We start from the raw sequence: 56,687 nt of genomic DNA, 5'->3' as shown, positions 1-56,687 counted from the left end.
ACGCTGGCTTTAAAGTGGCTGTAGCCATCGACTTGGCACCTGCTGCTATTAAGTCTCATAAGAGAAATTTCCCTCGAACTAAGTCAATAGTTGGGGATTTGGAAAAGCTGCAACCAGCTGGAGTTTTGGCGCATGCATTGGCGGCTATTCCGTCTGGATCCAAGGTCGCTGTTATTGGTGGCCCACCATGTCAAGGCTTTTCTCGAGCTAATAATAATTCTCAGGCAGATGATCCGCGCAACACTTTGCCCAAGCTCTATTTGGAGATCGTCCGCGAGCTACAGGAGCACTATGTCGTTGAGTTTATCGTTTTGGAGAATGTGCTTGGAATCAGGGATAAGAAGCATTCGGAAACATATGCAGCACTCGTGAATGGGATCCGTGCTCTCGGATTCGATGTGACCGAGAAAGAGCTTTGTGCGATTGATTATGGTGTGCCTCAGAATCGTAAACGAGTTATTTTGTCTGGACTTCGTTCTGGTCAAGGATACTCAATTGTTCGTCCTAGAAAATCCAAGGGCTTAGCCAATGTTCGCGAAGCTATCGGTCATCTTTGTGAACCAGCATATTTCGCTCACAAATTAGAGGTGGATGATATTCCGCATCACCCCAATCATTGGACCATGAGGCCACGTTCTGATCGTTTTTCCAATCCTTCTAATGAGGATGATGGAAATGGTCGCAGTTTCAAGAGATTAAAATGGGACTTGGCGAGCCCCACAGTTGCATATGGCCATAGGGAGATACATGTTCATCCGAACGGGCATCGGCGCTTAAGCGTACATGAGGCCATGCTATTACAAGGTTTTCCCGAGACTTTTGTTTTAGAAGGAAATTTGTCGGAACAGGTTGAGCAAATCTCGAACGCTGTACCTCCGCCACTAGCGCGTAGCGTTGCAAATGCAGTGGCTCGCGCATTGAATAAACGATAAAAAATGACAGCTGCCCCATCATCGAATAAGCAAGCTGATATTCAAGATGAACGCGAATTAGTTGCCAGCATCCGCAGTAGCCATGGCACAGATACCGTGATCCGAACGGTATTGAAGACCGATGAACGAGTTATTGCCAGGGTTACTGATGGAATTTATAGGCAGCCGGGATCTGCTATTCGTGAGTTGATTTCAAACGCTTACGATGCAGACGCAACTCGCGTCGTTATCAAAACAGATGCTCCTCGATTTGAGCGAATAGTCGTTGAGGACGACGGTCATGGAATGACGCCCGAGGTTTTGGCCCATCTGCTGCTGCATATCGGCGGTAGCGCCAAACGTCACGAAGATGGCCCGGCTTTAGGCGTAACATCTGCCGATCCTACTCGCAGTCCCAAAGGTCGAAAGCTGATCGGGAAGATTGGAATTGGCCTATTTTCCGTGTCGCAACTCACACATTCGTTTCAGATTATTACGAAGGTGAAGGGGGACGATTTCCGGACGGTGGCAACGGTGGCATTGAGGCAGTATGCTGATGAGGAGGATCACAACGCCAACAACGCCGATAAGCGCTTCGAATCTGGCAAAGTCAATATTTGGCGCGAGAAGGCATCAGATAAACCATCCCACGGCACTACCATTGTGCTGACCTCCATACGGCCTCAGGCTCGCGATACTCTTCGAAGCCGTGAGATTTGGTCCGTAATTGAACAAAACGAATCGCAAGTGGACATGGATGAAAGGCAAGTTCGTGAGCCTCCCCTATACCACATTGGCCGTGTTGATTCGTCAAACGACTCTCTTGCGATCCAGAATGGGCAAATGTATTCCCTCCCATGGACTGAGCAAGATAGTCCAGACTCTGCATTCCAAAAATTAGTTCATTGTGTATGGAATGAAGTCGGTAAGTCCACGCCGAATCCTCAATTGGATCGGATCTTTGACTATTACCTTCGCATGGTGTGGCAAATTGCACTTGCTGTGCCGGTCCCATACGTGGAAGGGCATTTGTTTGATTGGGATTTGGACGGAGATGTGCCCGCATTTTTACTATCCAATGCTCCTAAAGGAAATGCAAAGTCAATCGAACTGCCCAAGGGGACTACTCTCAGAGAGCATCTCGGGTTAATTGATCCTGCTGATAATCCGGGACAATTTGAGGTACTTTTTGATGGGCTCAAACTTTCTCGTCCGGTACGATTCCGAGATCTTCCTGTCACCAACAATGCTTTGAAAAAGCCATTGGTGATGATCGGAAAATGTCGAGAGGAGTTTTCCGGATTTCCGAAGGCTCTCAGTGGAGGCTCACTAGAATTCGAGGCATATCTGTTCTGGACTCCCAAGGTCGCACCCACGGAGCATCAAGGCTCGCTCATACGTATTCACGGGTCAAGCGGAACGCTTTTTGATGGGACCTTTATGCATTATCAGGTCTCTGAGCAAAATCGATTACGGCAAATCACTTGTGAGATTTTTGTAAGTGAAGGTTTGGATAGCGCACTCAATATTGACCGAGAGTCTTTCAATAGTGCTCATCCACATTCTGTTTTCATCACAAAGTGGCTTCATAACGCGCTTCGACAACTGGCGTCTGCTCAGAAACGTTTGGCATCGCAAGTTCGTGCAACCACGCGGGAAGAGGGGGCTGACGCAGTCATAAACGAAATTTCTCGTGTCGCTACCGACGCGTGGCAGCGCGAGCATGACGACGAGGCCGCGTTTCCACCTGCAATTCAGTTAGACGCTAATTCATCTAAGCTGGCGGCAACTGGTGAGAGTTATGTTTTTTCTCGCACCTCGATCATTCCTAAACGCGATAAGGTGCGGACGACTAAATCCAAGGCCGCAGATGCAATTCAGGAAGAAAAATTAAAGGGGATAGCGCAAGTTTTGGCATCTTATGGACTGCTGGATAAGCTCTCCAAAAAGAAACAGGAGCAGCTCCTGCGCGCGATTTTTGAAATTCTTGAGGCTTCAGTCGAATAATAGAAACTATGCAGCCAGCAGAAAACGGGGATTCATTTGTCACATTGGGCGTCAACGAGTATCGCGCTGACGAACCAGTAATTCACAAATTCTTGCCGTGGCATAGACCACGAAAGCAATTCGTTCGTCAGTATCAATGGTGCTCGCAAATCGCCAAACTATTGCGAGAGTCTCCACCTAAAGACAATACGTTGAAGTACCTTGGCTTGCCGGGTGTGGACCTCTTAGATTTACGCCACTTCCATAGTGAGATCTGCTCAAAGTTTACCCTCAGTCTGCGCTTTCTAGGTTTCAACAGTAGCGCCCGACCCAAGACTCAAGCACATTCCGATTTGAACGTGTCGCTTGACGAAGTTCGCAAGCTTTCTAGTGTAGATCCGCTTTCGGACGTTATTGGCGACAACTTTTCCTTAGTTGCGAAGCCAGGATCTATCGCTGCGAAGCGTGCGAAAGAGCTTGGCCCATACGACGTTATTAATCTTGATCTTTGTGATGGATTTGGAGCGTCGCCGCCGGCAGACGGGCCTAACGAATATAGCTACTATGACGCCGTAAATAGCCTTCTAACCATTCAGGCTAGGTCTTCTCAGCCGTGGCTGCTGTTGCTTACGACGCGGGTAGATAAACAGAATATTGATGTCGATGTCCTGAATAAGTTATTTCAGATTTACCTTAAGAACCTCGAAAGCTGTGAGCCCTTCAAAGCAGCCTCATTAGAGCATTTTGCAATTGAGACGGAAGAGGCGTTGCGTGCTGCTGCAGGCACCCCTGACGGGCTGTTATCTGTGTTTTTAACAAGTCTTTGCAAATGGTTCTTAGGTATCACGCTCTCGCAGAAGCCACCAACTTCGATTGAACTTAAAAGCGTAATTGGCTATAGAGTGGAGGAAGGTGCAGAACACGAGGATTTGATCTCAATTGCACTTCGCTTTACGCCAAGTAACCGACCGGTAGCTGATCCGGGCGGCCTTGCTGCTCAAGTAGATGTTCCTTTAGACGAAGGCGCGTTGGCGACTCAAGCATTAGAACGAGTAAGCCGACGGGTAGATGCAGATGCCAAGCTTTTGAACGAACCAGAACTGAATGAAAGAATGACCACAGATACCGCCGCATTGCTTTCCTTAGCCCGTTACGATACGCGTGGGTATCGAGACTGGCTCGCCAGCGAGCAAGGTTAAGCAATTAAAAAGCCCGTCGAAGCGGGCTTTTTTCTATGTCGGGCTATGTCGGGATAGGCTGAACTCCTGGCATTGTTGATCTAATTTTTGACAACCATGCGCGCATACGATTTAACATAATACAAATTATACGAAAATATAGCAAATCGTAACACAAGCCCAAAACGAGGAAAAACGCTGTGCAGGGTTTTTTCTTCAATCGGGATTCATGCCATAAACGAGCAGAATCTCATTCGTCTCCTATTTATACTTATACTTTTATGGCCGTAAAATCCATGCCCATGACGCCATCGACATCCATACCGCTAAAACGGCAAGTTTTCTTTCCGGCCGCTGTACTTATTATCTTTTTGGCCGGTTTTGCAATGCTCGCGCCAAACGCCGCACAGAGCTTCTTTGATGCCATTCAACGATGGATACTAACCAATGCCAGTTGGTTCTATATCCTGGCTGTAGCCGTCATTCTTGCTTCGGTTGTATTTCTGGCCATCAGCCGCTATGGTGAAATCCGGCTTGGTCCTGACCATAGCAAGCCAGACTATCGGAACTTCACCTGGTTCTCCATGTTGTTCTCGGCTGGCATGGGGATTGGCTTGATGTTTTTTGGCGTGGCCGAACCTGTGATGCATCTGATGGCGCCGCCAACCGGCGAACCCGGCACCATCCTGGCCGCCAAGGAGGCCATGAAACTGACCTTCTTCCACTGGGGCCTGCATGCCTGGGCCATCTATGCCGTCGTCGGCCTCATTCTTGCGTATTTCAGTTATCGTCATAATTTACCGTTGACCTTGCGCTCGGCCCTTTATCCACTCATTGGCAAGCGTATCCACGGGCCGATTGGCCATGCTGTCGATATCTTTGCCATCCTGGGTACAGTAGCCGGTGTCGCAACGTCTCTGGGCCTGGGCGTGGCCCAGATCAACAGCGGGCTGCACTATTTATTCGGCATGCCAGTCAGCGTGTCCATGCAAGTCTTGCTGATCGTTATCACCTGCGCCCTTGCAACGCTGTCAGTGGTGAGCGGGTTGGATCGCGGGATCCGTATCCTTTCTGAGACCAATCTGTATTTGGCGGCAATCCTGCTGTTATTTGTCCTGATTCTTGGGCCAACGATATTCCTGCTGCAGACGTTTGTGCAAAATACCGGCGCCTATTTGTCCGATATTGTCAGCAAAACCTTTAACCTTTACGCGTACGAGCCCAACGATTGGATTGGCGGGTGGACCTTGTTCTACTGGGGCTGGTGGCTGGCCTGGTCGCCGTTTGTCGGACTGTTCATCGCGCGCATTTCACGTGGCCGCACCATCCGTGAGTTTATCGGTGGAGTATTGCTGGTACCCGCCGTGTTTACGCTTTTTTGGATGACTGTGTTTGGCGACAGCGCCATTCATCTGATATTGGTTGACCATGTGCAGTCCCTGGCGGAAATGGTCAAGGCCGACAGCTCATTGGCGCTGTTTGCCTTCCTCGAGCAGTTTCCATTCAGTCGCTTGACCTCCATGATTGCCATCATCATGGTTGTCGTGTTCTTCGTCACCTCGGCTGACTCCGGCGCGTTGGTGGTCGACCTGCTGGCCTCAGGCGGAGCCAGCAACACACCTTTGTGGCAACGCGTGTTCTGGTCTGTTCTGATTGGCGCCATCGCCATCGCCTTGCTCCTGGCCAATGGCTTGAGTGCGCTGCAGACGGCTACGATTGCCAGTGCCCTGCCCTTTGCCTTTGTACTGCTCGTGTCATTGATGGGCTTGTTTCGTGCACTCAGACTCGATGCCACCAAGCGCGAGCTGTGCCACCATACGCATACCTTCTCACGCCTTGCAACGGCAACTGCCGACCAGGATTCCTGGGAGTCGCGCTTGCGCAACATCGTGATGATGCCTCGGCGCGCCCATACCCAGCGCTTTATCAGCGATGTTGTCATTCCCGCACTCAATTCGGTGCGTGACGAATTGCACAAACAGGGATATGGCGCGGAAGTCTCGGAGGAAGAAAATCATGCGGTGACCTTGCGCGTCCTCCATGGTCAATATCTGGACTTCCTATATGGCGTCCGCTCCCAAGAGTATGTTCGCCCAGGACTTACTATCGCTGAATTCGATGAAGAGGAAACCCGCAAGTACTTCCGCGCTGAAGTCTATTTGCACGAAGGGGGGCAGGATTACGACATCATGGGATGGAGCAGAGAAGCCGTCATCAATGACATTCTCGATCAATACGAGCGGCATCGACACTATTTGCACGTTGTACAGTAGTTCAACTCGCAATAGAAAACACCTTGCGCGGATCTGAATGGCTCCCTGGGCAGTGCAAATAAACGAACAAATCACTGAATCGCATGTAACTGCCCTCTAAATACGCTGGCCGACGGCAGCATCGTCATCCTCACCCCCCGCAGCGCCATTGACCACCAGATCCAGCCTGGCTTGCGCCAGATCCGCCTGCTGGCGGGCGAGATGCAGTTGCAGGTGGCCGCGCGCGATAGCCAGCCCTTTGCCATCGATACCGTGCACGGCAGCGTCAGCCTGCTCGCCGGCACGCTGATGATGGCCTTGCAGCCGCTGCGCACCGACCTGGTGGCAGTACAGGCTGCACAGATAGGCATCGTCACCCGCAACAACACCCGTGGCGAACTTGCCAGCGGCCAGCACGCCTGGTTCGACAGCGACCGCATCGGGGAGCCGCGCGCCAACGAGGGAGGCGAAGCCTCGTGGGTCGAGGGTTACTACACCGCCTCCGACCGCGCGCTGGCCGACGTGGTGGCGGCACTGCGTCCGTACCGCAGGGGCAATCCTGCGGCTTGATCCGGCCGTAGCCGATCTGCGCATCAGCGGGGCCTTTCCGCTGGACGATACCGACCGCGCGCTGTCGGCGTTGGCCAGTGCCCTGCCGATCTCGGTGACCCGGGTCAGTCCCTACTGGGTGACCATCAGCGCCCGCTCCTGATCCGACCTTCCCCCATGCAAGCGCGACGCCTCGCCTTCCTGCTGGCGCACTGCCTGGCTGCCGGCCCCCTGGCCGGCCAGTTGCCGCGCAAGCGCTCTCCTCTTCGCCCCAGGCTGCACAGTTCGACTTCCAGGTGCAAGGGCTTCAGGGAGCCCGGCGTGGCAAACAACTTCGCACCACGCGTTGTGATTCGAAGGCGGCCTGCCCGTTCCTGATGTTGCTGACCCGGAGCCCCGCCTGGCTGAGGCAGCAAGGAACCCGGACCGGCCAGGCCGTCACTCACGATCATCGATGTGCCATCCATGGCATCCCGCACAGACGGAGCGTGAAACGATGATCAAGACAACGTACCTGAAAATCAGGCAAGCAGACCTGACCCGCCAGCCGCGCCCAGCCGATGCGGCGCGGTTGACGATCCACCCGCTGGCCGACGCGCGACGTTGCTCGGCGTTGTACAAGGAGGTGGGCAAACCTTATTACTGGGACATCTACCGGCTCGGCTGGAACGCCGACGACTGGCAAGACTACCTGCGCCAACCCGATGTGCACATCTCGCTCATCCGGGATACGCATGGCGTGGTCGGCTACCTGGAATTGAAGCGCCAGGGCGATGCCGTAGAAATCGTCAACTTCGGCCTGCGGCCCGGCTGCATCGGCCGCGGACTGGGGAAGCTGGCGTTGGAAACGGTCATCGAGCATGGCTTTTCACTGGGCGCCGATGAATTGTGGCTGCATACCTGCAACCTCGACCACCCGGCCGCACTGAAGAATTACTATGCGCGCGGCTTCGCGTTCGTGCGTGAACAGGTCGACAATTTCCTGCCGCTGGACCCCAGCCCGCGCGGCGTGGCGATGGCAGCCTGAGAGCTGGGGCGCTCACGTTGCCATCTCGTGTTGAATCACCCTGGATCGAAGCAATAGATGGAACCGCCGCCGCACGCGGCTCCACTCATGGATATTGGTGTAGGCGACAAACGTCGCGCACTCGAGGGCCAACAGTGCCTTGGACGGGGGTTCGATTCCCCCCACCTCCACCCGATGGCATCCCAGCACATGTCCATTGACGTCAGCCACCGCCACACGCGTGCCCGGCCCGAGCGGCAGATCGGCGAATGCGGCCGGATCCAGCAGTGCGTAGTGCGCCCCGTATTGCAGACGCGTGAGCGTCTTGCCGGCTTCGACGGCGGGCGCCACGTCGCGTGTGACCGCCATGCCATTGGACAGCACGAAATCCGCCGCTTGCGCCCCTGGTTCCGGTTGCGCCATGCCCCAGGAAGCCAAGACGGGACGCGGCCGCAACCGCAACATCTTTTCAGAGGTCGGGCGGGAGCGCCATCAGACCAGTACGAATCTGCGGGCCGGCCGGCGGGTACGGAAGCCAATCCGGCATCAGGCGATCGTCGTGCAAGGGATTGCGAGAAGGTCTGAGAAGGCCTGCAGCAAGGTTTCCTGGCGCTCCCGCTCAGGGCAAGCGGTTTTTATCGACGTCAATACCTTGAGGCATTGGTTATTTTGAAAACAGGAAATGCAACAGGCTGCAGGCAAAGATGGATAAAAGCGATTAACAGGCGTTCAACCGCCCCGGAAACCATCGGGATTGGAACCTTGGTCGAAGGCGCATGGATTGCCATCCCCGTTGGATGGCAGGATTCATCGACTTCCCATCACTCCCAATCCAATGCTCCCTTTTTCCATTCGAAGGCAAGCCCGATGGTCAGGATGCCCAGGAAGATCATCGCCGCGGCAAAACCAACGGTTCCGATTTCATCCAGCGCCAGGGCCCAGGGCACAAGGAACGCCACCTCGATGTCGAAAAGAATGAAAAGGATCGCGACCAGGTAGAAGCGGACATCGAATTTTAGGCGGGCGTCTTCAAACGCTTCGAATCCGCATTCGTAAGGCGACGTCTTCTGAGGATCAGGCTTGTTCGGCCCCAGCATCTTGCCCAGCACCTGAGGCGCGACGCCCACGAGAAGGCCGACAAGAATGAACATCAATACGGGGAAGTAGTTTTCGAGATCCATAGCGTTTCGTGATAGGTATGCTTCCGCAAGCGCATGACGGCATCATTGCCGCTGGCCCAATGGAAGGATTCTTATGCCGGGGGGAATAGTACGCATGGATATCGGCCATCAGCCGGAAATTGCAATCATCGTCGCGATGCTTATGAAAGATGGGATTGGCTTGCTGAAACTATTCGACAATTTCATCGAACGAGCCCAGGCGATATCTAATAGACCTGCGATGGGCCGCATTGCCAAGCCGGGCAAATCGCGCCCGGCCCCGGTTCTTCACTTGCCGCCGGTGACATCGAGGAATGTGCCGGTGATGAAGGAAGCCTCGGCGCTTGCCAGCCACAGGATCGCCCGCGCGACCTCTTCGGGCTGGCCGCCCCGCCCCATCGGGATCGAGTCCTTGACGCGCTCCACCCGTCCCGGCTCGCCGCCGCTGGCGTGCATCTCGGTGTAGATGTGCCCGGGGCGGATGCAGTTCACGCGTATCCCCTCCCGCGCGACTTCCTTGGCGAAACCGGTCGTGAATGTCTCGACGGCGCCCTTGGAGGCAGCGTAGTCGACATATTCGTTGGGGCTGCCCAGGCGGGCCGATGCCGACGAGATGTTGATCACCGCGCCGCCCCGCCCGTGATGGCGATGGGACATGCGCTTGGCCGCCTGCTGCGCGCAGAGGATGGGGCCGAGCGCGTTGACCGCGAAGATGCGCTGCATCCGCTCGAACCCGAGATCCTCCAGGCGGGACTGCTGCGCCAGTATCGAGGCATTGTTGACCAGCACATCGATCCGGCCGAACTTGCTGTCGATGGCGGCGAATAGCCGGGCGACCTGCTCCGGATCGGCGCTGTCGGCGCGCATGGCCAAGGCCCGGCGTCCGGCGGCCTCGACATCGGCCGCTACCGCGAGAGCGGCCGCTTCGTTGGCGACGAAGCTGATCGCCACATCGTAACCTTGTGCGGCGGCCAGCCGCGCAGTGGCCGCGCCTATGCCGCGGCCTCCGCCCGTGATCAGGATCAGCGGCGCTTGCGAGACGGTATCCATTTGGCGAATCTCCATGTGATGATGAAATAACGATGAACAGAATGAACAGACCTGCGGCCTGGCGATCGCGACGACCGTCAATCCATATCAACCGATATCAACCGATGACGAGCGTGCCGATGGCAATCACCGCGCAGGCCAGCATCTTGCGCACCGTCAGCGCCTCGCCCAGGAAGAAATAGCCGATCAGCGCGGCAAACAGCACGCTGGTTTCGCGCAATGCCGATACCGCGCCCATGGGCGCGCCGGACATGGCGTAGATGACGATTCCATAGGCCAGGAGCGAAACCAGGCCACCGGTGAAGGCCATGCCGAACCCGGGCCGGATGGTCAACAAACTGTCGACGCCGCGCAAGGCGATGTAGACCAGCGGCATCAGGACGCCCCACAGCGCGCACATCCATGCCGTGTAGGCCATGGGGGCGCCGGACAGTCGCACGCCGATGCCGTCCGTCACGCTGTAGGCGGCGATGAAGCATCCGGTTCCCAGCGCATACGGCAGGCTCGGGACCGCAAGCCTGCGCCCCTTGAAGGCCAGGGAAACAATGCCGCCCGACACCAGGGCAATGCCTAGCAGCGCCGCCATCCCTACCCGCTCCCCGGCGAAAACCGATGCGGCGACAGTGATCAGGACGGGAGAGGAACCGCGCGAAATCGGATAGGTTTGACCGAGGTCGCCAACCTGGTAGCTCCTGACGAGGAACAGGTTATAGCCGACATGCAGCACCGCCGACAGCACGGCATATATCCAGCTGGCCTGGGCCGGCGCCGGCAAGAACAAGGCGATGGCGGCGCTGGAAATCGCTACCGCCAGGCACATGACCGTCATCGACCACAGCCTGTCGGCTCCGCCGCGCAGGAGCGCATTCCAGCTTGCATGCAGCAGCGCCGCGAAAAGCACCAGTAATACGATGTGAAAAGGCATGCGCCATCCTAAGCAAAGCGGCGCCCTGGTTAAAGCGAAGTCTCTTCATTGAAGAATGAACAAATCCTCATGCATCATCGGTAACTTTGTTGGGCCTTGCCGGACTCCATCAGCAGCCAGTTGCGAAAGCTGGCGATGTGGGGCTGCGATTCGATCCCTTTCGGGCAGACGAAATAGTAGGCCACAGGGGAAGCGAACGGCACGTCGAACAACCTGACCAGGCTGCCGTTGCCGATCTCGGTTTCGACATGCCCGCTGCGGGCCAATGCGATGCCCTGGCCCAGCAACGCCGCCTCGATCGTCATGTTGGTGTCGGCGAATCTGACGCTCTCCTTGAGCGCGGAAATGCCGATGCCCACTTGCTGGAACCAGAGCGCCCATTTCGGCACCAGATCGGCGCCGCCACGCGTGAGCAGCGGGTAGCGCAACAATTCGGCCGGTTTGCGCGGCGCGCCAAGGCGCTTGAGGAGATCGGGGCTGGCAACCGGGAACACCTGTTCCCGGAACATGAATTCCGAGTACAGGCTGGGATAATGCCCATTGCCCAGGCGGATCGCGACGTCCGAGTCCGTGCTGGAAAAATTGATGGCCTTGTCGGTGGTTTCCAGCGTGACCAGGATTTCCGGATGCTGCCGGGACAGGTCCGGCAATCTCGGTAGCAGCCATTTCAGCGCGAAGGAATAGGTCGTGCTGACCTTAAGCCGGACCCTGCCCTGTTGCTCCCGCAGGTCGGCCAGCGCGCCCTCCAGGTTCATGAAGAACTCGCGCACGATCGGCGCCAGCGCCGCCCCGGCGGGCGTCAGGCTCAACGACTTGCCCCGCTGGAACAACTGCAATCCCCAGATCTCTTCGAGATTCTTCAGTTGGTGGCTGACGGCGCTTTGGGTGACATGTAACTCTTCCGAAGCGGAGGTGAATGTCGCGTGCCGTGTCGCAACCTCAAAGGCGCGCAATGTAGCGGTGGGAGGCAAATCTCTCATGACGGGGTCTCTCGGTGAGCATTGTAAAAATGCCTTTTATGAGTGAAGGCTCATGATAGAGCATTCAATCCGCATCTCCAATGACAAACCAAAATCGCTTTGCGCGGCGCTATCCAAGCGCAAAAAGCGGCTATGGATCTTCGTAAACATTCTTTGAGTGTCCAGCCCATGGCCAATAGGATGTCAGGCTTTCCCTGCTGCGACAGGAACTTATTCTGAGTTCGGCAGCAGACGCAGAGGAGCCCTTGATGCCGACGTCCAATCAAACTAAAAACCAGAAGCCAGTGCCGTGGCTTGCCCGCATTGCCAAGCTGCTGGCGCCTGCCATGTTCTTGCTGGCGGGCCAGGCCCATGCGGAGGGGCAGATTCGCATCGCCTACCAGTTCGATGTCGGCGATATCCTGCTGCATGTGGTGCGCGACCAGAAGCTGATCGAGAAATATGCCAGTCAGGAAGGCATCCAGGCCAACGTCGAATGGAAGCAGCTCTCCGGCGGCGCGGCGATCAACGATGCGATCCTGTCCAATACGCTGGACGTGGCCTCCACCGGATTGCCGCCCTTGCTGACGATATGGGACCGCACCTACGGCAAGCAAAACATCAAGGCCATCGCCGCGCTGGGTTCGTTGCCGACCTATCTGCTGACGCGCAATCCGGCGGTCAGGACGCTGGGCGATTTCGGGCCGAAAGACCGCATCGCCCTCCCCGCCACCACCATTTCCCTGCATGCGCGGCTACTGCAGATCGCCGCCAGCGCGCAATATGGGAAGGAGCATTTCAATCATTTCGATGAGCTAACCGTCAGCCTGCCGCATAGCGAAGCCGCGGCGGCGCTGCTGTCGGGGAAGAGCGAGGTCAATGCGCACTTTGCCAGCCCGCCGTTCCAGTTCCAGGAGCTGAAGGACCCGGCCATCCGCAAAATCGCTTCGTCCTACGACATTCTTGGGGGGCCGGCCACCCTCAATATCCTGTGGGCCCCGGAGCGCTTCCAGCGCGAGAATCCGAAGACGTTCATCGCCCTCAGAAAGGCCCTGGCCGAAGCCCTGGCGTTCGTCCGCAACAACAAGGCCGAAGCGGCCGCGGCCTATGTCCGCCTGGAGAACTCCAGACTGCCGGTCAGCTTCATCCAGGAGATTATTTCATTGCCGGATGTCCAGTACACCCTGCAGCCCCAGAACACGTATAAATTGGCGTCGTTCCTGGCCGATGTGGGCGCGATCAGGCACCGCCCCGCGTCATGGAAGGATTACTTCTTTGAAGAAGCCTATCCGCAAGGGGGAAGCTGATTCAAGCCATATAGCGTCCGGCCATGGGGCTGGCCGGACGCGGGCGCGGGCGCGGGGCCGACATCGCCATGCGATATCGGCCGCGCCTGCCTTGTGCCTTACTTTTTCAGTTTGGCCGCCGGCTTGACGGGCTTGGCCGGCTTTTGGGGCTTCCCTTTTCCGCCATTTTTCGCGCTCTTGAACAGCTCGAAGTATTCGGACGCCATCTTCCTGATGGCGCGGCCGATGTTGGCGTAATCATATTCATTGAGGTTGGCCAGGGAAACCCGGCCTGACGGATGGGTGGCGCCGAAGCCTTTTCCTGGCAACAGGATGACGCCGGTTTCCTCGGCCAGGCGGAACAAGGCTTCATTGGGCTTGAGTTGCTTGAGAAGCCACTTGGAAAACTCCACGCCATGCATCTGCGCGGCCAGGGATTCCATATCGAGGAGGTGGTAGTAGCGCACCGAATTGGCGTCGTAAGGCATGGGCAGACCGAGTTCGCGATACAGGGCTTCCTTGCGGCGCAAGACGATGCGCTTCATTTCGGCCTTGTAGCTGCCCGCCTCGTCCATCAGCGAGAACAATGAGAACAGCGCCATCTGCGCCTGCACCGGCGTGGATAGGCCGGCCGTGTGGTTGAGCGCGACGGTGCGGCTGTCGGCCACCAGGCGATCGATGAACTTGAGGTCGCGCGGTGCCGTCGTGATGGAGCTGTAGCGCTCGTCCAGTTGGCGGGAAGTCTTTTCCGGCAATTTGGCAATGAGCTCGTCGATGACATTCTGCTTGTGCGTCGCGACCACCCCCATGCGCCAACCTGTTGCGCCAAAGTACTTGGAGAACGAATACACGAGGATGGTGTTGTACGGGCAGATCGCAAACAGCGAAGTGAAATTGTCGGCGAAGGTGGCGTAGACATCGTCGGTGAGGATGATCAGGTCCGGGCGCTTCTTGACGATCTCGGCGATGTAGGCCAGGGTCTTGTCATCGATCTTGACCGAAGGCGGATTGCTGGGATTGACCAGGAAGAAAGCCTTGACCTTCGGGTCCAGCAGCTTGTCCAGTTCCTTCTTCGTGTATTGCCAGTTGTTCGATTGCGGCGCATCGATCGCCACTTCCACCAGGCTGAATTCGGCCAGATGCGGGATCTCGATATACGGCGTGAAGATGGGCATGCCCAGGGCGATGGTGTCGCCCTCCTTGATGACGTGATTGGCCTTGAGGCTGGCGAACAGATAGGTCATCGCCGCGGTTCCGCCCTCGACCGCATACATATCGAAATGGCCCACAAACGGATACGTGCCGATCATCTCCTTATGCAGATAATTGCCGACGATGCGTTCGGTCATGCGCAGCATGCGGTCCGGCACCGGGTAGTTGCAACCGAGGATGGCTTCGCACATCTCGTAGATGAAGTCGCCGGCCGACATGCCAAGCTGGTCGCGCACGTAGGACACGGCCGCCTCGATGAAGCGGATGCCGGGGACGCCGGCATGCTGCTTGGCGAACAGCTCGAAACGCGCCTCGATGCCGTCACGCTGGGGGAAGCCGCCCACGCCGTCCATGTAGATATACGAACGCTCGGCTTCGGTCATGGCGAACAGGCCGAACTGGAAGAAGCCGTGCCGCGGCGTCGTTGCCAGGAAGTTCGGATTGCCGCGGCCGGCATTGAGCATCAGCTTGTTGCTTTGCCGGGCGGTCTGGATCAACGCATCTTTGAGTTCGAACGGGCTTAACAGGGACAGCTTGTCCGGGTCACTGAAATCCATGGTGTAGCTCCTTTTCTAAGGGATGACGGCAAAAATATCCTGAAGGGGGAAATCCTCTATACCAACGCCACGATGAGCGGCCCCAACAAGGTCAGGAAGACGTTGGCCAGCGCGTAGGTGATGGCGAAGGGTACGGTCGGGATCGAGTTTTCGGCCTTGTCGAGCACCTCGCCGAACGCCGGATTGGCGCTGCGCGAGCCGCTCAGGGCGCCGGCGAAGATGGCGGCATTGTCATAACGCAGGACGTAGCGGCCGATCAGCATGGTGAGGATCAAGGGCAGCACGGTGACCACCACGCCCACGCCGAACAGGGTCAGCCCTTGCTGCTTGACGGTCTGCACCGCCTGCAAGCCCGATGACAGGCCGACCACCACCACGAAGCCGGCCAGCCCCAGGTCCTTGAGGATCTGCACGGCGCCGTTGGGCATCGCGCCGAAGGTCTGGCGTTTGGCGCGCAACCAGCCAAACAGCAAGCCCGATAGCAAGGCTCCGCCTCCGCTGCCCAGGGTCAATGGAATCGAGCCGATGCGCGCCGTCAGCAGGCCGACCAGCAAACCGACCACCAGGCCGGCGCCGAGGTAGACGAAGTCGGTCTTGGCGCTGGGCACGACCGCATAACCGATCAGGGAAGAGACGCGCTTGATATCTTGTTCCGAGCCGAATACCGACACCACATCGCCGGCCTGGACCACGGTTTTTTCCTGCATGGGCAGTACTTTCCCCATGCGCTGGATCTGGACGACATAGATGCCGTGCCGGACCTGTTGCGAGGTGTTGGCGCGGATGTCGCCGACCGTCCTGTTGTGATATTCCTTGTTGACCAGGACGATGTCGCGCCGCTCCATCATCAGCTCCATTCCCTCGACCGCGTACAGTTCCTTGCTGAAGATCGGCACGATATCGACCATGGCCTGCCGGCGTCCGACCGCCAGGACGATGTCGCCCGTCTCCAGCTTGAGCTCGGGCGATATTTCGATGATCTTGCCATGGCGCTTGAGACGCTCGATGGTAATGCCATGCGCGGCATGCTCTTTTTCAAGCTGCTCGACGGTGAGGTCGGCATGGTCGCCGATCTGGTAGATCCGGCCGACCAGGTCCGGCGCGGCGGCTTCCTGCCCGGGAGCCAGGACTTGCAGGCCGCCTTGCATGGCCGTTTCGGCGCGCACGGCATCTTCCTTGATGCTCCGCCCCATGAACCTGGGCAGCAAGTTGACGCATACCAGAATCGCGCCGAACGATCCGAATACGTAGGTCACGGCATAGCCGACCGCCACATTGCCCTGCAGCCGCTGGACCTCTTCCGCGGCCAGTCCGAGCTTGTTGATGGCGTCGCCCGCGGTGCCGATGATGGCCGATTGCGTCAGCCCTCCGGCGGCCACGCCGGCTGCCAACCCCTTATCCAGCCCGAACAGCCGCGCCATGACGACCACTGTCGCCAGCCCGGTGATGGCCAGCACGGCGGCAAGGATGATCTCGCGGACCGATTGCCGGCCCAGCGAATTGAAGAATTGCGGGCCGCTCTCGTAACCGACGGCATAGATGAACAGGGCGAACAGCACCGACTTCACGCCGGGATCGATGGTGACGCCAACCTGGCTGACCAAGACGGCAACCAGCAGCGAACCGGCGACGCCGCCGAGCTGGAATTTCCCGAACTGGATCTTCCCTATGTAGTAGCCGACCGCAAGGGACAGGAACAACGCAATTTCAGAAGACCGTGAAAATAACTGATGTAACCATTCCATGATTATCACCTTTCAATACAGTAAATAAAGTGAATACAGTGGATGCGTTCTATCAATACTTGCCCAGACCCAATCTCGCGGTGAGTGATGTGAGTGATGCAATGCATTCTAATGCCTCGCCATCTGCCCCACGACACCGGCCAATGCAACGACCAGTGGACCAAGCAGGGGCAACACGACATTTGAAATCGCGTAGGTAATGGTGTACCCGAGCAACGGCGTGGAGTTGCCGGCGGCATTCTGGATGCCGCTTAATGCCGGCGTGCTGCATTGTTGGCCGGCGATCGCCCCGAGCAGGATCGGCGCGCTCAACTTGAAGAAGAAATGCCCCACCAGCAACGAAACCAGTGCCGGAACCAGCGCCACGGCGACGCCGATCAATGGCAAGGTGATGCCATACCGGGAAAGCAGATCCAAGGCCTGGGGGCCCGCTTCCAGGCCGACGCAGGCGATGAAAACCGTGAGCCCGATATCCTTGAGAAGAATCAGGGCATCCTTGTTGATGGTAGGAAGATCGGGGCGTTTTGCGCCATACCACCCCAGCAGCAGCCCGGTCAGCAAGGCGCCGCCGCCGGTGCCGGCCGAAAATGGCGTATCGCCGATGCGTACGCTCAGTCCGCCGAGGAAAATCCCCAGCAGTATCCCCAGTCCCAACACGCCGATATTGCTCCGACGGTTTTCCGGGAGGGGTTTTCCGATCAGGGGGATCACCTCGGAAAATGCCGCCTTGTATGTCGCCGCCACGGCGCACAGCCGGATGACATCGTTGAGCTGCAGCTCAACCTCGGGAAGCAAGGGCAAACTCTGTTCGCCACGCCTGATCATGGCGATATGCAGGTTGGGCGGCAAGCCCGATAGCAGTTCGAGCAGCGTGCGTCCTTGCAGGGATTTGTTGCGCACGACGATGTTTTGCGTGTGCAACCCCGTATTCAATTCCGGCGTGTTGGCCAACTCTTCGCCGAGCAAGGGGGCTATCCTGATCAACGCGTCGCGGCGCCCCACCACCAGCACTTCGTCATCGGGTTCAAGCCGCAGCGCCGGATGGATGGCGACGTCATTTCCGTGCCGGTGCATGCGCACGATGCTGATCCGGTCGCCCAGCTGGATGCCGATCTCGGCAATGGTCTTTCCTGGCGCCGCACTGGCCGGCCCGCCGATCCGATAAATACGCCCGACCAGGTCGGGCGCCGCGATGACAGCGTTTTCCCGGTCATCGCCCTCTCCTCCCATTTCCGCCCAGAGCCTTTTTGCTTCGGCGCGGATATCGATGCGCAACAGCAATGGGAACACCTGGCTTGTCGCGATAACAATCGTGATCAGTCCAAAGATATAGGTAATGGAATAGGCGGTGACAATGTTGGCCTGCAATTGCGTGACTTGCGCAATCGGGAGCGGCAGTTTTGAGATGGCATCGGTCGCCGTGCCGACGATCGCCGATTCGGTGGCGGCCCCGGCCATCAACCCGGCGGCGGTGCCCGGATCAAGCTGCAATACGTATGTCGCGGCCAGCACCATGCAGAGTACGACCACCACTTCGATCAGGCAAAACGCCCCCAGCCGCAGGCCTTTGGCATTCAGGTTGGCGAAGAATTGCGGGCCGCCGGCGAAGCCCAGGGAGAAGATGAAGAGCGCGAAGAAAACGGTCTTGATATGCGGGGCAAGCGTGACGCCCAGCTAGCCGAGGACGAGCGCGGCAATCAGCGTTCCGCATACGCCGCCTAATTGAATCGGTCCGAATTTTATTTTTCCAAGGCCATATCCAATGGCCAGCGCGGCAAACAATACCGCCTCTGGAATTGCCGTCAATAAAGCGACAATCGAATTCGTCATAAACAACCCATGGCAGATTTATTTTCTAGTTTTAAAAAATATTGCCGCATGGCCAGTTACATACAAGGTAAGCAGAATGCTTGATAAATACAAAAGCGTCAATGCACAAGTTGATCAATCCATTTTTTGCAAAAACGGAGAGGGCCAGGGCCCTCATTGAAAATGGCATTGCCGCTTCAATGGGGATGGTTTTCGATGCAATGCGCGGCACTCGCGATAGCGATTGATTGCCCGGTTTTATGATTTTTCGGGATTTTCCCTCTGGAGCAATCGCGAATTGCTTGGCACAATGGTCTATCGGGCATTTCGACGGGAATCGAAATGCATACACACCGGGACGGAAAACTCCCGATATACGACTGGCTTGGCAGGAAACAGGATGACGCGATGACAACACGTCTCCCTTCCTGCATGAGGGAAAAATGAACATCTTCCAAACCTTGGCGCACTACGGGGCCTACGCATTGACCTTCTACGCCTTGTACGTAGTGGTAGGCGCGCTGGCATTCGGCTACTTCATCTGGCGCAAGGTTTTCCGCAGCAGCGGGAGCAAACCGCAGGGCATTGCGGCTCGCCTTGGCGACTCCGATTCGCACCTGCCCCGATAGTCCCTGCAACCGCCCCGTCAGAACAGTTCCCGTTGCGGTGAAGTGACGCTGGCGAAGCTGTCGCCGACGAAAGCCAGGATGGCGTCGGCCACCGGCGCCAGCTGGCGCTCCAGATAGTGCGCGTAGTCGATGGCGGCGCTGCGTTTTTCCAGGGGCTCCGGCCCGGCCGTGGTCATCACGTAGTTGATCCAGCCGCCCTGCTGGTACTGCAGCGGCCGCCCGTCCCCCTTGTTCACCTCGTCGGCCATGCGCGCGGCGCGCACGTGCGGCGGCACATTCTTTTCATAATGGTCGAGTTGCCGGCGCAGGCGCTTGCGGTAGACCAGTTGCGCATCCAGCTTGCCCGCCAGCAGGTCGGCCACATACGCGGCGATGTATTCGCGGTAAGGCTCCTTCCTGAAGATGCGCAGGTAAAGCTCCTGCTGGAACTGCTGCGCCAGCGGCGTCCAGTCGGTGCGCACGGTTTCCAGTCCCTTGAAGGTCAGCTTGTCTTCGCCCTGGGCGGTGCGCACGTAGCCGGCGTAGCGCTTCTTGCTACCGACGTCGGAACCGCGCACGCTGGGCATCAGGAAGCGCTGGTAATGCACTTCGAATTGCAGTTCCAGCGCGCTGTCCAACTGGTATTGCTCGCGCAGGCGGCGGCGCCACCAGTCGTTGATCGTGCGCACCAGGTCCAGTCCGATGGCGCGCGCCTGTTCATCGCTGTGCGCGCGTTTCAACCAGACGAAGGTGGAGTCGGTATCGCCATAGATCACTTCATAGCCCTGTTCTTCGATCAGTTCGCGCGTGCGGTGCATGATCTCGTGCCCGCGCCGGGTGATCGACGAGGCCAGGCGCGAATCGAAGAAACGGCACACGGTCGAGCCCAGCACGCCGTAGAAGGAGTTCATGATGATCTTCAGCGCCTGCGACAGCGGCTGGTTGCCGTGCCGCTTGGCGGCCTCGCGCTCTTGCCAGATCTGCTCGATGATGGCCGGCAGGCTATGGCTGCGGCGGGAAAAGCGGGCGCCGTTGAAGCCCGGCACGGTATCGGCTTCGGGCTCGTTGTGCATGCCGTCCACCAGTCCGACCGGATCGATCAGGAAGCTGCGGATGATGCTCGGGTACAGGCTCTTGTAATCCAGCACGATCACCGAGTCGTACAGCCCCGAGCGCGAGTCCATCACAAAGCCGCCCGGGCTGGCGATGGCTTCGGCGTCGCCCAGGTTGGGCGCCACATAGCCTTTGCGGTGCATGTGCGGCATGTAGAGGTGGGTGAACGCCGCCACCGAGCCGCCGCTGCGGTCGGCCGGCAAGCCGGTGACGCTGGCGCGCTCCAGCAGGAACTCGAGGATCTCGGTCTTGGCGAAGATGCGGGTGACAAGCTCGCAGTCTTTCAGGTTGTAGGTGGCCAGGGCCGCCTTGTCCTCGGCGAACATGCGGTCGATCTCATCCATGCGCTGGTAAGGCGTGGCGATCGCCTTGCCCTCCCCCAGCAGCGTTTGCGCCACGTTTTCCAGGCTGAACGAGGGGAAATTCCAGAACGCCGAGCGCAGGCTTTCGATGCCGTCGATGACCAGCCGGCCCGGCGCCGTCACCAGCATGTGGTTGGCGCGAAAACCGTGCTCGCGCCATTCCAGCGGCGCGCCGCGGCGCCCCAGGCGCAATGGCGTCTTGAACTTGTCCGCCTGCTTCTGCAGCACGTTGAGGTCGAACTGGATCAGGTTCCAGCCGATGATGGCGTCCGGGTCGTGGCGCGCCATCCATTCGTTGAGGCGTTCGATCAGCTCCTTGCGGCTGGCGCAAAAATGCAGCGCGAAATCCACCGTGTCCACGGCGCCGCTGGCCGGCCCCAGGGTGTAGACGGTACGCTGCCCGCAGCCTTCCAGGGCGATCGAATACAGGTCGCCGTGCCAGCTGGTTTCGATGTCCAGCGAGGCCAGCCTGAGTTGCGGCCGGTAGCCCGCCAGCGGGCGGATGCGCACCTCCGTGAGCGCGCCGTCGGCCGCCGGCGTTCCCGAAAAAGCCAGCGGCGCATTGATGAAGCGTTCCATCAGGTAGCGCTCCGGCGGGCGCACGTCGGCCTCATAGACCGGGATGCCGTTTTCTATCAGTTGCTTTTCCTTCTTCAGCAGCTTGCGATAATGGCGCGCATACAGCCCCATCACCGGCCGCTGGCTGAAGTCTTTCAGGTTGTCCAGCGCACGCAGTTCGAAACTGCCGTCGCCGGCCAGCAAAGGTTCCACCCGTTCGCGCTCGGATCGGGGAATGAAGGCCACCGCCTGCTGCGGCGGCAAGCGCAGGCATTGCGGGCCGTCATCGGTGGCCAGCCACAGTTCGACCTCGATCCCGGCAGGCGTATCGCGCCAATGGCGGCTGAGGATGAATCCCCGGCGCTCGCCTTCCTGCACTTGATCCCGGCCATCCCGGCCGCCCTTGTCCTGCATTCCTGTCCGTCTCCCTGGTATCCCGCCGGCTTCGCTTCACCGTCGTGAAAACGCGATTTTACTTGGATAGGAAACGCGCCGCGCGCAATGCATCGGCATGCCATCGAAGCCGCATCCGGAATTCGGATGTAAAGAAGTCCGAACACGCTTTTTCACCTGCAAAGATTTTAAAAAAAAGACCTCTCTTCTTGTCGTTTTGCGCCTGCAACGGCGATGCCATGCTTGCGCATATCGCATCGCCGCAACATGGGAGGAACATCATGGAAACGCCGCTCACGCTTGCCCCGCGGCGCTTTCCGCTTTCCGCCTTCCAGTTCCCGATGCCGATCATCCGCCACGTCATTTCGCCAACGCCATGAAGAAAACCATCCTTTACGCTGCGGCCTTCGCTGCGCATTGCGCCTTCGCCAGCGCCCCGGCCGTTGCCGCCGGTTTCGATTGCAGCAAAGCCGGTTCCGCCAACGAAAAAACCATTTGCGGAGATAGCGAACTTTCCGCGCTGGACGACCAGTTGGGCAAGGCGTTCCGCCTGGCCCGCATGCATGCCGCCGACAGGCGCGCCTTCACCATCGCTTCGGACCAGCAATGGCGCTGGCGCGAACAGAACTGCCGCGATCGCGCCTGCCTGCTCGACTGGTACCGGCGCCGCCAGGCCGAGCTGCAGGCACAGGCCGGCAGCGCCCTTGCCGGCGACGTACGCCTGCCGGACAAGGCCGCAGCGGCAGCCCAAACCGTACGCGCGGAACCGCTGCGGCTCAAGCTCAACGATGTCCAGATTGCCGGCATCGCCCCGCCCGGAGCCATGCCGTGGCCGCATTATGTGCGCGTCGACAGCGGGGAGTATTTCTATGAAGATCCGCAAGCCGGCGCAGCGGCGGCGCTGGTGGGCGTGCGCTACTACGGCATAGAGAACGGCCAGTACATCATCGAGGCCAGCCGCGGCAAGGCCGTGCTGCGCTACACCTGCAGCGCGGATTGCGCCTACATCGGCCAACTGGCGCTGCCGGGCGATATCGAGAAAGATATGGTGATCGTCAGGAACGACCGCAATTCGCTGCCGTCCGTGATCGTCAACGATGCCGTCAACGGCCTGCTGGCGCCGACCGGGGCACGCTGACGGCGTCTCCAATTTGCGCGCCATGCCTGCCATGGCGCCTTATGCGCCGGCTCAGGCCGCTGAGAAGCCCACCCTCTCCATCGTCCCGATATGCATGCTGAGCAGCTGCAGCGCGCGGTCGACCTTTTTCTCTTTCAGCGCATCGATGATCAGCATGTGATCGTGGTCCGAACGCGGCTGCCAGCCGCGCTTGAAGCCGGTCGAAAACAGGTAGCGCGAATTGGTCAGTTGCAGTTGCCGCAGCACCGCCAGCAACCTGGGCATGCCGCATTCGCTGCTGAGGATTTCGTGGAACAGGTTATTGGCCGCGTCCCACTGCGCCAGCGAAGCGGCTTCCGAACATGCGGCATGCGCCTGCTCCAGGCGTTCGATGTGCTCCGGCGTGAATTTCGGCGCGCTGTGCCTGAGCGCCAGGATCTCCAGCGCGGCGCGCATCTCGACGTTTTCCTTGATGACGGCCGGGTTCAGCGAAGTCACGCGCACGCCGCGACGCGGCAAGGTCACCACCAGGCCCTGCGCTTCCAGGCGCTGGAACGCTTCGCGCACGGGGACATGGCTGGACTGGAATTCCTCCGCCACATGGTCTTGCCGGAGCGCCGCGCCGCCCGCTATCTCGCCGCGCACGATGCGCATGCGCAGCGCCTCGGCGATGCGTTCCGCGGTCGTGCCGGCGTCTTTCTGCTGATGATCCATTTATAGATAATCTATAAAAAAAGAAATTGTTAAATGAAAATGACGGAAGATAGAATCCGCCAAACGCACCATTCTACGTGATGATGTCGTCAATTTCATTTTATCTATACTTTTTGGAGGATATGATGCAATCAGAATGCACGATCCAGTGGGCGCCGCCCCAGCGCGGTTCTTCGGCTGCCGATTCCGCCTCCTCCCTTTGGAATGCGGACGCAGTCCAGGCGCTGTTCGACCTGCCTTTCCTCGACTTGCTGTATCGGGCGCAAACCGTCCATCGCGACAACTTCCCGGCCAATGAGGTGCAGTTGTCCAGCCTGCTGTCGATCAAGACCGGCGGCTGCCCCGAAGACTGCGGCTATTGCTCGCAATCGTCCCGGCACCAGTCGGCCGATATCACCGCGACCAAGCTGATGTCGACGCAGGATGTGCTGGCCGCCGCGCGCGACGCCAAGCAACAAGGCGCCAGCCGTTTCTGCATGGGCGCGGCCTGGCGCAATCCCAAGCAGCGCGACATGGACACACTCACAACCATGGTGCGCGAGGTGCGCGCATTGGGGCTGGAAACCTGCATGACGCTGGGCATGCTGGAAGAAACCCAGGCGCAGGCGCTCAAGCAGGCCGGGCTGGATTACTACAACCACAACCTCGACACCGCGCCGGATTTCTACGGCAACATCGTTTCCACCCGCAGCTACCAGGATCGGCTCGACACCATCCGCAAGGTGCAGGATGCCGGCTTGCGCGTCTGCAGCGGCGGCATTGTCGGCATGGGCGAGACGCGCCGCCAGCGCGCCATGCTGATCGCGCAGCTGGCCGCCCTGACGCCGCAGCCGGAGTCGGTGCCGATCAACCATCTGGTGCCGATCAAGGGCACGCCGCTGGAAGATGCGCCGCCGCTGGACGAGCTCGAATTCATCCGTACCGTGGCGGTAGCGCGCATCAGCTTGCCGAAGTCGATGGTCCGGCTCTCGGCCGGCCGCGAAAGCATGGGCGAAGCTACCCAGGCGCTGTGCTTCGCCGCCGGCGCCAACTCGATCTTCCTCGGGGCCAAACTACTGACTACGCCCAATGCCGCCCTCTCTTCCGACCAGGACTTGCTGGCGCGGCTTGGCATCAAGCCCATGCCTGCGGATTGCGCATCGTGATGCGGCAGGATGGCGCGCATCACGCACATGAGGCGCCCGTGGAATGGAACGAGGAATTTTGCGGCGGCGCCTGGATCATCAGGAGTTATGCCGACGTCGCCGCCGCCTTGCGCGACCCGCGGTTCTCGGTACGGCGCGCGGCCCGCTGGATCAACAGCACGCTCGCCTCGCCCGAGGGCGGCCTGCCGCATGCGCTGCCAGATCCGGGGCTGGACCAGTTCAAGCGCGTGTTCTCGCGCTCCCTGCTGTTTGTCGATGGCCGCGCCCATCGCCGGCTGCGCGGCATCGTCAACATCGGTTTCAAACCGAACGATTTGCAGTCGCTGGCGCCGGCCATTGCCGGCATTGCCGAGCAACTGATCGCCGCGCTCTGCGCAAAGGCGACAGCCGGGGAAAGCGGCGACGGACGGCGCCAGGTCGCCTTCGATTTCATCGAAAGTTTCGCCCGCCCGCTGCCGGCGCTGGTGATCGCCCGCATGCTGGGGATCACCTCCGGGCAGCCGCCCGGCTTCGTCGCCTGGGCGGCCGACCTGGCCGCGTTCATCGGCAGCCCGACGCCCACCGCCGAACAAGCCCGGCGCGCGCAGCAGGCGCTGGCCTGCATGACCGGATTCTTCCAGGATGAAATGTCGGCGCGCGCGGACACTCCAAGCGCCACTCCAAGCGCCACCCCAGGCGACGACCTGCTGGGACGCATCATGCTGGCGCACCGGCAGCATCGCCTGTCCCGCATCGAAGCCCTGGCGCAATGCTGCACCCTGCTCTTTGCGGGCTACGAAACCACCCGCAACCTGCTCGGCAACGGCTTGCTGGCGCTGCTGCGGCATCCGGAGCAATGGGCCAGGCTGAAGGCGTCGCCGCCACTGCTGCGCAACGCCATCCGGGAAATGCTGCGCCATGACAGCCCGGTGCAATACACCGGCCGCCGACTGCTGGCCGACATTGAACTGCGCGGCAAGACGCTGCGCAAAGGCCAGCTGGCGATCTTGCACATCGGCGCCGCCAACCGCGATCCGGAACGCTTCAGCGAGCCGCACCGCTTCGACATCGCCCGCGATGAAGGCAACCATCTCGCGTTCGGCCACGGCCCGCACGTCTGCATCGGCGCCGCGCTCAGTTGCATGGAGGCGGAGATCGCCTTTGGCGCACTGCTGCGGGCCATGCCCGACATGGCGCTGGGCCCCGCCGGCCTGGCCTGGCAAGACAATTGCGCCTATCGCGCGCTGGAACGGCTGCCCCTGACTTGCCATCTGCCGTCCATACCGCCCCTGCCATCCATGCATCAGGCGCGGCAAGCCACATACCACGGGAGCCCCCATTGAGCGCAAACCACTTCTCCCAATCCCTGTCCGAACTGGCCGCCCAAGGCCTGCGCCGCACCCGGCGCGTGGTCGACGGCCCGCAGGGGCCGATCCTGGAAGTCGACGGCGTGCCGTACCTGTCGTTTTGCAGCAATGACTATCTCGGCCTGGCCAGCCATCCCGGGATCATCGATGCCACGATCTCTGCGGCGCAGCGCTATGGCGTCGGCGCGGCCGCGTCGGCACTGATCTCGGGCCATGCGCGGGCGCACGAAACGCTGGAGCGGGAATTGGCCGATTTCGTCGGCATGCCGCGCGCCCTGTATTTTTCCAACGGCTACATGGCCAACATCGGCGCCATCACCGCGCTGGTGGGCGCCGGCGACGCGGTCTTCCTCGACCGGCTCAGCCATGCCTCGCTGATCGACGGCGCCCGGCTGTCGCGCGCCGACTTCAGCGTCTATCCGCATCACGATGTCGCGCGGCTGGAACATCTGCTGGCCAAATGCCGGAGCCCGCGCAAGCTGGTCGTCACCGATGCGGTCTTCAGCATGGATGGCGACCTCGCGCCGCTGGCGGAACTGACGGCGATATGCGAGCGCCACGGCGCCTGGCTGCTGGTGGACGATGCCCACGGTTTCGGCGTGCTGGGGCCGCAGGGGCGCGGCAGCCTGCAACACCTCGGCCTGCAATCCGATTGCCTGGTCTACATGGGTACGCTGGGCAAGGCCGCCGGCGTCGCCGGCGCCTTCGTGGCCGGGCCGGCCGAGCTGGTCGAGTGGCTCATGCAACGCGCCCGGACCTATATGTTCACCACCGCCAATCCGGCCATGATGGCATCGGCGGTCAGCGCCAGCCTGACCCTCATCGGCCGCGACGAATGGCGGCGCGAATGCCTGCGGGAAGGCGCCGCCTATCTCAGGCAGCGGCTGGCGCCATTGCCCTGGAAACTGCTGCCGTCATCGACGGCGATCCAGCCGCTGATCGTCGGCGACAACAAGGGCGCCCGCGACCTGATGGATTTCCTGCGCAGCCGCGGCATCTGGGCGCCGGCGATCTGTCCGCCGACCGTGCCCAAGGGAACGGCGCGCCTGCGGATCAGCCTGTCCGCCGTGCACACCGAACAACAGCTGGAACAACTGGCCGAGGCCTTGCTGCACGCCGCCTCGGCGCTTGTGGGGGAAGCTGCATGAATGATTCACGCTCCGGCGAGCTGGTCGCGCGCAGCCTGCGCAGCGTCTGGCATCCGTGCACCCAGATGCGGCACCATGAAAGCAGCCCGCCGATCGCCATTGCGCATGCCCACGGCGCCTGGCTGCACGATGCGGACGGCCGCCGCTATTTCGATGCGATCAGTTCATGGTGGGTCAACCTGTTCGGCCACACCAATGCGCGCATCAACAGCGCCCTGAAGGATCAGCTCGACCGGCTTGAGCATGCGATGCTGGCCGGTTTCACCCATGAGCCGGTGGTCGCCCTGTCGGAAAAACTGTCGGCCCTGACCGGCCACGCGCTCGGCCATTGCTTTTACGCTTCGGACGGCGCTTCGGCCGTCGAAATCGCCCTGAAGATGAGCGCGCATGCCTGGCGCAACGCGGGAGATGGCAACAAGCGCGAATTCATCTGCCTGCAAGGGGGCTATCACGGCGAAACCCTGGGCGCGCTCGGCGTCACCGACACGGCCCTGTTCCGCGCACCTTATGAAAGCCTGCTGCGGGCATCGCATGTCGCCGCCTCGCCCGACGCGCGCCTGGCGCGGTCCGGAGAAAGCGCCGCGGATGTCGCGCTGCGCGCGCTGGCGGACCTGGAACGACTGTTGCAGCAACGCCGGGGCCATATCGCCGCCGTCATCGTCGAACCGCTGGTGCAATGCGCCGGCGGAATGGCCATGCATGACGCCGGCTACCTGGCCGGCGTGCGCCGGCTGTGCGATGCCTACCGGGTGCATATGATCGCCGATGAAATCGCGGTCGGCTGCGGCCGCACCGGCAGCTTCTTCGCCTGCGAGCAGGCCGGCATCTGGCCCGATTTCCTGTGCCTGTCCAAGGGCATCAGCGGCGGCTACCTGCCGCTCTCGCTGGTGATGACGCTCGACGCCATCTATGAAGCGTTCTACGACGACGATGTGCGCAAAGGCTTCCTGCACTCCCATTCCTATACCGGCAATCCGCTGGCATGCCGGGCCGCGCTGGAGGTGCTCGCCATCTTCGAGGACGACGATGTGCTGGCGCGCAACCGCGTATTCGCCGCCGCGATGACCGAGGCGCTGCAGCCGCTGGCGCAGGACTCGCGCATCGCCCACTTCCGCCAGACCGGGATGATCTGGGCCTGCGATGCCGCCATTGACGGGCCACCCGGCTTCTCTCGCCGCTTCGCCGCCGCGGCCGCCCGCAACGAACTGCTGCTGCGGCCGATCGGCAACACCATCTACCTGATGCCGCCTTATCTCCTGGCGCTGGAAGACGCCGCCTGGCTGGCCGAACGGATACGGCGCACCTTCGATGCGGTGATGGAGGCCGCATGAATACGCATAATACAAATACGGCGGGATTTTTCATCACCGGCACCGATACCGGCGTGGGAAAGACTTTGGTATCGGCAGCGCTGATCCGCCTGTTCGCGCAGCGCGGAATCAGGGTGGCCGGCATGAAACCGGTGGCGTCGGGCGCATACCGCGATGGCGACGCTTGGCGCAACGAAGACGTCGAGATGCTGCGCGCCCAGGCCAACGTTGACCTTCCCGCGGCCATCATCAATCCTTACCAGCTGAAAGAGGCGACCGCCCCGCATATCGCGGCGCAGGCCGAGGGGATACCCATCGAGCTGGCGCATATCGAACGCTGCTACCGGGAAATCCGGCGCGCGGCGGATATGGTGATAGTCGAAGGCGCCGGCGGTTTCGTGGTGCCGCTCAATGACAACGCCAATAGCGATGATCTTGCCGCCCGGCTGGGCCTGCCGGTGATTTTGGTGGTGGGAATACGGCTGGGGTGCATCAACCATGCCCTGCTGACCCAGCGAGCCATCGCCGGCCGGGGCCTGCGCCTGGCCGGCTGGGTGGCCAATGTCATCGATCCGCAGGAACCTCGATCCGGGGCGATGGTGGCCAGCCTGCGGCAGCGCATCGACACCCCGATGCTGGGCCGCCTGCCGTGGCGCGACGGCATGGATGCGGCCATGGCGGCGGGCCTGCTCGATCCGGCGATCTTAGCCCAGGCCGCCCTCGCGGACGATGCGGCCGTGATCTAACTGATAGGCCCGGTCGCTGACCAGGCGGGCGAAGTGGAGGTTCTGCTCGCACAGCAAGACCGCCATGCCGGCCTGCTTGAGCTTGACGATCATGGCCGCCATCTGCTCCACGATCACCGGCGCCACGCCTTCCGACGGCTCGTCCAGCAACAGCAGGTGCGGGTTGCCCATCAGCGTGCGGGCGATGGTCAGCATCTGCTGCTCGCCGCCGCTCATCTGGCCGCCGGGCCGCTGCGGCATGGCGCCCAGGTTGGGGAACAGTGCAAACAGCGCATCCGGCGTCCATGCCGGGGCGCCGGGGCGCGGCGGCTGGCGTCCGGTTTCCAGGTTTTGCACGACGCTCAATTCGGTGAACACGCGGCGGTCTTCCGGCACGAAACCCAGGCCCAGGCGCGCCCGCTTGTAGGACGGCAGGCGCGCGATGTCGCAGCCGTCGAAAGCCACCCTGCCTTGCGTGCCGTCCAGCAGCCCCATCAACGCCTTCAGGGTGGTCGACTTGCCGGCGCCGTTGCGCCCCGTCAGCGCCACCACCTCGCCGCGCCCGACCTCCAGTTGCAGGTCGAACAGGATATGGGCCTGGCCATAGAAGGCGTTGAGCCCTTCCACTTTCAACAGCGGCGTGCTCATGCCATGTCCTCCTCCGGCCGGTCTTCGAAGGTGCTGCCGGAGCCGAAATAGACTTCGCGCACCTGCGCGTCGCGGCGGATGTCGGCGGCGACGCCGTCGGCGATGAGCCGGCCGCGCGCCAGTACGATGATGCGGTCGGCGAAGGCGAACACCACGTCCATGCTGTGCTCGGTAAACAGCACCGAGATGCCGCGTTCGCTGACCAGTTGCCGCGTCAGCGCCATCAGTTCGCGGCGCTCGTGCGCGGCCATGCCGGCGGTCGGCTCGTCCATCAGCAGCAGGCGCGGCTGGTTGGACAATGCCATGGCCAGCTCGACGCGCTTGATATCGCCATAGGCCAGGATGCCGCAGGCACGCTGCGCTTGCGGCGCCATGCCGACCTGCTGCAGCAAGTGCATCGCCTCGTCGCGGTAGTAGCGCGCGGCCGGGCGCCACAGCTGGCCGAGCTTGCGGTGGTGCGACAGTAAGGCGGCCTGGACGTTTTCCAGCACCGTCATCGAATGGAAGGCGGCCGACACCTGGAAAGTGCGCCCCACGCCGCGGCGCCAGATACGGCGCGGGCCGAGGCCGGCGATATCCTTTCCGTCCAGCAGCACGGCGCCGCCGTCGGGCTTGTGCTGGCCGTTGATGATGTTGAAGCAGGTAGACTTGCCGGCGCCATTGGGGCCGATCAGCGCCAGCAACTGCCCGGCCGGCAGTTGGAACGACACATCGTCGAGCGCCTGTACGCCGCCGAAGGCCTTGGAGAGATGGCTGACCTGCAGCAGGCTCATGGCGCAGCCTCCTCCGAACGGCGTTCGAAGCGGCGCAGCAGGCCGGCCACGCCGCCGGGCAAGAGCAGCACCAGCGCCAGGATGACCAGGCCCAGCAAGGCGCGCCAGTAATCGGTCTCGCGCGCCACCACATCCTGCAGCCAGGTGAACAGCGACGCCCCGAGCAGCGGGCCGAGCAGGCTTTGCAGGCCGCCCAGCATCACCATCACCAGCCCATCGACCGAGCGGTTGATGCCGACCACTTCGGGGGAAATGCTCCCCTTGGAAAAGGCGAACAGCACGCCGGCCAGCCCGCAGAACACGCCGGCCACGGCGAAGCCCAGCCACTGCACGCGCTTGACGTCGATCCCCAGCGCTTCGGCGCGCACGGTCGAATCGCGCGCGGCGCGCAGCGCCAGCCCGAACGGCGCATACACCACCCGGCGCAGCAGCCAGACGCCGGCCGCGGCACATGCCAGCGCCAGATAGTAGTAAGCGACGGGAGAGGCCAATGCTTCGATCGGCCGGATGCCGACCAGGCCGTTGCTGCCGCCGGTGACGTCGTCCCACTGGAAGATCACGGCCCAGACGATCTGGGCGAAGGCCAGCGTCAGCATGGCCAGGTAGACGCCCGACAGGCGCACGCAGAACCAGCCGAACAGCAACGCGCCCAGCAGCGCCACCACCGGCCCGGCGACGAAGGCGGCGGCCATCGGCCATTGCAGTTTCAGCGCCAGCAGCGCGGCGCCGTAAGCGCCCAAGCCGAAATACGCGGCATGCCCGAACGAGGCCATGCCGCCCGGCCCCATGATGAAGTGCAGGCTGGCGGCGAACAGCACGGCCACCAGGATTTCCACCATCAGCACCGGCAGATAGGGAAAGCTGTCGGCCAGCAGCGGCAAGGCCAGCAACAGCGCGAACAGCGCCATGCCCGCCAGGCGGGCGGCGCGGCTGGCCGGACGCAGCGGCAATTCATGCCCGGCGCCGCCACGCGCTGGCGCCAGCGGTTTGCCGAACAGGCCCCATGGCCGCACCACCAGTATCAGCGCCATCACCAAAAATTCCACCACCAGCGTCAGGCGCGACAGGGAAAACTCGATGCCCAGCAGCGAGACGTTGCCCAGCGCGATGCACAGGGCCTTGACCTCGGCGATCAGCAAGGCCGCCGCGAAAGCGCCGCCGATCGATCCCATGCCGCCGACCACCACCACCACGAAGGTGGTGCCGATGGTATCCAGGTCCAGCGCCAGGTTGGCGGGAATGCGCGGTCCTTGCAAGGCGCCGCCCAGGCCGGCCAGGAAGCAGCCCAGCGTGAACACGCCTGTAAATAGCCAGGCCTGGTTCACGCCCAGCGCGCCCAGCATGTCGCGGTCCTGGGTGGCGGCGCGGATCAGCGTACCCCAGCGGGTGCGGTTCAACAGCAGCCACAGCAGGCCGAACACCAGGGGCCCGATGAGGATCAGCAGCAAGTCGTATTGCGGCAGGCGGCGGCCCAGCAGGTGTACCGCGCCTTCCAGGCCCGGCGCGCGCGGCGCGAACAGGTCTTCCGGGCCCCAGGCCCAGAGCGCAGCGTCCTTGATCACCAGCACCAGGGCGAAGGTGGCCAGCAACTGGAACAGTTCGGGAGCGCGGTAGATGCGGCGCAGGATGAGGATTTCCACCGCCGCGCCGATGATGGCCACGGCAAACGCCGACAGCAGCACGGCGCTCCAGAAACCGCCGGCGCTGGCGCCGATGGCCTCGACCAGGGTGTAGGCGATGTACAGGCCCAGCATGTAGAAGGAGCCATGCGCGAAGTTGACGATGCGCGTGACGCCGAAGATCAGCGACAGGCCGGCCGCCACCAGGAACATGGCGGAGGCGTCGGCCAGGCCGTTGATCAGCTGGACGGTGAGGCTGGCCAGCGTCATGGGAGCCGCGCCCGCCAAAGAGGAATGCTCATGGCAGGCGCAATCAATCGGCCGGGCGCAGCTTCTTCACCTCGGCGTCCGGCAATTGCAGCGCGGCGCCGTCGATGTAGGTGAAGCTGGTCATGATTCCCTTGCCATCCTTGAGGCCGGTGCGGCCGACGAAAGCCCCCAGCGTGGACTGGTGGTCCTGCGCGCGGTAGACGATGGGCGCCACCGGGGTATCGACCTGCAGGCCGGAGAAAGCCGCGGCCAGCTTGTCGGCATCCGTGCTGCCGGCCTTCTTGATGCCGGCGGCGATCGACATCAGCGCGGCATAGCCGACCAGCGAGCCGTTGCGCGGATAGTCGTTGTATTTCTTGCGGTAGGCGTCGACGAACTTCTTGTGCTCGGGCGTGTTGATCGCATACCAGGGGTAACCGGTGACGATCCAGTTCACCGGCGCTTCGCCCTTGAGCGGGTCGAGGTATTCCGGCTCGCCGGTCAACAGCGAGACCACTTCCACGCCATCGAACAGGCCACGGGTATTGCCTTCGCGCACGAACTTGCCGAGGTCGGCGGCGAACAGCGCGTTGAAGATGGCGTCAGGCTTGGCGTCGGCCAGCGCCTGGGCGACCGCGCCGGCATCGATCTTGCCCAGCGGCGGCGCCTGTTCGGCGACGAACTCCACATCCGGCTGCGCCTGCTGCATCAGCGCCTTGAAACTGGCTGCGGCCGACTGGCCGTATTCGTAGTTGGGGTAGACGATGGCCCAGCGCTTTTTCTTCAGCTTGACCGCCTCTTTCACAACAGAAGCCACCAGCATGTAGGTGGAGGGACGCAGGCGATAGGTGTATTTGTTGCCGTTGTGCCAGACGATCTTGTCGGTCAGCGGCTCGGCGGCGAGGAAGAACACCTTGCGCTGCTTGGCGTAGTCGGTCAGCGCCAGGCCGGTGTTGGAGAGGAAGCCGCCGAACAGCAGCGCCACGCGCTCGCGCGTCATCAGTTCCTCGGCAATGCGCACCGAGTCGCCGGGATTGCCGTTGTCGTCGCGCGCGATCACTTCCAGCTTCTTGCCCAGCACGCCGCCGGCGGCATTGACCTCATCGACGGCCATTTCCCAGCCGCGGCGGTAGGGCTCGAGGAAAGCCGGCTGCGCCTTGTAGCTGTTGATCTCGCCGATCTTGATGGTGCTTTGCGCCTGCGCCAGCGGGCCTGCGGACAGGGCCAGGATGGCGGCGCCGACGGCCAGCAGGCTGCTGCATTTCAGGTATTGGAGACGTTGGAAGCGTTGGAGAAAGCCGATGCGATGTGTCACGTTGTTCCCTTCAGAGGTCATTGCCGTCTTGGCGCGGCGCGCAGGCGTAATCATAACCGTTGTCGCAGTAGCGGGCCTGGCGCGGTACTGCGGCTTATTTGATGCGCTGCTTTTCCAGCTTGCGCGCCAGGGTGCGGCGGTGCATGCCGAGCCGGCGGGCGGTTTCGGAGATGTTGAAGTCGGTTTCCACCAGCACTTCGTGGATGCGCTCCCACTCCAGAGTCTTGATCGAAGTCGCGCGCGCCGGCAATTCCAGTTCGGCCATGCCGGCCACATGGCCGAAGGCGGCTTCGATGTCATCGGTATTGGAAGGTTTGGCCAGGTATTGGCAGGCGCCCAGTTTGATCGCCTCGACCGCGGTGGTGATGCTGGCGAAGCCGGTCAGCACCACGATCAGCATGGCGGGATCGTGGGCGTGCAGCATCTGCACGCAGGCCAGGCCCGAGGCGTTGCCGGAGAGTTTGAGGTCGACCACGGCATAACCCGGATTGTGGTCCTGCAGATGAGCCGCGGCCTCTTCCTGGTTGGAGGCTTGCAGCACCGTGTAGCCGCGGCGCTCGAACGAGCGGCTCAAGGTGCGGGCGAAGGCGGCGTCATCCTCGATGATCAGGAGCAGGCGGTCAACCGTCATGTTGCAATTTCCATATTTCTTTCTACTTTCCCAACCCGCTATTGTATGGCGAGATCGGGTTTGGGCGCCTATGCCAGGCATGAAATAGGAATTGACCGGCGCCAGGCGGCAGCCGATGGGCTTGTGCGCCCGCTCAGCCAGCTTGCGTCGTGTTCTGCCGGGACGGGGATTGGACTTCCGGAGCCGGTGAATCGGGCGCCTCTTCCAGGCTGATCGCCGACAGCGGCAGCGTGAGCGTCACCGTGGCGCCCCCGGTTGCGCGGTTGCTGGCGGCAATCCGCCCGCCCAGCTTGCGGGCGACGTTGACCACGAAGAACAGGCCCAGCCCCCGGCCCGGCTTGCCTTTGGTCGACTGGTAAGGCTTGCCGAGCTGGCTGAGCATCCACTCCGGAAAACCGGCCCCGCGGTCGCTCACTTCCATCTGCAGCAGGTCCCCTTCCCGCTTCACCAGCAGCGAGATCCAGTCGGGCGATACCTCGAAGGCGTTATCCAGCACGTTGCCCAGCATCTGCTTGATGGCCGAGTCGAACACCACGGGCACGTCCTGTTCGATCAGGTTGCGGTACTCGAACTCGGCGACCGGCCGCGATTTGCGCCAGTCTTCGGCGACGCTGTCGAGGAAGGTGTTGAGGGTGGTCTTGACCGAGGATTCGCCGCGCGCTTCGCCGGCCGACAGCAGCACGCCGCTGACGATGGCCTTGCAGCGCTGCAGTTGCGCTTCCATCTCGCTGATGTCGTCCAGCAGTTCCTGGCGCTGGCTGATTTCCGGCATGCGGCGCCAGTCGCCCAGGATCACCGACAAGGTCGACAGCGGCGTGCCCAGTTCATGCGCCGCGCCGGAGGCCAACAGGCCCATGCGCACGATGTGGTCTTCTTCGGCGGCGCGCTGGCGCAGGTCGGCCAGCATGGCGTCGCCGGCGCGCAGGTTGCTGTTGATGCGGGTGATGAAGAACACCAGCAGCCCGGCATTGAGCAGGAAGCAGATCAGCGTGCCTTCCACATACAGGCTGAACAGGCCGTTGCTGTGGTCGGGCGGCAGCGCCAGCGGTTCGGAGAACAGCGCCAGTCCGGCCAGGCAACCCAGGGTGATGCCGACGATGGCCCAACTCGACCAGGGCTTGAGCAGCACCGCCGAGAGGATGATCTGCATCAGGTAGAGGAAGGCGAACGGATTGGTGATGCCGCCGGAGAGATAGAGCTGGAAAGTCAGCGCCGCTACATCCACCAGCAAGGCCAGGAACAGTTCGGCGTTGGTGACCGTGCGGCGTTCATGCCAGCGCAGGTGGCTGGCGATGTTGAAGGCGATCAGGCAGGACAGCACCTCCAGCATGTGCGGCAGCGGCAGGCGGATGTCGAACACCAGCGCCACGAAGGCGACGGTGGAGATCTGCCCCAGCACCGCCAGCCAGCGCAGCTGGATCAGCAGCAGCATGTTCTGGTGGCCGGCCGGGTTTTCCTGGCCCTGCCTCAGGCGCTGCCAGCGCTCCTTGAGCGTCCTGGGCTTGCCGGCCCCGGCGGCTCCGCCAGACTCAGTGCCGGCCGTCATCTTTCTTTTCCTGTTGGGGGCGTGCAAGGCCGGCGCGGCGGCGTTCATCGCGCACCACCCAGAAACCGGCGCCTGCGACCATCAGCGCCAGCGCATACCAGGTCAGCGCATAGACCAGGTGGCTGTTGTGGAAGGCGATCACGGTCAGCCCGCCGACCGGTTTTTCGGCATCGGGGGCGTTGCCGGCATTGGCTTGCGACGATGCGCGGTCGGCATCGACGAAGTAAGGCGCCACGCGCTCCGGCGCCAGGCCGCGCGCGGCAGCGATTGCCTGCACATCGCGCGAATACCAGCGGTTCTGCTGCGGCTCGTTGCTGCGCAGGAAACCGCCGCCCTGCTCGCTCATGCGCATCAGGCCCACCACTTCGACCGGCGGTTCGCCGGGGCCATCCTGCGCAGTGCTGGCGATCAGCTTGATCGGCGCGGCGCCGACAAAGCCGCGATTGACCAGCACCAGGTCGCCGTCGGCGGTCTGCAGCGGGGTCAGCAGCCAGGAGCCGCTGCCCAGGTCGGTGCTGGCCTGGACGGCGGTGGTCTTGCTATAGAGGAAGCGACCGCTCAGGCTGACGCGGCGGTATTCGTCAGCCTCCGACGAGACTTGCGGCCACAAGGCACGCCCGGGCGCCGGCACCGGCGCCGCATGCACGCGCGCATCGACCTTGGAGATGAGCGCCAGTTTCCATTGCAGGCGGTAGACCTGCCAGGTTCCGAGCGCGACGAAGACCATAAAGAAAAATCCCGCACAAAGCGCCAGGAAAATCAGGCTGGCTCTTGAGCGGGATGTCGGGGCGGCTTGCGCGCGCCCCGTTTCGATGCCTTGCGTCACGCGGTTGCGTGGCGTTTGGCTCATTTCGCCTGCTGCATCTCGTGCTGCATGCCGGGCATGCTTTGCTGCATCGACTGCGGCACGGTTTCATTGGGCATGTTCTGCGGCGACATGCCCGGCATCATGTTGTGGTTCAAGTGGTACATGACCCACAGCGAGCCGGCCAGCGTAATGCCCACGATGACGACGGTAAAGATCATCGCCAGCATGTTCCAGCCGCCTTCGGACTTGCCGTTCATGTGCAGGAAGTACTTGATGTGCACCACGATCTGCACGGCGGCGAAGGCCAGCAGGACCATGGCCATGCTGCTCGAGCTTTCGATCTTCTTGCCCATCACCAGCCAGAACGGGATGGCGGTCAGGATCACGGCCAGCACGAAGCCGGTGACGTAGTCCTTCATCGAACCATGCGCGCCGTGGTCGTCATGGTGGCCATGACCGTCGTGGTGGTCGTGCTGGCCCATCGGGCGGGCCGGGTGTTCTTGGTGGCCGCGGCTCATGGCAGGACTCCCATCAGGTAGACAAAGGTGAAGACGCCGATCCAGACCACGTCCAGGAAGTGCCAGAACATCGACAGGCACATCAGGCGGCGACCGTTTTCCGGGGTCAGGCCATGCTTGTTGACCTGGAACATCAGCACGACCAGCCAGATGATGCCGAAGGACACGTGCAGGCCGTGGGTGCCGACCAGCGCGAAGAACGAGGTCAGGAAACCGCTGCGGGTCGGGCCGGCGCCTTCGTGGATCAGGTGCAGGAACTCATACAGTTCGAAGTAGATGAAGCCGGCGCCCAGCAGGCCGGTGATGGCCAGCCAGACCAGCGTATTCTGCTGCTTCTTGGCCTGCATCGCCAGCATGGCGAAGCCATAGGTGATCGACGACAGCAGCAGCAGCGCGGTGTTCAGCGCCACCAGCGGCAGGTCGAACAGTTCGGCGCCGGTCGGGCCGCCCGCGTAGTTGCGGCCGAGCACGGCGTAGCACGCAAACAGGCAGGCGAAGATGAGGCAGTCGCTCATCAGGTAGATCCAGAAGCCCAGCAGGGTGCCGTTCTCCGGATGGTGATGGCGGGTCCAGAAACGCGAGCTTGGCGTCGCGTCGGCCGTGGGATTAATCGCTTCAGACATGGCTATTCAACAGGCGAGTGCGCTCTGCTTCGACCCGGACGACTTCGTCGGCCGGGATGTAGTAGTCGCGGTTGTAATTAAAGGTGTGGACGATAGTCGCTACCACCACGGCGATCAGGGCAGCCACTGCCGGCAGCCACATTTGCCAGATCATGGCGAAGCCGAACGCTGCCGACAGGGCCGCGATGATGAAGCCGGCGCCGGTGTTCTTCGGCATGTGGATCTCGACGAAGTCGCCCAGCGGACGCTTGTAGCCGTGCTTCTTCATATCGGTCCAGGCGTCGTTGTCATGCACCACCGGGGTGAACGCGAAGTTGTAGGCCGGCGGCGGCGACGCGGTCGACCATTCCAGGGTACGGCCGTCCCACGGGTCGCCGGTGACATCGGCCAGCTTCTTGCGGTCGCGGATGGACACGTAGATCTGGATGATGAACGAGGCGATGCCCAGGGCGATCAGGCCGGCGCCCAGCGCGGCGACCACGAACCAGATCTGCAGCGACGGATCGTCGAAGTGGCTCACGCGGCGGGTCACGCCCATCAGGCCCAGCACGTACAGCGGCATGAAGGCCAGGTAGAAGCCGACCAGCCAGAACCAGAACGAGCAGCGGCCCCAGAAATCGTTGAGCTTGAAGCCGAAGGCCTTCGGGAACCAGAAGTTGATGCCGGCGAACATGCCGAACACCACGCCGCCGATGATCACGTTGTGGAAGTGGGCGATCAGGAACAGGCTGTTGTGCAGCACGAAGTCGGCCGGGGGAACGGCCAGCAGCACGCCGGTCATGCCGCCGATGACGAAGGTGATCATGAAGCCGATGGTCCACAGCATGGGCACTTCAAAGCGGATGCGGCCGCGATACATGGTGAACAGCCAGTTGAAGATCTTGGCGCCGGTCGGGATCGAGATGATCATCGTGGTGATGCCGAAGAACGAGTTGACGCTGGCGCCCGAACCCATGGTGAAGAAGTGGTGCAGCCACACCAGGTACGACAGGATGGTGATCACGACGGTCGCGTACACCATGGAGGTGTAGCCGAACAGGCGCTTGCCGCTGAAGGTCGAGACGATTTCGGAGAAGATGCCGAACGCCGGCAGCACCAGGATGTAGACCTCGGGGTGGCCCCAGATCCAGATCAGGTTCACGTACATCATGGCGTTGCCGCCCATGTCGTTGGTGAAGAAGTTGGTGCCGAAGACGCGATCCAGCGAGAGCATGGCCAGCACGGCGGTCAGGACCGGGAAGGCGGCCACGATCAGCACGTTGGTGCACAGCGAGGTCCAGGTGAAGACGGGCATCTTCATCATGTTCATGCCTGGGGCGCGCATCTTGACGATGGTGACCACCAGGTTGACGCCCGACAGCAGCGTCCCTACCCCGGCCACCTGCAAGGCCCAGATGTAGTAGTCGACCCCGACGTCCGGACTGTACAGGATGCCCGACAGCGGCGGATACGCCAGCCAGCCGGTGCGCGCGAATTCGCCCACGAACAGCGAGGCCATCACCAGCAGCGCGCCGAAGGTGGTCATCCAGAAGCTGAAGTTGTTGAGGAACGGGAACGCCACGTCGCGCGCGCCGATCTGCAGGGGTACGACGTAGTTCATCAGGCCGGTCACCAGCGGCATGGCCACGAAGAAGATCATGATCACGCCGTGGGCGGTGAAGATCTGGTCATAGTGGTGCGGCGGCAGGAAACCGGGATTGTCGCCGAAGGCGATGGCCTGCTGGGCGCGCATCATGATGGCGTCGGAGAAACCGCGCAGCAGCATGACGATGGCCAGCACGATGTACATGATGCCGATGCGCTTGTGGTCGATGCTGGTGAACCAGTCGCGCCACAGCACGCCCCACAGGCGATACTTGGTCAGCAGCGCCAGCAGCACGATGCCGCCCAGGGCGACTGCGGCGAAGGTGCCGATGAGGATCGGCTCATGGTATGGAATCGCTTCCAGGCTGAGACGACCGAAGATCAGCTTTATCAGGTCAAAATTGTCAGACATCTTTACTTCCCGGGGAAAAAGGAAAATACGGTGCAGCCGGCAACTGCCGCGCCAATACAGCTACTGCGCTCGGAACGGTCATTCATTCTTCTGGCCGGGCTTCACGTTCAGGTCGGCGGCCATCATCTTGTCCATGCAGACCGTATTGGGCTCGACGCAGCGGTTGACGATCGCGTGGAACAGGCTGGGGTCGACATTGCCGAACCGGCGGGCAGGCTCACGCTCGCTGGGCTTTTCCAGTTGCAGGTAGTCGGCGCGCCCCATGGCGCCGGACTCGGCCTTGGCCTTCTTGACCCAGTCGTCAAAGCCTTGCTGGTCCAGGCCGTGGAACTTGAAGCGCATGTGCGAGAAGCCTGCGCCGCTGTAGTTGGCGGAGAAGCCCTCATACTCGCCGGCCTTGTTGATGACCGCGTGCAGCTTGGTTTCCATGCCCGGCATCGCGTAGATCTGGCCGGCCAGGGCGGGAATGAAGAAGGAGTTCATCACGTTCGACGCGGTGATCTTGAACTGGATCGGCGTATCGACCGGCGCGGCCAGCTCGTTCACGGTGGCGATGCCCTGCTCCGGATAGATGAACAGCCACTTCCAGTCCAGCGCCACCACTTCGACCGTCAGGGTCTTGGTTTCCGGCGGGATCGGACGCTCCGCGTCCAGGCGCGACAGCGGACGGTACGGATCCAGCGTGTGCGTGGTGATCCAGGTCAGCAGGCCCAGGGCGATGATGATCAGCAGCGGCGCGCCCCAGATGACCAGCTCCAGGCGGGTCGAGTGGTCCCACTCGGGTTCGTAGGGTGCGGAGGTGTTGCTCTTGCGGTAGCGCCATGCGAACAGCACGGTCAGCGCGATCACCGGGACGATGATCAGGAGCATCAGAACGGTGGAAATGACGATCAGGCGTCCCTGTTGGGAGGCGATATCGCCGGACGGATTCATCACTACGGTGTTGCATCCAGCCAACAAAATAGCGGGCAGGAGGAACAATCCGCGACGGAGTATTTGAGAAACCATGGAGGAAAAGTCCAGTCGTATGTAGCAGAGCATGCTAATGTAACGGCAATAAAGTGTGTTGGCGATTGGACGTTTTGTCCCACCCCGTCATGCAGCACCCGCCGGGATGGGAGTTCGTACTGCGACTAAACCTCTAACAGTGGGAGACAAAGCCATGGCAAGCAGCATCCACAACGGTCAAGGTTCCAGCGAGTTCCGGCCGCAATCCAACGTCGCCCCCGCAACCCATAGTCATGGGCACATCGAACCAGGTGAAATCGCCGTCGGCGTGGTGATCGGACGGGCGTCCGAATATTTCGACTTCTTCGTATATGCGCTGGCATCCGTGCTGGTGTTTCCGGCCATTTTCTTTCCTTTCGAGAACAGGCTGGAAGGCACGCTTTACGCGTTCGTGATCTTCGCGTTCGCGTTCCTTGCCCGGCCTGTGGGCACAGTGATATTCATGGCGATCCAGCGGGCATACGGAAGAGAAGTGAAACTGACGCTGGCGCTGTTCCTGCTTGGTTTTTCAACGGCGGGTATTGCCTTGCTGCCAACTTATGATCATATAGGCGCATGGGCCATCATCCTGCTGTCCCTGCTGCGGGTCGGACAGGGCGTCGCGCTGGGCGGCGCCTGGGACGGCTTGCCATCCTTGCTGGCGATAAACGCTCCTCAGAACAGGCGCGGATGGTATGCGGCCCTCGGCCAGCTTGGCGCGCCGCTCGGATTCATCATCGCCGCCAGCCTGTTTGCCTACATGCTTGCGGATCTTACCACGGAAGATTTCCTGGATTGGGGCTGGCGCTATCCTTTTTATGTGGCGTTCGCGATTAACGTTGTCGCGCTGTTCGCCCGCCTGCGCCTGGTTTCCACGCCGGAATACGCCAAGCTGCTCGACGAGCGCGAGCTGGAACCGGCCGGCGTGGTCGAACTGTCCCGTACCCAGGGCCGCAACATCATCATCGGCGCCCTCGCCGCGCTGGCCAGCTACGCGCTGTTCCACCTGGTGACGGTGTTCCCGCTGTCCTGGGCCAGGCTGTACTCGCTGCGGGCCATGGATGACTTCCTGATCACCCAGATCATCGGCGCGGTCATCATGGCCTTGGGCATTGTCGCCTCGGGCCTGATCGCCGACCGTTTCGGCCGCCGCACCGTGCTGGGTTCGATGGCGCTGCTCATCGCCATCCTCTCCGCCTTCGTGCCGACCCTGATGAATGGCGGCGAATACGGCCAGAACACCTTCATCCTGATCGGCTTCGCATTGCTGGGCCTGTCTTATGGCCAGGCTGCCGGCGCCGTGACCGCCAATTTCCAGAAGAAGTATCGCTACACCGGCGCCGCGCTGACGCAAGACCTGGCCTGGCTGGTGGGCGCCGGTTTCGCGCCGCTGGTGGCGCTGGGCCTGTCGGCGCACTTCGGCCTGGCTTACGTGAGTTTCTACCTGCTGTCGGGCGCGGTTGGCTCGTTGGCGGCACTGAGCCTGAACCGGGCACTGGAAGCCCGGGAAGACTGAGGTACTGATAGCCGGCCGTTTCGGCATCGGCAAGAACAAAACCCGGAGGTTCGCTTCCGGGTTTTGTTTTTTCCGGCTGGTGCTATATTGGATTTCCTTACCATCCGCGTCAGAGCCTGCCATGCACTATCTGCTCATCTACGATTTCGTCCCCGACTATCTCGCGCGCCGCCCCGTCCATCGCAACGAGCATCTCGCATTGTGCAAAGAGGCGGTGGCCCGCGGCGAACTGGCGGCCGGCGGCGCCGTCGGCGATCCGCCCGAAAGCGGCCTGCTGCTGTTCAACGCTGCGGCAGCCCATGCCGAAGCCTTCGCCGCCGCCGATCCCTATGTCCGGCACGGGCTGGTGACGCGCTGGCAAGTCAAGCCCTGGGCCACGGTGGTCGGCATTCCCGAACTGGTGCCCGACCCGCTCTGAACGCCTGTCGCAGGCCATCAAGGCCGACGATGCCGGCGCCGTTTCATCGCGCCCGGTTAAAAACATTCAACTGCAGGCCGCAGGGGAAAACGGGATAATACGCGCCAGACATTGTCTACCGAATACAAAACGGCCAGGCCCACCCTGCCCAAGCCGTGATCGGAACCAGGCGCCACAAGGAGACCCGCAATGCCCCAGAGCCAGCCATTCGCCCGCACCGCCCGCCATCCAGGCAAGCCCGACCCGGTACGCATCGTCAGCCTGGAAGGCGGCGCCATGCACAAGACCTTCACCCTGGAGCCGGGCCGCACGCTGCGCGACGCCATGAGCATTCCGCTGGACGAGGCCGGCATCGCCGGCGGCACCGTGCGCTTTGAAAACCTGAAGGTGACGCCGCACCATTTCCTGATGCCGGCGGTGGCGGTGGACGACCAGCATGCCGCGTTCTACAGCGCGCCTTACGCCATCGAGGAAGGCACGGTCATCGAATTCGCCTGCGCCACCTATGGCCGCAAGGACGGCGCCCCCTTCGTGCATTGCCATGCCGTCTGGCGCGGCAGCGACGGCCAGCGCCAGGGCGGCCATATGCTGATGGACCAGACCATCGTGGCCGAAGCCTGCCAGGCGCAGGCCTGGGGCGTGCATGACGCCACCATGGCCACCAGGTACGATCCGGAAACCAATTTCACGCTGTTCCACCCCACCCGCCTGGAAGAGCGGACACACGCCGCCCAAGGCAAGCGCATCGTCCTGGCCCGCATCCGCCCGGATGAAGACCTGACCATGGCCATCGAAGAAGTCTGCCGCTCGCACGGCATCGGGCATGCCATCATCCGCGGCAGCGTCGGCAGCATCATCGGCGCCGATTTCGAGGATGGCCGCGTGCTGGAAGACCGCGCCACCGAGATCCTGGTGCGCTCGGGCGAAGTCAGGAGCGGCCCGCAAGGCCTGCGCGCGCAACTGGACATCGCGCTGATCAATCCGCAAGGCAAGGTATGCGAAGGCGTGCTGGCGCGCGGCCGCAATCCGGTGCTGATCTGTTTCGAACTGGTGATCGAAGAGCAATGACAATAAAAAACGTCGCCGTCATGATGACCGGCGACGTTCCGCAAGCCGCGGCCGGCGCGGCTTGCCCCCCTTCACTACTCCCCGCGCATGCCTGCGTGCGTTAAGCGCCGACCAGCTTCTTGAAGGTCGGCAATACCGCGTCGCCCTTGAACGGCTTGACGATCCAGCCCTTGATGCCGGCCGCCTTGCCGCGCTCCTTCATGATCGGCGAGTTCTCGGTGGTCAGCATGATGATGTTGACGCTGGCATTGCCCAGTTCGCCGCGGATCTTCTCGGCCATGGTCAGGCCATCCATGTTGGGCATGTTGACGTCGGAGACCACCAGCTTGATGGACGGATCGCCCTTCAACTTGCTCAGGCCGTCGCGGCCATCCACCGCCAGCGCCACGTCCAGCCCGTTCTTCCTGAGGAAGTCGCCGACTTCGGCGCGCACCGTGCTTGAATCGTCTACGACCAGAATTTGTGCCATGTTGTTGTCTCTCTAGATAGTCAAATTGAATTGCAATGGATAGTGCGGATGGTGCGGATGTTGGCTCAGAACAGTTCCAGCTCGCCGGTGCCGGCATCGGCCTCTTCTTCCGACACGGAAAAATCCATCTCCGCATAGGCCGATACGCACAGCGTGACGTGGAAACGCGGCGCCTGCGGCATGTCCACCGCCAGATGGCGGAGATGCCCGAGATTGAGCGTCTGCAGGTAAGCCGCGCAGTTCTTGTCGATCACGTTCGGCGTCGACATGCCCAGGTGCGGGAAGAAACGCCCCAGGTCGCGGTTCAGGATGCCGCAGCACAGGTTGCCGCATTCGGCGATGGCATCCATGAAGGCCTGCTCCGACATCTCTTCCGGGGCGACCCGGTTCAGGCGCGCGAAATGCGCCTTGGTGGCGGCGTCCGGCGTGAAATAAAACATCACCATCAGGCGGAACAGATAAGACGACACCGTCAGCACCACCATCTTCTTTTCGCTGATGGCGGAGATATCGTCGATGGCCGACATCCCGGCCTCGGTATCGGCAGGCACCAGGCTGGTCCTGAGCGCTTGCCGCAACAGCGTATCGAAACCGTCCTTGGCGGATTGGCTGATCATATCTCGCACTCCATCGTCAGGCCGCCTCGGCCAGCGCTTCCCGGGTCCGCTTGTTGATCAGGTCCAGCCCGATCACGGCGCCCATGATCATCTTGCCGCCGGCTTGCAAGTCCTGGAAGGTGGTGGTGGTGATCAGGTCGTTCTGGTACAGGTTGGCGCGATAACTCTTGGACAGTTTCTCGGCGCGCTGCGCCAGGTCGCGCACTTCCGACGCCACCACCGCGAAACCGCGGCCGTGCGCGCCGGCCCGGGCCGCTTCGATGGAGGCATTGAGGGCGACGATGATGACCTGGTTGACGATCAGCGCGAACTCGTCGTTCTTGCGGTGCATCTCGCGGTTATGGGAAATGAGCACGTTCATGTCGTCGTGCCAGCGCTCGAAGGTGCGCATCAGGCCCAGCAGCTTGGAAATCGTGTCCTGCGAGGCCTCGCAGTTTTCCATCACGCGCGCCATGCTTTGCGAATTCTGCTGGCTCAGATTCGCCACCAGCGCCTCGCTTTCGCCGCGCATCTCGGCCATGCGGCGCTCGCTTTCCAGGCGCTCCGCCTCGGCGTTCTGCCGGTGCTCGGCCACCTCACGCTGCTGCGCTTCCAGCGTTTCCTGCACGCTGCGCTTCAGGGATTCCACCTGCGCCAGGTCGATCATGCGCGCCGCGCGGGCCTTCTGGCGGCGCCACAGCAGCGCCATCGGGATGCCGGCCAGCAAGGCGCCCAGCGCCAGGAAAAGTATCGGGTTCCACACCATGACATTCATTTCTCACCACCATCGCTTCACATCTGCGCCAAAGCGCGCAATCCTGCAACACCGGGCCGGACACGGCCCCTCATGCCACCCGGGGATCGCCGCCCTGCGGCAGATTCACCGCCGGCGCGGCCTGTTCCTGGCCAGCCACGGGATATGGCACGTCGATGCCATCCACTTCCACCGCCACGCTCTCGGGCAGCATCACGATGATCTGGAACGCGCGGAAAGCGGCGCCTTCATCCTGGCCGGTGAAACGGATCTCGATTCTGCCCTGCTCGCGGGTGACGAAGTCCAGCACCGCATCCATGCCCACGCCGCGGCCGGAAACATCGGTCACTTCGCTGCGGGTCGAAAATCCCGGCTGCATGATCAGGTTGGCCAGTTCAACATCGGTCATGGCCTGGTCGACGCCGATCAGGTTTTTCTCTACGCCGATCTGCCGCACCCGCTCCAGCGCCAGCCCGCGGCCGTCATCGGACAGCGCCATCTGGAACATGTTGTCCATCACGCCCATTTCCAGCCTGATCGTGCCGGCTTCCGGCTTGCCCCCGGCCACTCGCTCTTGCGCGCTTTCCAGGCCGTGGTCCATGGCATTGCGGATCAGGTGCATGAACACGTTCTGCAGCAGCGGCGAGGCGAAGCTATGCACCACATAACCGTTGTCCTCGATCTCCACCACCGGCGCCGCCTTGCCCAGGTCGGCCGCCAGCGCAGGCAACGAAGCGGTCACCGGCGCCAGCACGTCCTGCACGCTCTCGGTGCCCAACAGGCGCAGCGTGCGGCGTACTTCGTTGCGCACCGCCACCAGCTCGTGCAGGTTCGCCGTATTGACGGTTTCCAGGCGCTGCAGGCTTTCCTGGATGTACTTGCGGTCGATGGTCATGATGTGGCGCTCGTAGCCGGCGCCCGCTTCGCCCGGCTCGGCGGCCGCGCCGCGCCCCAGCGTGACGTCGTTGATGCGCCCATAACGGTCGATGATCTCGCGCACTTGCGCCAGCTGCAGCAGCAGGTGCCCCTGGTTCCAGACGGCGCCGGTCTGCGGATGGCGCAGGTCGTCGTAATGCTGCTCGGCATCGTGCACCACGTTGGCCAGGTGCAACAGGCCGTAAGTGCGGCCATTGCCCTTGATGGTATGCATGTTGCGGAACAGCTTGGCGATCGCAAAGGCGGTGGCTTCCGGGTTCTGGTGGACGATCTGTTCGTTCTCGTCCAGGAAGCGGCGCGCGCTGCCGATGAATTCGCCGAACTTGGACGGCGCCACGGCCAGGATCTCGCCGATCATTTCCAGTTCGCGCTTCTGTTCGTTGGCTTCGGCCGCCAGCTGGCGCAGCTCGGTGACGTCGCGCACGCACAGCATCAGGCGGATCACCGTATCGTTGCCGTCGGTAATGGGCGACCACGACAAATCGAGGATCTTCTTGCCGCCGCCGGCCATGGTCTTCTCGACTTCGCCCACCATCAGGTGTTCGTTGAATTCGAAGTTCATCACGTCTTCGCCGATGCAGGCGCCGCCGATGGCTTCGATCTGCGACAGCGTATCGGCGCCCAGGTTGGTGCCGGAGAACACCAGCTCCATCACGTCGCGGCCGGCAATGTCGGCGGTCTCGAACACGGTTTCCAGGAAGGCCGAATATTCGGGGTGGATCTTGTTGCCGTCGACGATGGTCAGGATGCCTTGCGGGATGTTCTGCAGCATGGCCTGCATGTCGGCGGTCTTCTGGCGCACCTGCGCGGAAGCCTCTTCGATCTTTTCCACCATGCCGTTGAAGGCGACGATGGAGTGGCCGACCTCGTCCATGCGCTGCACCGGCAGGCGGCGGGTGAAGTCCTGGCTGGCGGCGATCTCGCCCATCATGCTCGACATGCGGCTGATCGGGCCGGTGATCTGGCGATACAGCAGGAAACCGATGCCGGCCAGCAGCAGCACGGCCACCGCAGTGACGATGGAAATCGTGGCCGTGGTCGACGACAGCTTGCCGTTGAGCGAGGTGATGGCCGCGTCCTTGAAACGGTTCTTCTCGATGCGCAGGGTGTTGACGATGCCTTCCAGTTCGGTCTGGTACTGCATCACCCCGCCGAAGAACTGCGCCTGGGCGATCTCGTTCTTGCCTGCGAGCTTGAACTTGGCGGTGTTGTCGATGGCGCCGAAGTAGTTATCCAGGCTCTCGCGCGCCTGCTCGACCAGGCCGCGCTGGGCGACGCCGTCGGCATGCTGGGCCTGCATCTCCAGGGCCTTTTCCAGCGCCGCCTTTTTTTCGGCCAGCTTTTCGTTTTCCTGGGCTACCAGCTGGTTGTCGGCTTCGGTGACCATCACCATGGCCGCCAGTTGCACATCCTTCAGCTGCCCCATCAGGTCGGACGAGGCCAGCACGCTCGGCATCACCCCTTCCGTAACCGACCTGACCTCCGCCGCGCTGTCGCGAGACTGGATCATCGCGTAGCCGCCGATGCCGGCGATGGCGATGAATGTAAGTATGACGAGCAGCGTGATGCGCAGACGGATGGTCATTGAGTTCCCCTTGTGAAGGCGATCCGTGGCGCGGGTTCACGATCATCCCTGGAAAGTGAACAAAAAATCAGGCCGTAGCGGACGCGGGGCGGATTGTTGCATCGAAGTATTACGACTCAATGACAATAGAATTTCCAAGTCATGCCAAGAAATACGGCTCGTATTTTGGGGGGACAAGCCTGTTTGTTTTTGGTGTGTGGGGGGAACGCGCAGCAGGCGGCCGGCCGATCGACGGCGGCTCCCGGGGCGGGCCGCCTGGCGGACATGTCCCAGCCTGGGGGGCAAGAAATAAAGCGGCGGCCTCAGCGCGATGGCCGCTTGCCGCTCCACAGCTTGAGCGCCAGCGCCACCCACACCAGCAGGAACAGGGTATTGCATGGCAACCAGATCATCTGGGTCCAGACATAGTCGCTAACCCAGCGCGATACCGTCTCGCGGCAGCCGCAATACTGGTCGGCATACAGCAGCTCTCCCGATTCGCGCGCCGATGCGTATTGCGCCCACAAGAAAGCCAGCATGAGCGGGATCAGGACCACGCCGAAGGCGCACCACCGCCTGGTTTTGCGCTGCCGCCGGCGCCAGTCGGTGCCGCGCGGCGGTTTTTTCCCCTCCGGTTCGCGCGGAGGCATGCCTGACGCGCCCCCGCATCCGCTCATCGCATCGCTGTGCATTTTTTCCCCTTGCACGTGCATGTGTTTTACGCCCCTGGATCTCCGTACGGCCGCCTGCTAGACGCCCTCCGCCGCATGACGATCGCCTGCCGGCCGCCCTGGCGGGAAGCCGGTATTTCTTCGCATCTGGATGAACATATCGGACAGGCAGGACGCTTGCCCAGGCAAGCGTGTCCGGATGGGCTGAACCGGGGAGAAAACCCCGGCTCGCATTTCAGCGGTATCGGCCGATGGCATGGATATTCCATGCAGAGCCGCCGCCAATGTCTATTCGAGCGTCAAATCAGGCCATCCCCATGAATGGCCATCATTTGCTCTCGCAATAGGAGATTTGCCCAGAACCAATACGATACGTTTCGTCTCGGATTCTAGGTGCAAATTATCTAGCACTCAACAAAATTTACGATTGTTAGCTCGAATATTTACTCAGTCCTGTGATGACGCTGTGACGGAATGCTCAAGGGCGATCGTGCCGAGCACCAGCTTCAATTGCGCATTGACCTGGCGCTCATCGATGTCGGCACTGCCGGTAAGAAGCCGCTGCAACAAGGGGGCGTACAGCAGATCGAAAACCAGGTCCAGGTTGAGATCGTCCCTGAACTCGCCGCGTTGGGCGCCGCGGCGCAGTGCTTCCACCAGCGCCGAACGGCGCGGTTCCAGATAGTTGTCATTGAAGATGCGCATGGCATCGCCATCGAACTGCGCCAGCGCGATCATCTCCCGCACCACACGCCCGCTCTTGCCGCGAAACAACTGCGCCAGGCGGGTGACGTGATCTTCGATATCCTGGCGCGCGGAGCCGCTATCGCCAATCGACGGCATCGGCTCGACCGCGCGCAGCAGCGCTTCCATCGCCAGCGCGCTCTTGTTGGGCCACCAGCGATAAATGGTCGCCTTGCCCACGCCTGCGCGCGTGGCCACACCTTCCAGCGACAGCTTGTCAAAGCCGATCTCCTCCAGCATCACATAGGTGGCGTCGAGGATGGCGTCGTGGCTGACCGCGTTTCTGCGGCGGCCGGTGGCCGGATCGGAAATGAAGGTGAGAGAAATGATGTGCTCCAATGACAATTGCAGGTAATCCGTGTTGTATAACGGCATGCCTTGCTACAACTTGAGCATTTTTGCCGGCAAAAACAGGAAATTGTTGCAACAAACCCGGAGCAGCTTTGCCTGGCGCCGCCCAGGAACAGGCAGCGCCTCACATCATGAAATATTTAATCAAATAAAATCAAATACTTAAAAACGATAATTAAAGTGATTTATTAAATTTATTCTCACCCTGATCGCGGCTATTTCAACGGCCGAATGCCTCCTGCCGCCTCAATGTTGGGCAGTAACACCATCCAGCAGCCGCCCTGTACGACTCAGGCGCGGCAGGTAGCCGCGCTCGGCATCCAGTGAAAACGCAATGCGACGGGTGCGCCCCATCAGCTCATCGCGGCCGAAGAAGCCGTAATAGCGCGAGTCGGCGCTGTTGTCCCGATTGTCGCCCAGCATCAGGTAATGCTCGGCCGGCACCACCACCGGACCATAGCTGCTGCGCAGGCTGGGATGCGATTGCGACAAGCGCACCAGATGGGACATATCGCCCAGGCGCTCATCGCGGTAGGCGGCCTCGTCGATGCCGTCACCGGCTTGCGCCTTGACCGCGGCATGGCTGTAGCTGGCGGCCTGGCCATTGATATACAGGACGTTGTCGCGCAGTTCCACCACGTCGCCGGGCAGGCCGATCACCCGCTTCAACAGCAGTTCGCCAGCTTCCTTCGAATCGACGGTCACGATATCGCCGCGCTGGGGTTCGCCCAGGCGGGCGATGCGCAGATGCGTCAGCGGCACGCGCAGGTCGTAGGCCGTCTTGTCGACCAGGATGCGGTCGCCGACCAGCACCGTCGGCAGCATCGAACCGCTGGGCACCACGTTGTAGTCGGCGATGGCGCTACGGAATACCACCATCAGCGCCATGAACACCAGCACGCCCTTGTATTCGCCCAGCAGGCTCTTGATCGGTTTCATGGGATTTTCCTTGTCGATTGGCAATGGATTGGATATGGGAATCACAATGCGGCAGAGGACGATCCGGTTGACCGCCCTCTGCCGCATGACAGCCGTTATCGTATCGTTTTCAGCGCCACTGTGCCGGCGCCGAGCGCAATGGCGAAGCCGGCAGCTCCCAGCTCATGGGCACGCCGGCGATGGACAACGGCGTACGCAAGCGGCGCGCCGGCCCCCAGACGGTATTTTCCACGGCCGTCCCCAGATCGCCGGGCTGTTCGGCCGCGAACGCCGGTTCGGCGCCTGCCGGACGGTGCGCCGCCAGCAATTGCGCCGCCAGCAATTGCGCCGTGCGCGCCAGCGACAGGCGATACTCGCCGCCCTGCCCGGCCTGCTGCCGGCGCACCAGGCCGCGCAGCGCCGAGGCGGCCATCAGGTAGCCGGTAGCGTGGTCCAGCGCCTGCACCGGCAACGGGGTCGGCTGGTCGCGGCCCAGCAGGCGCATGCCGGCATCGGCGATCCCCGAACTCATCTGCACCAGGCTGTCGAAACCGCGCCGGCCGGCCCAGGGGCCGCTCCAGCCGTAAGCATCCAGCGCCACATCCACCAGCGCCGCATTGAGCTGGCGCCGCCGCGCCGCGCCCAGCCCCAGATGCTCCAGCGCCTGCGGACGGTAGCCATGCACCAGCACATCGGCCCGGGACAGCAGATGTTCCAATACGCGCCGGTGATCGGGCCGGCCCAGGTCGAGATGGGCGCAACGCTTGCCCAGCGTCATTTCCGGCACCACGCCCGGCTCGTCCCAGGAGGATGGATCGATGCGCAACACCTCGGCGCCGAAAGCCGCCAGGAAGCGCGTGGCAGTCGGCCCGGCCAGCACCCGCGTCAGATCCAGCACCCGCACGCCCGCCAGCGGCCGCGCCGGATCGGCGGGCGTCGTGCGTCGCCAGCCGGCGTCGAACGCCTGGCGCCCGACCAGCGATTCGGCGGCAACCGCCATCCCCTGCGGGTGGACGGCCCATTGCGACTGGCTGCGCATCTCCGCCGCGCATCCCTTGTTGCCCACGATGGCAGCCTCCAGCTCGCCCGCCTTCCAGCGCGCCACGGCTTGAGCCACCTGTTCGCGCGACGCTGGTTGCGCATCCAGCCCCAAGACCTGCAAGGCTGCCGCCCGGTGATGCGGCGCATTGGTATGCAACCGGATCCAGCCGTCGGCGCTGCGGTAGTCGCCCGCCACCGAATCCCACAAGGCCGGCGGCGTCCAGCCCTGGGCCCGCAGCGAGCCGGAAAACCACATCGAGGCCAGCCGCCGGTCGCATTCCACCGACGGCAACGGGCCGCCTGCGGCCTCGGCCAGTTCGGCGACCGCCAGTCCGGCAGCGGCCAGCGAGGCTTGCGCCAGGTCGCTGGCGGCAAACACCGAGGGCAACGCGCCGTCGCCAACCAGGCGCACGCTGGAGAGCATGGCTTGCGGGCCGTCCAGCGCGGCCCAGATTTCGGCCAGCATGGAGGCGGCCACCGGTGTGGTTGTCGTGGCGGCAGATTCTTGGGGCATGGCGAACTCCTTCTTGTGATCGTCCGGAATTGAGGATGAGGGCAGCTTAATCCCTCCGGCCGCCCTGTCAATCGCCGCCGCACAGCCAACCGTGGCGCGGCGGGTCACAAGCCGGCATCCCGGCGACGAGCGCCAGCAGCCGAAAGGTTAAAATCCCGGGATATGGAGAGCGCATGAAAATCCTGATTGTCGAAGATGAACAAAAGATGTCCGATTACCTCTGCAAGGGCCTCACCGAGCAAGGGTGCGCGGTCGACCTGGCATCCAACGGCATCGACGGCCAGCGCCTGGCGATCCAGCACGACTACGACGTGATCGTGCTGGACGTGATGCTGCCGGGGCTGGACGGTTTCTCGGTGCTGCGCTCGCTGCGCACGGTCAAGCAGACCCCGGTCATCATGCTGACCGCGCGCGACAGCGTGGAAGACCGCATCAAGGGCTTGCATGACGGCGCCGACGACTACCTGATCAAGCCCTTCTCCTTCCTCGAACTGCTGGCCCGCCTGCAGGCGCTGACGCGCCGCGGCCGCTCGCAGGAACCGGCGCAGCTGCGCATCGGCGACCTGCAGATCGACCTGATCAGCCGCAAGGCCTTCCGCGGCGCCGCTCGCATCGACCTCACTGCCAAGGAGTTCGCGCTGCTGGCGGTGATGGCGCGCCGCCAGGGCGAGATCCTGTCCAAGACGGCGATTGCCGAACTGGTGTGGGACATGAATTTCGACAGCAACACCAATGTGGTCGAAGTCGCCATCAAGCGCCTGCGCGCCAAGATCGACGCCCCGTTCGACCAGAAGCTGCTGCACACCGTGCGCGGCCTGGGCTATGTGCTGGAGCCGCGCGCCGCGGCCGACGTCGTGGCGGACTGAACGCGCCATGCAGCATTCCAGCCCAGCCCCCGAGCGGCCGCAACGCTTCCTGCCGCGGCGGCAGTCGATCACCGCGCGACTGGTATGGATGTCGGCGGCGTCGGCGCTGTTCATCTTCGCGCTCACCGGGATCGTGCTCTACACCGTGCTCAAGGAAGAGCTGCTGCGCCACGAGCGCGACGGCCTGGTCACCACCTTGAACGACATCAGCTTCCAGATCTCGCGCGCCGGCAACACCGAGCGCTGGTCGCGCGTGCAGCTGAAACTGGCCGCGCTGTCGCAGGCCGACCAGCGGGTGTCGTTCTGGATCTCCGGCGACGATGAACGTTTCCGCTATGGCGACCTCTCGCGCCTGCAACACGAGACGATCGAGCATGACAACAATGCCGTGGGCATGCTGCGCCTGGCGGGCAAGGAATACCCGCTGCACACCATGACGCGCACCCTGCCCGCGTTCGAGGAACGGCCCGAAGTGCGGGTGACCGTCGGCATCGATACCGAACCCTATTTCGCGATGCGGCGCACCTTCCTGATGGCGACCTTCATGTTCTCCCTGCTGGGCATCGTGCTGGCGGTGATTTCCAGCTACTGGATCGCCCGCGCCGGGCTGGCGCCATTGCGGCGCATGTCGGCGCACGCCCAGGGCTTCTCGCCGCGCAAGTTGTCGGCGCGCATGCCGGTCGGATCGCTGCCGGAGGAATTGTCGGTCCTGGCGCACGCCTTCAACGGCGCGCTGGAACGCATCGAGGATGCCTATACCCAGCTGGAAGCCTTCAACGCCGACGTCGCCCATGAGTTGCGCACGCCGCTGGCCAACCTGATCGGGGAAACGCAGGTGGCGCTGGCGCGCGAGCGCAGCGCCGGCGAGTTCAAGGACGTGCTGCAATCCAACCTGGAGGAGCTGGACCGCATCCGCTCCATCATCAACGACATGCTGTTCCTGGCGCGTTCCGACCAGGGCGAGGCCGCCACGTCGCTGGTGCATGCGCGGGTGGCCGACGAGGTGCAGAAGACGGTCGACTTCTTCGAGTTCGTGCTGGACGACGCCGGCATGGACATCGCCGTCAGCGGCGACATTCAATCCACGGCAATGATGGAGACGGCGCTGTTCAGGCGGGCGCTGACCAACCTGATCCAGAATGCCATCCAGCATTCGCCGGCCGGCGCCCTGATCCGCATCGACATCGCCGCGCAAGAGGACGGCGTGCGCATCGCCGTCACCAATCCCGGCCAGCCCATCGACGCGCGCCATTTGCCGCGCCTGTTCGACCGTTTCTACCGGGTCGACACCGCGCGCCAGGACATCAACGGCAGCCACGGCCATGGCCTGGGGCTGGCCATCGTCAAGGCGGTGGCGCGCATGCATGGCGGCCGCGCCTTCGCTTCCAGCGCGGATGGCTGCAACAGTATTGGATTCACTATTTCCCAGGCTTGACGCCCTAACCGCCGTCATCCCGGCGAAGGCCGGGATCCAGCGTCGTTCAGCGTTCCGGGATATGCAGCAAGCGTCTGCAGCAAGCGTCGCTGGGTCCTGACTTTCGTCAGGACGACAGTGTTACTCAATACCCGCGCCGCATATCCACATTGGCAGGTATCTCGCCGGTCTGGCGGTAATGCCGCACATTGCCGGCCACGATCGCCGAAGCCGTCTCGCGATTGGTCGGCGCCGAGCAATGCGGCAGCACCGTGACATCGGGATGGTCCCAGTGCCAGCTGTCGACCGGCAGCGGCTCGGTGGCGAACACGTCCAGCACCGCATGGCGCAACGCGCGCGCATCCAGCGCAGCGCGCAACGCCTGGTCGTCGACGATGGGCCCGCGCGCAAAATTGATCAGTTGGGCCTGCGGCGGCAACAGCGCCAGGCGCTGCGCATTCAGGAGGCCGCGGGTGTCGCCGGTAAGCGGCAGCAGGCACACCAGGATATCGCTCATGGCCAGCATCTCGGCCAGGCCCGGCTCGCCGCTGAAGGTGCGCACGCCGGCCAGCTCGCGCCGCTTGCGGCTCCAGCCGCATACCTTGAAACGCGCCTGCAGCAGCGCCTCCGCGGCCGCCTCTCCCAGCGCGCCCAGCCCCAGGATGCCAACCGTGCGCTGCTCGGGCAGCACATATTGCTCCGCCTGCCAGAGGCGCGAGCGCTGGCGCTGCGCATACAGCGGCATGTCGCGATGCAGGTAGAGCGTCCACGCCAGCACCGCTTCGGCCATGGTGGCGGCCAGCCGGGGATCGACCAGGCGGGTCAGCTGCAGGCTGCTGTCGCCGAGATCCTCGACCAGCCGTTCGACGCCGGCCCATACGCTATGCACCCACTCCAGCTGCGGCAGGCGCTTGAGTTCGGCCGGATCCGGATTGGCCACCACCGCCAGCTTGCATTGCGCCCGTTGCGCCGCGTTCAGTTCGCCCATCTCCACCACGCACTCGCCCGGCATGGCCGCGCGCAGCGCCTTGAGCCAGGCCTGCACCGCGGCGACATCGCCCTGGCTGACGAAAGGGATCGGCGCCATCGCCGGGCCAGCCGCCCCGCTCATTTGGCGTAGACCTGTTCCAGGCTGCCGAAGCCCTTGACCTCGATCGGATTGCCGAACGGGTCCAGGAAGAACATCGTGGCCTGCTCGCCCGGTTCGCCGGCGAACCGTATCTGGGGCTCCAGCACGAACTCCACCTTGCCGCTGTCGCCCAGGCGGGCAGCCAGCTGCTTCCAGTCGTCCATGGCCAGGATGATGCCCAGGTGCGGCATCGGCACCATGTGGTTGCCGACCCGGCCGGTATTGGAAACCGCAAAAGGCTCGCCCAGGTGCAGCGATAACTGGTGGCCGAAGAAATCGATGTCGACCCAGGTGTCGGTGCTGCGGCCTTCTTCGCAGCCGAGCAGGCCGCAATAGAAGCCGCGCGCCTGGTCGAGGTCGCGCACGTGATAGGCCAGGTGGAAGATCGATTTCATGGGGTTCCCTCGATAGCAAAAATGAACAGGTACGGAAAGGGCCTTAGGATAGCCGCTGCCCATCAAAAGAGATAGCATGTAATTTTTAATCGATTCGAAAGAATTTTTTATGGATAGCCGCTATCTCAAAAGCCTGATCGCCGTCATCGACAGCGGCTCCATTGCCGATGCCGCACGCGCCGAAGGCCTGACGGCGGCGGCCGTGAGCCAGCGCATCCAGGCGCTGGAACGTTCGCTCGGCTTCGCACTGCTGTCGCGCGCCGGCCATGCCGCCCGCGCCACCGAGGCCTGCCTGGCGCTGCTGCCGCGGGCGCGCCGCATCGTGCACGAAGTCGCCTTGCTGGCCGGCGACGCCGACGACGAAGGCTTGACCGGCACGCTGCGCGTCGGCGCCATTTCAACCGCGCTCACGGGCCTGCTGCCGGCCGCCCTGCGCATGCTGACGCAACAGGCGCCCGGCATGCGCCCGAGCATCGTCCCCGGCAC

Annotated in this window: 54 protein-coding genes (2 of these 54 cut by a window edge); 21 read left to right on the top strand and 33 right to left on the bottom strand. The window is 62.3% G+C overall.

Annotation, left to right across the window (positions count from 1 at the left end):
- The 6 genes from FB597_RS04920 to FB597_RS04895 form a co-directional block, all read left to right on the top strand.
- Positions 1-932 carry the 3' portion of a DNA cytosine methyltransferase gene (locus FB597_RS04920; protein WP_144768295.1) on the top strand. 154 nt of this gene lie to the left of the window's left edge, so only the last 932 of its 1,086 coding nucleotides appear in the window; the start codon falls outside the window, past its left edge; it ends in the stop codon at positions 930-932.
- Between the two features lie 3 nt (positions 933-935).
- The gene (locus FB597_RS04915) at positions 936-2,918 is read left to right on the top strand and encodes an ATP-binding protein (protein ID WP_144768293.1); all 1,983 of its coding nucleotides are present in this window, start codon (positions 936-938) and stop codon (positions 2,916-2,918) included.
- Positions 2,919-2,926: 8 nt separating this feature from the next.
- A complete protein-coding gene (locus FB597_RS04910) occupies positions 2,927-4,096 on the top strand; it encodes a hypothetical protein (protein WP_144768292.1) in 1,170 nt (389 codons plus the stop codon).
- A 281-nt stretch (positions 4,097-4,377) separates the two neighbouring features.
- Positions 4,378-6,348, top strand: a complete 1,971-nt coding sequence (locus FB597_RS04905) for a choline BCCT transporter BetT (RefSeq protein ID WP_144768408.1) — start codon at positions 4,378-4,380, stop codon at positions 6,346-6,348.
- A 78-nt stretch (positions 6,349-6,426) separates the two neighbouring features.
- Complete coding sequence (locus tag FB597_RS20460; protein WP_370454642.1) at positions 6,427-6,897, top strand: FecR domain-containing protein; 471 nt, start codon at positions 6,427-6,429, stop codon at positions 6,895-6,897.
- A gap of 475 nt (positions 6,898-7,372) precedes the next feature.
- Positions 7,373-7,903 carry a GNAT family N-acetyltransferase gene (locus tag FB597_RS04895; protein ID WP_183405874.1) on the top strand — a complete coding sequence of 177 codons (531 nt, stop codon included), beginning with the start codon at positions 7,373-7,375 and terminating at the stop codon, positions 7,901-7,903.
- A 12-nt stretch (positions 7,904-7,915) separates the two neighbouring features.
- Here the strand turns inward: FB597_RS04895 and FB597_RS04890 are convergent, their stop codons facing one another.
- From FB597_RS04890 to gcvA, 5 genes are all read right to left on the bottom strand, one after another.
- A complete protein-coding gene (locus tag FB597_RS04890; protein ID WP_144768291.1) occupies positions 7,916-8,305 on the bottom strand; it encodes a hypothetical protein in 390 nt (129 codons plus the stop codon).
- A gap of 398 nt (positions 8,306-8,703) precedes the next feature.
- Positions 8,704-9,063, bottom strand: coding sequence for an NADH-quinone oxidoreductase subunit A (locus tag FB597_RS04885; protein ID WP_141916999.1), 360 nt, complete (start codon positions 9,061-9,063; stop codon positions 8,704-8,706).
- A 267-nt stretch (positions 9,064-9,330) separates the two neighbouring features.
- Complete coding sequence (locus tag FB597_RS04880) at positions 9,331-10,092, bottom strand: SDR family oxidoreductase (protein ID WP_144768289.1); 762 nt, start codon at positions 10,090-10,092, stop codon at positions 9,331-9,333.
- Positions 10,093-10,189: 97 nt separating this feature from the next.
- Complete coding sequence (locus FB597_RS04875) at positions 10,190-11,017, bottom strand: DMT family transporter (protein WP_144768287.1); 828 nt, start codon at positions 11,015-11,017, stop codon at positions 10,190-10,192.
- A 74-nt stretch (positions 11,018-11,091) separates the two neighbouring features.
- Positions 11,092-11,997, bottom strand: a complete 906-nt coding sequence (gene gcvA, locus FB597_RS04870; RefSeq protein ID WP_141916991.1) for a transcriptional regulator GcvA — start codon at positions 11,995-11,997, stop codon at positions 11,092-11,094.
- Positions 11,998-12,281: 284 nt separating this feature from the next.
- Between gcvA and FB597_RS04865 the strand changes: the two genes are divergently transcribed.
- The gene (locus tag FB597_RS04865) at positions 12,282-13,283 is read left to right on the top strand and encodes an ABC transporter substrate-binding protein (protein WP_255517072.1); all 1,002 of its coding nucleotides are present in this window, start codon (positions 12,282-12,284) and stop codon (positions 13,281-13,283) included.
- Between the two features lie 98 nt (positions 13,284-13,381).
- On the opposite strand, the gene FB597_RS04860 is transcribed toward FB597_RS04865, so the two are convergent.
- The 4 genes from FB597_RS04860 to FB597_RS20455 form a co-directional block, all read right to left on the bottom strand.
- Complete coding sequence (locus tag FB597_RS04860; RefSeq protein WP_144768283.1) at positions 13,382-15,031, bottom strand: bifunctional aspartate transaminase/aspartate 4-decarboxylase; 1,650 nt, start codon at positions 15,029-15,031, stop codon at positions 13,382-13,384.
- Between the two features lie 56 nt (positions 15,032-15,087).
- Positions 15,088-16,776, bottom strand: coding sequence for an aspartate-alanine antiporter (gene aspT, locus FB597_RS04855; RefSeq protein ID WP_144768280.1), 1,689 nt, complete (start codon positions 16,774-16,776; stop codon positions 15,088-15,090).
- A gap of 108 nt (positions 16,777-16,884) precedes the next feature.
- The gene (locus tag FB597_RS04850) at positions 16,885-18,426 is read right to left on the bottom strand and encodes a TrkA C-terminal domain-containing protein (protein ID WP_304599182.1); all 1,542 of its coding nucleotides are present in this window, start codon (positions 18,424-18,426) and stop codon (positions 16,885-16,887) included.
- 24 nt (positions 18,427-18,450) lie between these two features.
- Positions 18,451-18,606, bottom strand: coding sequence for a hypothetical protein (locus FB597_RS20455; RefSeq protein ID WP_255517071.1), 156 nt, complete (start codon positions 18,604-18,606; stop codon positions 18,451-18,453).
- A gap of 101 nt (positions 18,607-18,707) precedes the next feature.
- Here FB597_RS20455 and FB597_RS20450 point away from each other — a divergent pair, with 101 nt between their 5' ends.
- Both FB597_RS20450 and FB597_RS04845 read left to right on the top strand, forming a co-directional pair.
- The gene (locus tag FB597_RS20450) at positions 18,708-18,833 is read left to right on the top strand and encodes a hypothetical protein (protein ID WP_255464051.1); all 126 of its coding nucleotides are present in this window, start codon (positions 18,708-18,710) and stop codon (positions 18,831-18,833) included.
- 195 nt (positions 18,834-19,028) lie between these two features.
- On the top strand, positions 19,029-19,214 hold the full coding sequence (locus FB597_RS04845) for a hypothetical protein (RefSeq protein WP_141916966.1): 186 nt from the start codon (positions 19,029-19,031) through the stop codon (positions 19,212-19,214).
- Between the two features lie 17 nt (positions 19,215-19,231).
- On the opposite strand, the gene FB597_RS04840 is transcribed toward FB597_RS04845, so the two are convergent.
- Both FB597_RS04840 and FB597_RS20445 read right to left on the bottom strand, forming a co-directional pair.
- The gene (locus FB597_RS04840; protein ID WP_141916964.1) at positions 19,232-21,640 is read right to left on the bottom strand and encodes a DNA polymerase II; all 2,409 of its coding nucleotides are present in this window, start codon (positions 21,638-21,640) and stop codon (positions 19,232-19,234) included.
- 58 nt (positions 21,641-21,698) lie between these two features.
- On the bottom strand, positions 21,699-22,184 hold the full coding sequence (locus tag FB597_RS20445; protein WP_255464052.1) for a hypothetical protein: 486 nt from the start codon (positions 22,182-22,184) through the stop codon (positions 21,699-21,701).
- On the opposite strand from FB597_RS20445, the gene FB597_RS04830 reads away from it, so the two are divergent.
- A complete protein-coding gene (locus FB597_RS04830; protein WP_255464053.1) occupies positions 22,179-22,757 on the top strand; it encodes a hypothetical protein in 579 nt (192 codons plus the stop codon). The genes FB597_RS20445 and FB597_RS04830 overlap by 6 nt on opposite strands.
- Before the next feature lie 51 nt (positions 22,758-22,808).
- Here the strand turns inward: FB597_RS04830 and FB597_RS04825 are convergent, their stop codons facing one another.
- A complete protein-coding gene (locus FB597_RS04825; protein WP_141916957.1) occupies positions 22,809-23,450 on the bottom strand; it encodes a GntR family transcriptional regulator in 642 nt (213 codons plus the stop codon).
- A 125-nt stretch (positions 23,451-23,575) separates the two neighbouring features.
- On the opposite strand from FB597_RS04825, the gene bioB reads away from it, so the two are divergent.
- Genes bioB through bioD form a run of 5 tightly spaced genes read left to right on the top strand, consistent with a single transcriptional unit; the run spans position 23,576 to position 29,145 of the window.
- On the top strand, positions 23,576-24,595 hold the full coding sequence (gene bioB / locus FB597_RS04820) for a biotin synthase BioB (RefSeq protein ID WP_141917096.1): 1,020 nt from the start codon (positions 23,576-23,578) through the stop codon (positions 24,593-24,595).
- Positions 24,596-24,633: 38 nt separating this feature from the next.
- Positions 24,634-25,917, top strand: coding sequence for a cytochrome P450 (locus FB597_RS04815; RefSeq protein ID WP_255515803.1), 1,284 nt, complete (start codon positions 24,634-24,636; stop codon positions 25,915-25,917).
- On the top strand, positions 25,914-27,089 hold the full coding sequence (gene bioF, locus FB597_RS04810) for an 8-amino-7-oxononanoate synthase (RefSeq protein WP_141916955.1): 1,176 nt from the start codon (positions 25,914-25,916) through the stop codon (positions 27,087-27,089). Before FB597_RS04815 ends, bioF begins: the two co-directional genes overlap by 4 nt.
- Complete coding sequence (bioA, locus tag FB597_RS04805) at positions 27,086-28,420, top strand: adenosylmethionine--8-amino-7-oxononanoate transaminase (RefSeq protein WP_144768278.1); 1,335 nt, start codon at positions 27,086-27,088, stop codon at positions 28,418-28,420. The genes bioF and bioA overlap by 4 nt, the downstream gene beginning before the upstream one ends.
- The gene (gene bioD, locus FB597_RS04800) at positions 28,417-29,145 is read left to right on the top strand and encodes a dethiobiotin synthase (protein ID WP_141916950.1); all 729 of its coding nucleotides are present in this window, start codon (positions 28,417-28,419) and stop codon (positions 29,143-29,145) included. Before bioA ends, bioD begins: the two co-directional genes overlap by 4 nt.
- Here bioD and FB597_RS04795 read toward each other — a convergent pair.
- From FB597_RS04795 to cyoA, 11 genes are all read right to left on the bottom strand, one after another.
- Positions 29,104-29,772 (bottom strand): ABC transporter ATP-binding protein, encoded by a 669-nt coding sequence (locus FB597_RS04795; RefSeq protein WP_141916948.1) that lies wholly within the window; start codon positions 29,770-29,772, stop codon positions 29,104-29,106. The two genes, bioD and FB597_RS04795, sit on opposite strands and share 42 nt — an antisense overlap.
- A complete protein-coding gene (locus FB597_RS04790; RefSeq protein ID WP_141916945.1) occupies positions 29,769-30,545 on the bottom strand; it encodes an ABC transporter ATP-binding protein in 777 nt (258 codons plus the stop codon). The genes FB597_RS04795 and FB597_RS04790 overlap by 4 nt, the downstream gene beginning before the upstream one ends.
- Complete coding sequence (locus FB597_RS04785) at positions 30,542-32,434, bottom strand: ABC transporter permease (protein WP_141916943.1); 1,893 nt, start codon at positions 32,432-32,434, stop codon at positions 30,542-30,544. The genes FB597_RS04790 and FB597_RS04785 overlap by 4 nt, the downstream gene beginning before the upstream one ends.
- A gap of 43 nt (positions 32,435-32,477) precedes the next feature.
- Positions 32,478-33,728, bottom strand: coding sequence for an ABC transporter substrate-binding protein (locus tag FB597_RS04780; RefSeq protein WP_370454633.1), 1,251 nt, complete (start codon positions 33,726-33,728; stop codon positions 32,478-32,480).
- 94 nt (positions 33,729-33,822) lie between these two features.
- Positions 33,823-34,359, bottom strand: coding sequence for a response regulator transcription factor (locus tag FB597_RS04775; protein WP_141916941.1), 537 nt, complete (start codon positions 34,357-34,359; stop codon positions 33,823-33,825).
- A gap of 133 nt (positions 34,360-34,492) precedes the next feature.
- The gene (locus FB597_RS04770; RefSeq protein ID WP_141916939.1) at positions 34,493-35,905 is read right to left on the bottom strand and encodes an ATP-binding protein; all 1,413 of its coding nucleotides are present in this window, start codon (positions 35,903-35,905) and stop codon (positions 34,493-34,495) included.
- Complete coding sequence (locus FB597_RS04765) at positions 35,889-36,755, bottom strand: SURF1 family protein (protein ID WP_141916937.1); 867 nt, start codon at positions 36,753-36,755, stop codon at positions 35,889-35,891. The genes FB597_RS04770 and FB597_RS04765 overlap by 17 nt, the downstream gene beginning before the upstream one ends.
- Positions 36,752-37,231 carry a cytochrome o ubiquinol oxidase subunit IV gene (gene cyoD / locus FB597_RS04760; RefSeq protein ID WP_141916935.1) on the bottom strand — a complete coding sequence of 160 codons (480 nt, stop codon included), beginning with the start codon at positions 37,229-37,231 and terminating at the stop codon, positions 36,752-36,754. Before cyoD ends, FB597_RS04765 begins: the two co-directional genes overlap by 4 nt.
- Positions 37,228-37,854 (bottom strand): cytochrome o ubiquinol oxidase subunit III, encoded by a 627-nt coding sequence (gene cyoC, locus FB597_RS04755; protein ID WP_141916933.1) that lies wholly within the window; start codon positions 37,852-37,854, stop codon positions 37,228-37,230. Before cyoC ends, cyoD begins: the two co-directional genes overlap by 4 nt.
- Positions 37,847-39,850 (bottom strand): cytochrome o ubiquinol oxidase subunit I, encoded by a 2,004-nt coding sequence (cyoB, locus tag FB597_RS04750; RefSeq protein ID WP_141916932.1) that lies wholly within the window; start codon positions 39,848-39,850, stop codon positions 37,847-37,849. Before cyoB ends, cyoC begins: the two co-directional genes overlap by 8 nt.
- Before the next feature lie 78 nt (positions 39,851-39,928).
- Positions 39,929-40,858 carry a ubiquinol oxidase subunit II gene (cyoA, locus tag FB597_RS04745; RefSeq protein WP_141916929.1) on the bottom strand — a complete coding sequence of 310 codons (930 nt, stop codon included), beginning with the start codon at positions 40,856-40,858 and terminating at the stop codon, positions 39,929-39,931.
- A 154-nt stretch (positions 40,859-41,012) separates the two neighbouring features.
- Here cyoA and FB597_RS04740 point away from each other — a divergent pair, with 154 nt between their 5' ends.
- The 3 genes from FB597_RS04740 to FB597_RS04730 all read left to right on the top strand — a co-directional run bounded on the left by FB597_RS04740 (position 41,013) and on the right by FB597_RS04730 (position 43,839).
- The gene (locus tag FB597_RS04740; RefSeq protein WP_141916927.1) at positions 41,013-42,353 is read left to right on the top strand and encodes an MFS transporter; all 1,341 of its coding nucleotides are present in this window, start codon (positions 41,013-41,015) and stop codon (positions 42,351-42,353) included.
- A 121-nt stretch (positions 42,354-42,474) separates the two neighbouring features.
- On the top strand, positions 42,475-42,771 hold the full coding sequence (locus tag FB597_RS04735; RefSeq protein ID WP_141916924.1) for a YciI-like protein: 297 nt from the start codon (positions 42,475-42,477) through the stop codon (positions 42,769-42,771).
- A 189-nt stretch (positions 42,772-42,960) separates the two neighbouring features.
- A complete protein-coding gene (locus tag FB597_RS04730; protein ID WP_141916922.1) occupies positions 42,961-43,839 on the top strand; it encodes a PCC domain-containing protein in 879 nt (292 codons plus the stop codon).
- Positions 43,840-43,939: 100 nt separating this feature from the next.
- On the opposite strand, the gene FB597_RS04725 is transcribed toward FB597_RS04730, so the two are convergent.
- The 8 genes from FB597_RS04725 to FB597_RS04690 form a co-directional block, all read right to left on the bottom strand.
- Positions 43,940-44,308 carry a response regulator gene (locus FB597_RS04725; protein WP_141916919.1) on the bottom strand — a complete coding sequence of 123 codons (369 nt, stop codon included), beginning with the start codon at positions 44,306-44,308 and terminating at the stop codon, positions 43,940-43,942.
- Positions 44,309-44,373: 65 nt separating this feature from the next.
- Positions 44,374-44,925: a hypothetical protein gene (locus FB597_RS04720; RefSeq protein ID WP_141916917.1), complete on the bottom strand. Its 552-nt coding sequence runs from the start codon at positions 44,923-44,925 to the stop codon at positions 44,374-44,376.
- Positions 44,926-44,941: 16 nt separating this feature from the next.
- On the bottom strand, positions 44,942-45,670 hold the full coding sequence (locus FB597_RS20550) for a methyl-accepting chemotaxis protein (protein ID WP_144768406.1): 729 nt from the start codon (positions 45,668-45,670) through the stop codon (positions 44,942-44,944).
- Between the two features lie 79 nt (positions 45,671-45,749).
- Complete coding sequence (locus FB597_RS04710) at positions 45,750-48,179, bottom strand: ATP-binding protein (protein WP_141916915.1); 2,430 nt, start codon at positions 48,177-48,179, stop codon at positions 45,750-45,752.
- Positions 48,180-48,481: 302 nt separating this feature from the next.
- Complete coding sequence (locus FB597_RS04705; RefSeq protein WP_255464054.1) at positions 48,482-48,808, bottom strand: hypothetical protein; 327 nt, start codon at positions 48,806-48,808, stop codon at positions 48,482-48,484.
- A gap of 468 nt (positions 48,809-49,276) precedes the next feature.
- Positions 49,277-49,948, bottom strand: coding sequence for a TetR/AcrR family transcriptional regulator (locus tag FB597_RS04700; protein ID WP_141916913.1), 672 nt, complete (start codon positions 49,946-49,948; stop codon positions 49,277-49,279).
- A gap of 222 nt (positions 49,949-50,170) precedes the next feature.
- A complete protein-coding gene (gene lepB / locus FB597_RS04695) occupies positions 50,171-50,863 on the bottom strand; it encodes a signal peptidase I (protein ID WP_141916911.1) in 693 nt (230 codons plus the stop codon).
- A gap of 109 nt (positions 50,864-50,972) precedes the next feature.
- Complete coding sequence (locus FB597_RS04690) at positions 50,973-52,397, bottom strand: CoA transferase (protein ID WP_141916909.1); 1,425 nt, start codon at positions 52,395-52,397, stop codon at positions 50,973-50,975.
- Positions 52,398-52,570: 173 nt separating this feature from the next.
- On the opposite strand from FB597_RS04690, the gene FB597_RS04685 reads away from it, so the two are divergent.
- Positions 52,571-53,263 (top strand): heavy metal response regulator transcription factor, encoded by a 693-nt coding sequence (locus FB597_RS04685; protein ID WP_141916907.1) that lies wholly within the window; start codon positions 52,571-52,573, stop codon positions 53,261-53,263.
- A 7-nt stretch (positions 53,264-53,270) separates the two neighbouring features.
- Entirely contained in the window at positions 53,271-54,698 is a 1,428-nt protein-coding gene (locus tag FB597_RS04680; RefSeq protein WP_141916905.1) for a heavy metal sensor histidine kinase, read from the top strand.
- A 124-nt stretch (positions 54,699-54,822) separates the two neighbouring features.
- Here the strand turns inward: FB597_RS04680 and FB597_RS04675 are convergent, their stop codons facing one another.
- Together FB597_RS04675 and FB597_RS04670 are read right to left on the bottom strand one after the other, a co-directional pair.
- Positions 54,823-55,788: a glyoxylate/hydroxypyruvate reductase A gene (locus tag FB597_RS04675; RefSeq protein WP_141916902.1), complete on the bottom strand. Its 966-nt coding sequence runs from the start codon at positions 55,786-55,788 to the stop codon at positions 54,823-54,825.
- Positions 55,785-56,201, bottom strand: a complete 417-nt coding sequence (locus tag FB597_RS04670; RefSeq protein ID WP_141916900.1) for a VOC family protein — start codon at positions 56,199-56,201, stop codon at positions 55,785-55,787. Before FB597_RS04670 ends, FB597_RS04675 begins: the two co-directional genes overlap by 4 nt.
- Positions 56,202-56,310: 109 nt before the next feature.
- Between FB597_RS04670 and FB597_RS04665 the strand changes: the two genes are divergently transcribed.
- On the top strand, positions 56,311-56,687 hold the 5' portion of the coding sequence (locus tag FB597_RS04665) for a LysR substrate-binding domain-containing protein (protein WP_141916898.1). It continues 502 nt past the right edge of the window; 377 of the gene's 879 nt are visible here — the first part of the coding sequence; the start codon lies at positions 56,311-56,313; the stop codon falls past the right edge of the window.

Origin of the sequence: Herbaspirillum sp. SJZ099 (genome assembly GCF_007828355.1) — a bacterium.
Taxonomy (GTDB): domain Bacteria; phylum Pseudomonadota; class Gammaproteobacteria; order Burkholderiales; family Burkholderiaceae_D; genus Herbaspirillum.
Note: the sequence above shows the minus strand (reverse complement) of the source record. Positions and strands in the feature narration are given on the sequence as shown.

What these genes read in the sequence shown, in the direction of transcription:
- FB597_RS04785 (WP_141916943.1), bottom strand. Translation starts at nt 32,434, where the DNA reads ATGACGCTGGCCAGCCTCACCGTCCAGCTGATCAACGGCCTGGCCGAC.
- FB597_RS04700 (WP_141916913.1), bottom strand. Translation starts at nt 49,948, where the DNA reads ATGCCGTTATACAACACGGATTACCTGCAATTGTCATTGGAGCACATC.
- FB597_RS04680 (WP_141916905.1), top strand. Translation starts at nt 53,271, where the DNA reads ATGCAGCATTCCAGCCCAGCCCCCGAGCGGCCGCAACGCTTCCTGCCG.
- FB597_RS04710 (WP_141916915.1), bottom strand. Translation starts at nt 48,179, where the DNA reads ATGACCATCCGTCTGCGCATCACGCTGCTCGTCATACTTACATTCATC.
- FB597_RS04840 (WP_141916964.1), bottom strand. Translation starts at nt 21,640, where the DNA reads ATGCAGGACAAGGGCGGCCGGGATGGCCGGGATCAAGTGCAGGAAGGC.
- FB597_RS04890 (WP_144768291.1), bottom strand. Translation starts at nt 8,305, where the DNA reads ATGGCGCAACCGGAACCAGGGGCGCAAGCGGCGGATTTCGTGCTGTCC.
- FB597_RS04880 (WP_144768289.1), bottom strand. Translation starts at nt 10,092, where the DNA reads ATGGATACCGTCTCGCAAGCGCCGCTGATCCTGATCACGGGCGGAGGC.
- FB597_RS04730 (WP_141916922.1), top strand. Translation starts at nt 42,961, where the DNA reads ATGCCCCAGAGCCAGCCATTCGCCCGCACCGCCCGCCATCCAGGCAAG.
- FB597_RS04895 (WP_183405874.1), top strand. Translation starts at nt 7,373, where the DNA reads ATGATCAAGACAACGTACCTGAAAATCAGGCAAGCAGACCTGACCCGC.
- FB597_RS04875 (WP_144768287.1), bottom strand. Translation starts at nt 11,017, where the DNA reads ATGCCTTTTCACATCGTATTACTGGTGCTTTTCGCGGCGCTGCTGCAT.
- FB597_RS04910 (WP_144768292.1), top strand. Translation starts at nt 2,927, where the DNA reads ATGCAGCCAGCAGAAAACGGGGATTCATTTGTCACATTGGGCGTCAAC.
- lepB (WP_141916911.1), bottom strand. Translation starts at nt 50,863, where the DNA reads ATGAAACCGATCAAGAGCCTGCTGGGCGAATACAAGGGCGTGCTGGTG.
- FB597_RS04825 (WP_141916957.1), bottom strand. Translation starts at nt 23,450, where the DNA reads ATGGATCATCAGCAGAAAGACGCCGGCACGACCGCGGAACGCATCGCC.
- FB597_RS20450 (WP_255464051.1), top strand. Translation starts at nt 18,708, where the DNA reads ATGCACAAGTTGATCAATCCATTTTTTGCAAAAACGGAGAGGGCCAGG.
- cyoB (WP_141916932.1), bottom strand. Translation starts at nt 39,850, where the DNA reads ATGTCTGACAATTTTGACCTGATAAAGCTGATCTTCGGTCGTCTCAGC.
- FB597_RS04765 (WP_141916937.1), bottom strand. Translation starts at nt 36,755, where the DNA reads ATGAGCCAAACGCCACGCAACCGCGTGACGCAAGGCATCGAAACGGGG.
- FB597_RS04885 (WP_141916999.1), bottom strand. Translation starts at nt 9,063, where the DNA reads ATGGATCTCGAAAACTACTTCCCCGTATTGATGTTCATTCTTGTCGGC.
- FB597_RS20550 (WP_144768406.1), bottom strand. Translation starts at nt 45,670, where the DNA reads ATGGTGTGGAACCCGATACTTTTCCTGGCGCTGGGCGCCTTGCTGGCC.
- gcvA (WP_141916991.1), bottom strand. Translation starts at nt 11,997, where the DNA reads ATGAGAGATTTGCCTCCCACCGCTACATTGCGCGCCTTTGAGGTTGCG.
- cyoD (WP_141916935.1), bottom strand. Translation starts at nt 37,231, where the DNA reads ATGAGCCGCGGCCACCAAGAACACCCGGCCCGCCCGATGGGCCAGCAC.
- FB597_RS20445 (WP_255464052.1), bottom strand. Translation starts at nt 22,184, where the DNA reads ATGCATGCGGGCCAGGCGGAACGCCTTGCCCAACTGGTCGTCCAGCGC.
- FB597_RS04705 (WP_255464054.1), bottom strand. Translation starts at nt 48,808, where the DNA reads ATGCCTCCGCGCGAACCGGAGGGGAAAAAACCGCCGCGCGGCACCGAC.
- FB597_RS04720 (WP_141916917.1), bottom strand. Translation starts at nt 44,925, where the DNA reads ATGATCAGCCAATCCGCCAAGGACGGTTTCGATACGCTGTTGCGGCAA.
- FB597_RS04690 (WP_141916909.1), bottom strand. Translation starts at nt 52,397, where the DNA reads ATGCCCCAAGAATCTGCCGCCACGACAACCACACCGGTGGCCGCCTCC.
- FB597_RS04790 (WP_141916945.1), bottom strand. Translation starts at nt 30,545, where the DNA reads ATGAGCCTGCTGCAGGTCAGCCATCTCTCCAAGGCCTTCGGCGGCGTA.
- cyoC (WP_141916933.1), bottom strand. Translation starts at nt 37,854, where the DNA reads ATGTCTGAAGCGATTAATCCCACGGCCGACGCGACGCCAAGCTCGCGT.
- cyoA (WP_141916929.1), bottom strand. Translation starts at nt 40,858, where the DNA reads ATGGTTTCTCAAATACTCCGTCGCGGATTGTTCCTCCTGCCCGCTATT.
- FB597_RS04860 (WP_144768283.1), bottom strand. Translation starts at nt 15,031, where the DNA reads ATGGATTTCAGTGACCCGGACAAGCTGTCCCTGTTAAGCCCGTTCGAA.
- FB597_RS04905 (WP_144768408.1), top strand. Translation starts at nt 4,378, where the DNA reads ATGACGCCATCGACATCCATACCGCTAAAACGGCAAGTTTTCTTTCCG.
- FB597_RS04830 (WP_255464053.1), top strand. Translation starts at nt 22,179, where the DNA reads ATGCATGCCGCCGACAGGCGCGCCTTCACCATCGCTTCGGACCAGCAA.
- bioA (WP_144768278.1), top strand. Translation starts at nt 27,086, where the DNA reads ATGAATGATTCACGCTCCGGCGAGCTGGTCGCGCGCAGCCTGCGCAGC.
- FB597_RS04775 (WP_141916941.1), bottom strand. Translation starts at nt 34,359, where the DNA reads ATGACGGTTGACCGCCTGCTCCTGATCATCGAGGATGACGCCGCCTTC.
- FB597_RS04725 (WP_141916919.1), bottom strand. Translation starts at nt 44,308, where the DNA reads ATGGCACAAATTCTGGTCGTAGACGATTCAAGCACGGTGCGCGCCGAA.
- bioD (WP_141916950.1), top strand. Translation starts at nt 28,417, where the DNA reads ATGAATACGCATAATACAAATACGGCGGGATTTTTCATCACCGGCACC.
- FB597_RS04845 (WP_141916966.1), top strand. Translation starts at nt 19,029, where the DNA reads ATGAACATCTTCCAAACCTTGGCGCACTACGGGGCCTACGCATTGACC.
- FB597_RS20455 (WP_255517071.1), bottom strand. Translation starts at nt 18,606, where the DNA reads ATGACGAATTCGATTGTCGCTTTATTGACGGCAATTCCAGAGGCGGTA.
- bioB (WP_141917096.1), top strand. Translation starts at nt 23,576, where the DNA reads ATGCAATCAGAATGCACGATCCAGTGGGCGCCGCCCCAGCGCGGTTCT.
- FB597_RS04675 (WP_141916902.1), bottom strand. Translation starts at nt 55,788, where the DNA reads ATGAGCGGGGCGGCTGGCCCGGCGATGGCGCCGATCCCTTTCGTCAGC.
- FB597_RS04795 (WP_141916948.1), bottom strand. Translation starts at nt 29,772, where the DNA reads ATGAGCACGCCGCTGTTGAAAGTGGAAGGGCTCAACGCCTTCTATGGC.
- FB597_RS04735 (WP_141916924.1), top strand. Translation starts at nt 42,475, where the DNA reads ATGCACTATCTGCTCATCTACGATTTCGTCCCCGACTATCTCGCGCGC.
- FB597_RS04770 (WP_141916939.1), bottom strand. Translation starts at nt 35,905, where the DNA reads ATGACGGCCGGCACTGAGTCTGGCGGAGCCGCCGGGGCCGGCAAGCCC.
- aspT (WP_144768280.1), bottom strand. Translation starts at nt 16,776, where the DNA reads ATGGAATGGTTACATCAGTTATTTTCACGGTCTTCTGAAATTGCGTTG.
- FB597_RS04915 (WP_144768293.1), top strand. Translation starts at nt 936, where the DNA reads ATGACAGCTGCCCCATCATCGAATAAGCAAGCTGATATTCAAGATGAA.
- FB597_RS04685 (WP_141916907.1), top strand. Translation starts at nt 52,571, where the DNA reads ATGAAAATCCTGATTGTCGAAGATGAACAAAAGATGTCCGATTACCTC.
- FB597_RS04740 (WP_141916927.1), top strand. Translation starts at nt 41,013, where the DNA reads ATGGCAAGCAGCATCCACAACGGTCAAGGTTCCAGCGAGTTCCGGCCG.
- FB597_RS04670 (WP_141916900.1), bottom strand. Translation starts at nt 56,201, where the DNA reads ATGAAATCGATCTTCCACCTGGCCTATCACGTGCGCGACCTCGACCAG.